This is a genomic window from Streptomyces sp. NPDC059373, from assembly GCF_042751495.1.
Classification (GTDB): Bacteria; Actinomycetota; Actinomycetes; order Streptomycetales; family Streptomycetaceae; genus Actinacidiphila.
In genome coordinates this window covers 1-55,591 of the sequence record NZ_JBHYXC010000038.1, presented here as the reverse complement: position 1 = coordinate 55,591, position 55,591 = coordinate 1, and the positions used below count along the sequence as shown (strand labels likewise).

Sequence of the window (55,591 nt, the reverse complement as noted above, 5' to 3'; positions counted from 1 at the left end):
TCCTCGGTAGCTACAGCTACGACCCGGCCGACTACTCCACGCTGACCAACGTCGTGTCCACCGACAAAGGCACCCTCTACCCCGAGCAGGGCACCGTCCAATTCACCAGCAAGGGCAAGGGAATAATCAACGCCCACACCCCCAACGGCTGCGACTGGACACTCGCAGTGCACGGCGACACAGCCGAACTCGATCCAGCAACACAGACTTGCCATACCCCGAGCGGTGACAGTTCCCTGCGCTACTGGGCATTGGTCACCGACGACGGCAAGCATCTGAACGGGTTCCTGGCCGGTTCCACGACCACCCATGGTCAAACACCTACGAACACCTACCTGTTCATCGGCGCCCTGACCCGGTCCGCAACCTGACCCATCGACGTAGGGTGGTTCACCGTGCGACACGGCGGTGAACCACCCCATGCCCCGCCCTCACCGACCACGCCTGGATCGGACCCGTCCAGGTCACGGGCGCCACCGCCCCGGCCTATGGCTGCGGGCCGTGCGTGCGAGTCCTGACCAGTCTCGTGTGGGACTCCCTGAAGGGCCGAGGACCGGCCTACACCGGCACCGGCCCCGTGAACCCCGTCCGTCGCCCGGAGCCCCGAGCCCGGCGGCGGACGGTCACCAGTTGGGCAGCCACCGATCCGCAGGGAGCACGAGAGTCGGGTCATAGGCACACGCAGGAGCCCCCCCGGCCGTAGTTGGCGTATGTCGGTGCTCTGGTGCGCCCCGACACCTTCTTCCCGCCGTCATAACCCGACGTCGACCTGGGGACGCTCGCCGCGGCCCGCACCGACTGCGCGTCGATGATCCCGGCGGTCGGCTCCGGATCCCGGCCGGCCGCCTCGCGCACTTTCCCGCGCAGCCGCCGAGCGCAGCGAAGGCCGTGCCCGTGGCGCTGACGAGGACGACGTTGGGTCGTGCAGCTCTTTGACCAGGCCCCGGTCGCGCCAGCGCCGGTAGAAGGCATACACGCGGTCCCAGACGGGAAAGTCGGCGGGCATCGCCCGCCACTTGATCCCGTTGTCGACCAGATAGCGCACCGCGTCCACCATCTGCCGATGGCAGTAGCCCTCAGGCTGTCCGCCCCGCCCCTCCATCCAGGAAGGCGCCGGCAGCAAGTCCCGGACCACGGCCCACTCCGCGTCCGTCATCTCCGAGGGGTACCGGCGCTCACGGTCCGGACGGTCAGCCGCGTTCCGGTACACGTGGACGAGGCAATCACACGATCGGGCAGTCGAGTTGGACTCAATGGGCTCGCGCACGCAAGACTGCAACACCAGGGCCTCCTGGTTTCTCGATCTGGCTTCAACACCCACCGAGCTACCAAGAGGCCCTGCCTCTATGCCTCGACCGCCTCGCGATCACCCGATCAGGACTTCCGTTCGATCGACATGCCTCGTGATCGGTACGACAACGGCTTCTGATGTCCAAACCGGCGCAGCGTTCGTGCAGCACGTCCATGGCCTTGCTCCCTCCCTCGCCGGACGGCCGGTCACGCCGTTCCGGGAGGGCCAGGGTGAATCAGGAATTCTGACGCACGTGCTTCGCAGCAACACTCCACGGTTCCCGTGGACGGCCCTCGGCACCACGCTGACCTGCGAGCTCACCGGCATCACAGAGGCATCGGTTTCGGCCGGGACGCACCCCACCCCAATCCCGGACCCGAATCAGCCCACGTCAGGGCAGACAGAAGCACCTCCGGCGCGCACCACGGGATTTACCACGCCCCCCGGCGCGCACCGAAGGTGCGCTGGATCGCTGACCAGGTCAAGTCCACCACTTTTGTTAGGAGTCCTAAGGGCTGACCACCCGGGCCAGCGCCTCCGCCTCCGGCCGCTTGGCCTCAACCGCGACCAGCGAACCGTCGGCGAAGGTCAGGTCCACGCGGTCGGAGAACGTCCAGTGCCGGTTGCGCGCCCCGCGCAGCTCGCCGCGCGGGAACTCGCCGAGGTACCGCGTCTCGCTCACGCCGGGATGGGCGATGAGCACCCGGTGGGTCGTGAACGCGAGCAGCGCGTGGTCGTTGTCGTACGAGAAGGTGCGGCCGTCACGCGACGGCAGGGTCCGTACGGCGATGACGAACCGGCCCGCCTGACTGCCCCAGGCGCCCCGGAGGGGCCGCCCGCGCAGCGGCGCGACAAGGCCGCGCCGCAGCGCCGTCCAGGCGGCGCTCACCAGCTCGAACGGAAGCAGCAGGACGTCCAACCCACCGCCGGACTGCGGCCGGTGCCGACGCGGCACCGTGTCCCGGATGAGCCCGCACAGGCTGACCTCGGTCACCGCGAGCAGCTGCTCGCCCTGGCCGAGCCAGGGAGCGACAGCCGTCGCGTACGACCCGCCTCCGTAGCGCTGCGACGCGTACACGCCCGTCATCCGAAAGCCTCCTCAACGCTCGACTTCGGAACGTGGTACGGCTCTTCGGCCGAGTCGGCCGTGGCGCCGTCGATCTGCCCGGCGACGGCCTTGAGGTTCGTACCGTCGCCCAGGCCGTCCGTGACGGCGCCGACGGGATCGCCGTCGCCGGTGACGACGGCAACGCCGCCCTTGAAGATCTCGTCGTAGTGTTTGACGGCCTGGGTGGCCGCGAAGTCTCCCAGACGTTCCATGGAAGGCGACGTGATCAGCTCGCTCAGGGCCTTGCCCCGGCCCATCATGCCGCCGAGCTTGCGCAGGTTGTTGGCGGCCTTGAGACCGTCCTTGATGGTCTTGAAGGACTTGCCGGCCGTACGCATCTCCTTGACGGCCTCCATCAGCTTTTCGAGGTTGGCTGCCAGTTGCTCCGACACCCGTGCCACCCGCGCGATGAAGACCTCGATCTCGGCGTCCGCCACGAGTGCGTCGGCGACGGTCGCGAGGCCCAGCGTGATGATGTCGATCGCCACCATCGCGGCGAGCGAGATGATGAGCGCCTCGATCGCCTCGCGGATGATCTCGATGATCATCTGCTCCGCGAGACCGCACTCGGCCGCGGCCTGGCTGATGATCTGCGCCGTCTGCTCCATGTCGGCGGCGGTGCTGTCGATCGCCGCCACGACCTTGCCCATGTGGGTGCCGAAGGAGTCGGAGGCCTCGCCCTGCCACTCGTCCGAGAGGCCGCTCGCGCCCCTGCGCAGTTCGCTCGCCACGTTCCGCATGGCCTTCGCCTGGGCCTGCCACTCCTGGGCTGCCGCACTGAGCTGGTCGAGCCGCCCGGTGACCTTCTCCAGCTCGCCCATCAGGCCGGTGGAGTCCAGGACGTCTTTGATGACGCTGTCCAGGCCGGAGTCGAGTCCGTCCGAGACCGGGTTGCTGATCGAGGGCAGGGGGATCAGCGGCTGGTCGATGATGTCGCGTGCCCACAGATAGGCGTCGGTGAGCTGCTGCGCCTGTCCCACTACCGACCGCCCCCGAAGCCGGTGGCTATCTCGTCGTCCTGGTCCTGGTAGTTCTGCGCGGTGACGTCCAGGCCGTGCGCCGCGTGGGCCAGGACCTCGCGCAGGTCGGCGAGGTTCTCCTTCTCGGCGTCGGCGTGCTCCTGGTAGGCCGCGTAGAGGTTCTGCGCGTCCGGCAGGTGCCCGAAGGCGTCGGAGGTCAGCTGGACCGAGGCGAGCGCCGACTGGATCTTGGCGATCTCGGCTCGCTGGTCGCTGATGACTCTCCGGTACGCCTCAAGGGCCTCCGGGTGCATACGGAATCCGCTGTCGCTACCACCCATGAGCCCCACTGTGTCAGCGGCCCGGGGGCCCGCCCGCCCCTCGGGCGGCACCCTGGGAAGGCTTGAGAGTTTGTTTGCCATGCCATGACCAAGTCAAGGTCGCGGGGCGACGTGGCCCGGAGTGTCAGTACGGCCCAATATCGTCTCAAGTACGTCTCTTTGGGTGGGTTCTTGTCCGTCGAGCCACCGGGCAGGTGAGGGGGTATCGAGGGGGATGTCGGCCGGCGTGGAACCGCCGCCGCCTGCTGTGAGGGCTGGGTTCTGGGCCTGACCGGTTGCGCGCTGGTACCGTCCCTTATATGGAGCAGAACGGTGCTGAGGTGCCTGCGGGGTTTGCCCCGGAGGAGTACGAGCGGGTCACGCGGGCTGCGCGTCTGATCGGCAAGGACCCACAGGCGTTTGTGCGGGACGCTGCTCTCGCAGCAACCGAGGACCCGTCTCTCAAGGCGCTCCAGCACACTGGCGAAGCCGTCACGCGTCTCGCCCCGGTCTTCGCGGCCGAGGAAGCCGGGACTGCAGGGCCTGTGGCCTCCGATGCTCCGTGGCCGGACCCGGCACCGATCAGCAGCCACGACCTGCAGGCGGCGCAGCACGGCCACGCCGCGTGACGCGGTTCCTCACCCCGCAGTAGCTTCTGCAGGTCGCCCAGACTCTCCCCGGCGACCCGGCATGCCACGATCTCGGTGTCCTGGACGGTATCTGTGCTCGGGCCCAGGCCCGGTACATGGGGCGTGACGTCTACGGCTCCGACTGGCTCAAGGCCGCAGCCATGCTGGAATCGACCGCGCTGCACGAGCCGCTCGAGGACAAGAACCTGTTCTTCGCCTGGCTGGTGGCCGAGGTGTTCCTCAACTCCAACGGCATCTACATGCAGTACGAGCCCGAGGACGCCCTCGCCCTGGTGCTGCGGACGAAGCACAAGAACGCAGGCGTCCAGGAGACTGCTGCCCAACTCCGGGCCTGGGCGACCTGCTCGGCTCGGCTACCTCAGTCCCATCGAGTTCGAGGAGAAGCACTACACCTGAACCCCCGTCACCCCGCCCTGACCAGCTGATCAGCACCTACCGCACACCGGGGGAACCTCAACCCAGGCAGCCGCATACCCGGCCCGCGCACTTTCGAGGGAGAAATGGTCCCGGCCTCCGCGTGACCGGGCGGGCGTACGGCGGAGGCATGGCCGGGCGGGTGCGCTGCTGCGCGTACATCCTCTGCTCCCAGCCGTTGTCGGCGGCCTCTCGCAGGACAAGCAGTTCTGCTGCCAATGGCCCTGCGGTGCTTGCCCCTTGAGACGTTGCCCTGCAGCCTTCGCGTGCGCGGCGCGGGTCAGCTTGTGGAAGCGGGACCTGGTGGCAGGTGGACGGTCATGATCAGGTGGCAGGTTTCGTTGCCGGCGCCGCGGTAGGTGTGGGGGGCGTCGCCGTCGAACGTGGCGGTCTGTCCCGCTTCGAGGGTGTGTTCGGTGCCGTCGACGACCAGGGTCATACGACCGGAGGTGACGCTGACGGTTTCCACGACTCCGGCCTGGTGGGGGTGGCTGGGGTATTCCTCGCCCGGTTCCAGTTTCCAGCGCCACACCTCGACCGGGGCCGGCCCTGAGGTCGTCAGCATGAGCCGGGCCTCGCTGCCCTGCGCTCCGGCCCACAGCGGCGCAACGGCGTCGGCGGTCACGACGCGGACGCGGCCTTCGGGCGATCCCTCCATCAGGGCGGACACCGAGACGCCGAGGGTGTCGGCCAGCCGGACCAGGGTGGCGAAGTTGGGGTTGCCCTGGGCTTTCTCCAGACCTACCAGAGCTCCCTTGCTGACCTGAGCGCGCCGACTGAGTTCATCGAGGGACAGGCCCGCGCGGTTGCGAGCCGTCCTGACGTTGTGCGCGAGCGTCCGCAGGGCTGTGGCCGTCTCGGCCATCCGATCACCATCCTCGCGAGTGGACCACTGGAATGCACCGTGCGGTCGTTTGGTTGACCCCTACGGTCGATCCGTTGTACGATTTGGTCGTTCCATTGAATAGTAAGGGACGTACCGTGATCGCTCTGCTGCTGGCCCTGGGCAGCTCACTCGCCTACGGGTGCGCCGACTTCCTCGGAGGTCTCGGCGCCCGTAAGGCTCATGTGCTGCGTACCGTGATGATCGCGGCCCCGGCCTCACTCGCGGTCGAGCTGCTGCTGTGGCCGGTGCTCGGCGCCTCGTTCAGCGCCGACGCTCTCGGCTGGGGTGCCGCATCCGGGGTCGCCTCGGCCGCCGCGTTCGCGCTGCTCTACCACACGCTGGCGATCGGCCCGATGAACGTGCTCTCGCCCATAACCGCGCTGGTCTCCGCCATGCTGCCGGTCGGTGTGGGCCTTCTGCAGGGCGAGCATCTGGCCGCCGCCGGACTGGTGGGGCTGCCGCTCGCGCTGGTGGCGGTAGTGCTGGTCAGCGCCGGACACGGCGGCGGGTCGGCGCGCCCCTCACGGGTGGTGCTGCTGCTGGCCTTCGGTGCGGGCGCCGCCATCGCCCTTCAGCTGATCTTTCTGCACCAGGCGCCGTCCGACAGCGGGGTGGCGCCGCTGATCGTGGGACGGGCGGTTTCCTCGGCCGTCACCCTGGCCGCGGCGGGGGTGACGTACCGGAGGCTGGGTTCGGAGCGGCCCTCGTACGCGATGTCGGCAGCCGCGGGTGTGCTGGACTCGGTGGCGAACCTGCTGTTCCTGTTCGCCGCTCGCAGCGGGGACCTCGCCGTCGTCGCCGTGATCGTCGCCCTCTACCCGGCCGGCACGGTCCTGCTCGCCCGCACCGTGCTCGCCGAACGCATCCACCGCGGCCAGCTCGTCGGCCTGGGCACCGCCGCCGTCGCCGTCAGCCTCCTCGCCCTGACCTGAGCAGCCCCGTAGCCCACCCCACAGCCGACGATGCAAGGAGATCAGCATGTTCATCCAGCCCTGGGACGCCAGCCTCGACGAAGCCGAATGGCAGACCTGGATCGCCGAAGGCCACGACTTCGGACAGCTCAGCGTCAACGGCCTGCCTGGCCACCCGCCCGTCGCCGTGCCCACCCACTTCACCAGCGACGGAAACCATCTCCTGATCCACCTCGCCCGGCCCAACCCGGTCTGGAAGGCGATCGAGAACGACCCGAACGTCCTCTTCACCGTCTTGGGTGACTACGCCTTCATCCCCGGCCCCTGGCGTGCCAAGGCCGACACTCCGCCCACCGACGGCGTCCCCACCAGCTACTACACAGCCGTCCAGTTCACCTGCCGCGCCCATGTCGTCGACGACCCCGAGGCCAAGGTCGAGCTGCTGCGCCGCCAGCTCGCCCACTTCCAGCCCGAAGGCGACCACGCCCCCGTCGTAGTCGACCAGCCGCCCTACGGCCGGATGCTGCCCGGCATCCGCGGTCTGCGCCTGGAGGTCACCGACGTCCTGGCCAAGTTCAAGTACGACGACCACAAGTCCGTCGAGTACCGCACCGCCGTCGCCGATCGCCTCACGGCACGCGGCCAGGGCCTCGACATGTCCAGCGCACGCCAGCAGCGCCGCCGGCTGGACCGCATCGGCCCTTGGAAGCCCTGACCCCTGCCCCACCTCCCCCTCCCGCACGCAGGAAACGGAACCCTCGCCCATGCCCGCCCTCCGCCTCACCGCCGCCGTCACGGACGCCTTCCCCGACACCCTCATCGCCCTGGTCACCGCCGCCGGCGTGCGCGGCCGTGAACCCTGGCCCCACACCACCGCAGCCCTGGAGGACCTGGAGCAACAGCTCGCCGACGGCACCTGGCACCCCGCCGACGAGACCGACCCCCGCATCGAGGCCTGGCACACCGCCTATCGCTCCTTCGGCACCAACCCCCGCCGCATCCGCCCCAGCGTCGACGCGCTCGGCCGCCGCCTCGCCAAGAAGGGGACCATGCCGCGCATCAACCCGGCCGTCGACTCCTACAACGCCGTCTCCGTCCGACACGGCCTGCCCGCTGGTGCCTTCGACCTGGACCACGTCACCGGCGACGTCGACATCCGCCACGCGGACGGCACCGAGTCCTTCACCCCGCTCGGCGAACCCGACACCACCGAGAACCCCAAGCCCGGCGAAATCATCTACGCGGACACCACCGGCGTCCTGACCCGCCACTGGAACCACCGCGACGCCCACCGCACCCGCGTCACCGAGGACTCCGCCCACGTCGCCTTCGTCCTCGAAACCCTCCACGCCACCCGCGACGGCGACCTCCTCAAGGTCGCAGCGGACGAACTGCAGGGCCTGCTCGCCCCGCACACCGCACAGACCGCCGTGCACTACCTCAGCCCGGCACAACCCCAGGCCACTGCCTGAGCTTGTTCTTTATCTACCAGGATCTGCCAGGTCTACCGAGGGCCTTGAGGGTCTCGGAGCGTTTGACGGTCTTGCCGACGTCGTAGCGGGGTGCCCGGTGTTTGTTCTTGGCGCCGGGCGGCCGTCCGGCGCCGGCGCGGGCAGGCGAGCGCGGATGTTCCTGAACCCCCGGCGGACCCAGGCCGGGGTGAGCCGGTCGTGGGTGGCGGGTCTCTCCCCGGGCCGGCGGAGGTCTTCGGCGAGCGGACGGGCGAGCCGGAGCTGGGTGTGGGCGACGATCAGGATCCAGGTCCAGCAGTCCGCCGCGTCGGTGATCGCGGGCTCGGGCCAGGTCTCCGGCTTGGTGAAGCGGAATTCCGGGCCGTGTTTGGGCGGTCGGCCGTTGACGCCGTGCATCCTCGGTGGTTTCGGCAGACGCAATACGCGGTTGGAGCGGACCCGGCCGGCCAGCTCGACCGGCAGGTCTCGCAGGACCCAGGCCAGGCGGGTGACGTCGTAACCGGCATCGCTGACGATCACGATATGCGGGTCCCCGTCCTGCCACTGGCCCGCGGCGATGAGCCGCTCGACGACACCCCGCAGGTGATCGGCGGTGATCGCGGTCGCGTCGTCCACCGGTCCCAGCCGCACCGCGTCCAGGATTGCGGTCTAGGACGTGGCGCCCGGCTCAAGCACGGCGACGAAGGAGCAGGGCCGGCCCGGAATGAACTGCGACGCCGTCTTCGCCCGGCCAAAGAAGTGGCAGAACAGCCGCTCAGCCGAGCACGGCGCGTCCGAGTGAAGCCACGGTGACACATCGACCGCCAGCACCAGGCGCCCACCGTCGAAAATCGGCAGCGACATCCCGGCCAGCACGGTCCGCAGCCGATCGCCGTCGATCCGGCCGTGGTTCAGGCCGCCGTACATCGCTCCGTGCCCACGACGATGCTCGGGCAGCAGCGTCGGATCGACCACGGACTTCACGGCACCGTCCGCACACAGCACCGCGTCCACCAGCTCGAACAACTCGTCGCACCGAGCGGTCAGACACTCCTAGAACTCGCCTTCCCCGGAAGCGTGATGCTTCCGCGAACGCTTCCCTGCGGACAGCATCAGGCAGCGGACTCACCCTCGCGGCCCTCGTCGTGGTCACGTGCACCTTGGCCGGAGCGCATGATCAGACGAAGGCCGCCCCCACGTCCGGCGAACCCCAGGTGAGTTACCCAGTTCGAGACGTCGTTCGAGGCCGGAAGACAGAGAACAAGTCAGCGCGCCAGCACCCTCATCAGGTGGCCCAGCGTCCTCGCCATCACCGGGATCAGGGCGGTGCTGTCCACGACCGGGGGGAAACTAGGCTTTCCGTCGGCGTCCTTGGGTATCTCGCCCAGGCCGCCCCAGACGTTGACGGCGTAGAGGGACAGGGACAGCGTGGCCCCGCCGTACAGGACGCTGAGGGTCTGGTGGTTGACGCCGCCGGTGAGGAACGCCAGGTCGCCCAGGCCCGGGTAGGGCCGGGTCCGCACCTCGGGCACGGGGTAGAACTGCGTGTCGGAGACGTAGACGTCGTGCGGGCTCTGCGACAGCGTCCTCGGGTGGTACGTGTCGACGAACTCGCCCCGTGGATCGGCTTTCTTGTGCAGGTCGACGGTGACCACGACGCCGTACGTGACTGCCCAGCCGTTGTCGCCCGGTATCGAGGAGATGGTGGAGCAGGAGGCGTGGTCCAGCGCCGGGCCCGTGCGGACTTCGGGGTCGAGGGATTCTATGCGCCCAGTCGACACGCTGTCGGTGAGGGGTTCGAGGTTCAGGGCGGTGCACGGCGACGGGCCCAGGTGCATCCCGTGCAGGTCGGGAGCCGGGGCGCGGCCGTCATCAGTGCCTCGCAGGACCGCCGCCCACAGCGCAGAGGCCGCCACCACGCCGCCGAGCGCCCACAGCCACGGCCTGCGCCGCGGGGGCCGCGGCGCGTGGTCGTCGTCGCTCAACACGTCCGCGGGCCGCCCCGGTCGGGGCTCCTCCCACATCTCCGGCTCGGTGATCACACGCGCCCCCTCCGGCAGGTGTCCTCGGTCCGCCGGGGGACGGCGGTGCTTCGACGGGACCCGCCTGCCCGCGCCGCTCCCGTGCGCCGGCCCGGAGCCCCCACCCCCGACCACACCTTACGGCCCCGCACTGCCAAGGAGGTTGGACTGCGGGCGCTGACCGTCCCGCGCGGGACGCTTCTCGGCCACCGGCCGCGCAGGGGTCGGCCCCGGCCGGTCAGCCGCTGGACTGACGACGGCGTGGGTGCCGGCGGTACGCCAGGGGGCGCCGGTGCCACGTTTTTGGCCGGGCGAAGACGGCGCAGTTCATTCCGGGCCGGCCCTACGCCTTCGTCGCCGTGCTTGAGCCAGGCGGGCCTGGGCGCGTCGTGGTGCGCGGATCCACGGTGAAGGCCACCGGGGCCGGAGGCGTCTCGAGCGCGGACCAGGTGGCCCAGGTCCGGGACGCCACCGGCGGCCGGGGGCGGACTTGGTCCTTGACGCCGTTGTCGGCAAGCTGGGGCAGCAGGCCCTTTCGGCGACGGCGGACGGGTCGGGCCGCTTCGGTGGCTACGGGTTCGGTTCCGGAACGTGGACCGATGCCGAGCCCGGCCGACAGGCCCATCGTGGAGTCACCGTCAGCCGGCCGTTGACCACGGTCTTCGCCCAACCGGCGGCACAGCAGCGAGCCACGCGAACGCGACCCCACTTGGTGATCTTCGGTCTCATCAACCTTGGTCACCAGGAGTCGCGTTCGCCGAGCTGGTGGTCCGACGGAGTCAGGGCATCGTCGTGTCAGCCGCCGCAGGTGTCGCCGGGGTCGGTCGTGCAGGTGTCGAAGCCGGGGCCGCCGAAGGCCGCGTCGTTGCCCCAGACGTTGTCGACGGTGTTGAGCCTGTCGTCGCCATAGTTGCCCATCAGCATGTCGTTGCCGGGCCCGCCGTAGAGGGTGTCGTTGCCGTAGCCGCCGTCGGCCCGGTCGTTTCCGGAATCGCTGAAGACGATGTCATTGCCGCCGCCCGCGTTGATGAAGTCGTTGCCGGCGAGGGCGCAGATCACGTCGTTGCCGCTCGTGCCGACCAGGTAGTCGTCGCCGTTGGTGCCGACGATCGTGCAGCCGCGGGTGTTGTTCGCGGTGGCGGTGTTGTTGGCCGGCGTGGGGTCGGTTTCCGCCGCGGTGACGGTGGCCTTGTCGGAGATGGTGCCGGTGGTCCTGGATTCGGCCACGACGGTTACGGTGGCGCGGGCGCCGTGCGCGAGAGTGCCCAGGACACAGGTGGCACTGGTCGAGGTCCTGGTGCAGGTGCCCTGGCTGGGTGTGGCGGATACCAGGGTGCCGGGGCCGGTGAGGGTGTCGCCGAGCGTGACGTTGGTGGCCGACGACGTGGTGCTGTTGTTGGTCACTGTCACGGTGTAGGTGGCTTGGTCGCCCAGGCTGACCGTGGCCGGCCCGGTCTTGGTGACGGACACGTCCACTCCGGTGGGGGGAGGAGGTGTGCCGGCGCCGCCCTGGTAGCGGGCCAGTGCGAAATCGCCGCCGTCCCCGTTGGCGCCGGCAGCGACGATCTTGCCGTCGGACTGCAGGGCGATCGCGAAGGCTTGGTCGAAGCCGCCGAAGTCGGTGGTGGTCTTGCCTGCGGTGCCGAAGCCGGTGTCGAGGGTGCCGTTGGTGTTGTAGCGGGCCAGCGCGAAATTGCTGGTGCCGCCCGCACTGCGGCCGGCGGCGACGATTCTCGCGTCGGATTGCAACGCCACGCTGTACGCGATGTCGGCAGCGCCGAAGTCGGTGGTGGTCTTGCCTGCGGTGCCGAAGCCGGTGTCGAGGGTGCCATTGGCGTTGTAGCGGGCCAGCGCGAAGTCGTCGCTGCCGCCGGCGCTCGTGCCGGTGTGGCCGGCGGCGACGATCCTGCCGTCGGACTGCACCGCCACTCCGTTGGCTGTTTCGAAGCCGTTGAAGGCGGTGGTTGTCTTGCCTGCGGTGCCGAAGGTGGTGTCGGGGGTGCCGTTGGGGTTGTAGCGGGCCAGCGCGAAGTCGTAGTTGCCCACACTGTTCCCGGTGTAGCCGGCGGCGACGATCTTGCCATCACTTTGCACCGCCACCCCGTTGGCCGCGTCGGCGCCGTTGTCGAAGTCGGTGGTGACCTTGCCGCCGGTGCCGAAGCCGGTGTCGAGGCTGCCGTTGGTGTTGTAGCGGGCCACCGCGAAGTCGCCGCCTGTCAGGCCGGCGGCGACGATCTTGCCATCGCCCTGCACCGCCACGCTGTTACCGTCTGCGGCGCCGTCCTGGCCGAAGTCGGTGGTGACCTTGCCGCCGGTCCCGAAGCCGGTGTCCAGGGTGCCGTTGGTGTTGTAGCGGGCCAGCGTGAACCAGCAGCAGCCACCTTCGACCACGTCCTCACTACGGCCGACCACGACGATCTTGCCGTCGCCCTGCAGCGCTACCCCATGAGCCTCGTCGGCGCCGCCCCCGCCCCCGATGTCGGTGATGGCCTTGCCGCCGATGCCGAAGCCGGTGTCGAGGCTGCCGTTGGTGTTGTAACGGGTCAGCGCGAAGTCGTCGGAGCCGCTCGAGCCGCTGCCACGACCGACGGCGACGATCTTGCTGTCGGACTGCACCACTACGCCGTGAGCCTCGTCCGCGCCGCTGCCGACATCGGTGAGCACCTTGCCGGCGGCGCCGAAGCCGGTATCCAGATCGCCCGGGGCCGCCAGCGCGACTCCGGGCAGGGCCAGTACGAGCGCCATGGCCGCAGAAGCAGCCATCAGCCCAGCGAGGCCGACGCGCGACCGGCGTCGTCGTTCAGCAGCTAATGCCAGACGGCGGACGAGAGCTGCGCCGGCACAGAGGCTGCTCAGCTTCGGCGTGGGTTTCATGGGATGACTCCTTAGGACAGCGTGAAGGGGCTGGTGCGGCAGCCAGAAACTGCGGCCCCCATCAGGTGAATCCAGAGTCAAGACGCCACGCCACGCGAGTGAGCCGATCGGGCGTCATCTGCACTCGTACGTCGTAACGCGAGCGCGGTTCCTTGTCACAACGGAACGTCTTCCACGGCCGCCTCAAGGTGCCTCGGCTGGGTAATAGCCGACCCGTTGACCGATGCGGACGTAGAGCAGGCAAGAGCCGGTTTCCGGAGCAGGAGCAGCGCCGCGTCGTCGTGGAGCCCGACCGCCGACGTGCGTCAGCAGTTCGTCGTGGAGCGCGGCGAGGGTACGGGACGGCTCGTCCGACATATGCTGCGCCACCCGCTCGACGAGCGGGTAGAACTCACGACCGCGGTTGCGGGCCTCGGTGACGCCATCGGTGGAGAGGAGCAGCTGGTCACCGTCGGCGAAGAGCAGCGCCTGGAAACTCGGGGTCTCGCCGGTGAGGGCACGCAGCCCGAGCGACGGAGCCGGATGGGTCGGTTCGCCGGCCAGGACGTCGGAATCGCGAACCAGCAGCGGCAAGGCGTGTCCGCAGTTGACCAGTTCCAGGCGCCCGGATCCGGGGTATCCGGCGACGATGGCGGTGACGAAGTCGTCGTAGCCCAGGTTGCGTGCCAGGCTCCGCTCGATCCTGCTGACGACAGGAAGCCCCACGGCAAGCCTCCAGGCAGGCTCACGGAGTCACGCCGCGGGCGCCCGAGGGGCCGGTCCCTCCCGCTGACGTGACCGCACCGTCCCCTCATCCAGACAGATGCCGGTACTGCCTGGCCTGGGGCCGACGACCGCTCGGCGGCCTTGTAGATCCGTTGTGCTGCCGGGCACGAGCTCAAGCGGGCGGCGTGACCGAAGACCACACGCCAAACCACTGCTCGGCACCGTACGCCTCGAACCGCTCCAGCCCGGTGAACCCCAGCTTCGCCGCGAGGCGCATCGAGCGGGCGTTGGCGGTCTGGGTGTAGAGCACCACCGGCTCACCGGGCAGCGCGCCGGCAAACCAGTCGAGCGCCGCTGTGCACGCCTCGGTGGCGTACCCGCGTCCCCACGCCTCCGGCAGGAACAAGTATCCGAGCTCGGTCTCCCCGGCCTCCAGACGGCGGTTGCCCGGACGCTCGGGGGCGTGCGGGTCGAGCTGGATCGTGCCGATCATCGCTCCGTCGAGCTCGACCACGAAGAAGCCAGGGCGCCGCCCGGGTACCTCGGGCACCGTACGTTCGAGCTCAGCACGCGGTCGAGGGCCACCGAGGTAGGTGCCCACCTCTGGCGAGGCGTTCAGCTCGATGACCGCCGCACGGTCCCGGGCCTCGGACTCGCGGAGTACGAGCCGCTCGGTCTTGATCGGGGCAGGTGGCCAGGCGAGGGGTCTGGGGTCAGTCATGCCGACCAACCTAGCCAGCAGGCTCGACAGCGATCAAGACGCGGCAGCCGATCACCACACCGGCCCACGGCCTCACCCTCACCAACGGGGCCGGGCCCGACAAGCCAAACATCCCGCCTCACTGATTGGTGTCCACTCCTTGCCCCACCCTGCGCTCATACGCTCGAACCCACGTCCCCGGCCCCCGATATCCCCACCGCACACCCGCAAGTTCACCGCGCAGCGGGTCTATCACCGCACCGTGCACTCGGAGACCGGGCAGCCTCCGATCGAGCGTTGGCTGGGTTCGATTCCCAAGCCGCTGCCGCTGCCCAGCCCCGCTGATCTTCGGGAGGCGTTTCTGTGGTCGGAGTTGGTCTTCATCGTGATGCCCGCGCTGACCAAGCGGTTCCGCCGTTGGGTCACCCGATGAGCGCGCCCTGTTCGGCCGCGACTCCACCGCTCTCGAAGTGATCGCGGCCACGACCTGACCGGCAAGGAGGCAATCCCTCGCGCACAGCCACCACGGCCTTCGTGGGGCACCGGCGGTGCCGGACGGCGCTCGATCCCGATCGTGGGGTCGGACCGCGTTGGGCTGTTTGGACTCCTTGTCACAGCGAAACGTCGGACCGCAGTTGGCAGGCTCAGCGAGGGGGCTTCTCGCTACTCGCCTCCGGGGTGGGGGATGGTGATGACCGGGCACTGTGCGTGGTGGAGTACGCCCTGGCTGACCGAGCCGAGCAGGATGCCGGTGAAGCCGCCGAGCCCACGGGTTCCCACGATGAGGCCCAGCGCGTGTTCGGCCGCCTCGGTGAGGACCTGCACGGGGTGGCCGCGGACCACCTCGTGGTGCAGTTCCACGTCCGGGTGGGCAGCGTTGCGCCCGGCGACGGTCTCCGACAGCAGCCGTTGGCATTCCTGCTGCGCGGCTTGCTCGTCCGTGAGCCCGAGGAGATGCGGGTGCCAGACGTACAGCGCCCGCAGCGCGGCCCCGCGCAGGGTCGCTTCCTCGAAGGCGTAGTCGACGGCGGCTGCCGAGTGTCGGCTGCCGTCCACGCCGACCACGAAGAACGGGGGGTGCTGGGTGGCGTCTTCGGGGCCGCGTACGACCACCACCGGGCAGGTTGCGTGCGCGATGACCGGCAGTGCGATGGAGGTGGAGGTGTACAGCTCCTCCATCGCGGACAGCAGGCGTGAGCCGAGCACGACCGCTGCGGCTCCCTGCGCCTGCTCGCGCAGGACCCACGCCGGGTCGCCCTCGGCCAGTAGGCCCGACACCTCCACGTCCGGGTGGCGGTCCTCGACGAACGCGACCGCGTCACTGAGCGTGCGTTCTCCGCTCGTGTGCAGCGCGCGGTTCCACTCCTCCCAGGAGGGCCGCACCTCCGTCGACCGGTAGCCGCCGGTCGGCCGTCCCTGGGCGTGTACCAGGTGCAGCGGCAGGTGGCGCCGGTCTGCCTCGTCGGCGGCCCAGGTGAGCGCCATCCTCTTGGACGGGTCGGGATCGATGCCGACTACGATCCGTGGACGTCCTGATTCCGTCATCGTCTCCTCCGCGGTCGTCTCGGCCCGGGTCTGCCGTCCTTCACCACCACCGGGATCTTCGGGAGGAAACCGAGGCCTGCCACGCGCCGCGTCGTCCCGACTCCCGCACTTCTGCCTGCTTCCCAGACTGGCCCCGTCCGCAGACGGGTGCCACTCGCCGCTGCGGCGGTAGCGGTCAGCCGGCGTCAGAGAATGCAGAGTCCGATCGCCGAAAACGATCACTATCGAGGTGAGTCGGTGGATTCGGGTTCGGTGACGCCTACGCCCTGGCAGCGAGCGGCCTCCTTTGTGACTCAATTTCTGACCGCGGCGGGGGACTGCTGTTCTCCTCCTACCCTTAGCGAGGCGATGAAGGACAGGCCGTTACGGCAATAGGGGCGGCGGGCATCTGTGCGAGGTCTGCGGCGCGCCCAGCACGTCCGGTCGGGCCGACTCCCGCACCTGCTCGCCTGAATGCCGGCAGAAGAGGCCTACCGGCAGGGGAAGGTTCATGCGGATCCGTAACGCGTTCGAGCCCGGCACGCGCCACGGTGCCGGGCTCCTGCGCGCTGGGGTCACAGCGGGCGGATGTTCTCCACCTGCGGGCTTCTGGCCCTGCGTGATATCGAACTCGACCTTCTGCCCTTCCTGCAGCTCACGGAAGCCGGAGGCGGCGATGTTCGAGTAATGGGCGAAAACGTCGGGTCCGCCGCCCTCATGCTCGATGAAGCCGAAGCCCTTCTCGCTGTTGAACCACTTCACAGTGCCCTCAAGCCATGCCCGTCTCTTTCGAGGGGTCCGGACCCGCACCGTGCGTGTCAGGAGTCAATCGCCCTGGTCCGGAGAGGCTGGACAGCAAAACGCCCGCGGCAAGGTGACCGCGGGCGAACAACTTCGGAACCACGATTAGGGTCCACCGGCCGACCGCGCACCTCAGGATCCGTGAGCGGCCGGTGAACCGCTCGCTCACGAACGGCAGAGGTTGACGTGCCGGACGGCCAGTACGGCGGCTGCCGCGTTGAGGAGGCGGCTGCGTGGGAGATGGCCGTTCGCCACCGCGGAGGTGATCGCTGAGGCGATCGCGGTTGTCTCGGCGCTGACGTTGCGTACCAGGTCGAACATGACCATGTCGGCCCCGGCCCGCAAGGCTTGGACCGCGGCCTGCGGGACGGTGAAGCCGGCGGCGGAGATCGCCTTGGCGGTAAGCGAGTCGGTGAGCACCAGCCCATGGAAGTGCAGTTTGCCGCGGAGCTCGTACGTGATGGTGGAGGGCGAGAGGCTGCCGGAGTTGGTGGCCAGGCCCGGGACGGTGTCGTTGGAGACCATGATGGCCGGGGCTCCGGCCTGGATGGCCGCGGTGAACGGCGGGATGCCGACTGTGACCAGGGTGGACCAGGGCAGGGTGTGCGCGGGTCCGTAGTCGGAGTTGTAGCTGGAGCCGCCGAGCCCGGGGAAGTGTTTCAGGACCGGGATCACGTGGGCGGAGCGCAGGCCGTTCATGTAGGCGATGCCGTCCCGCGTCACGACCGCGGTGCTGCCGCTGAAGGACCGCCACCCGTCGGGGTCGGTCCGGCTCGGCGCGACGTTCTTGCCGTCGACGTCGACCACGGGCGCCAGGTCCATGTTGACCTGCGCCGCGGCCATCTTGGAGCCCATCCGGGCGACCGCCTGCTGGATCTGGGTGGGAGTCCAGTGCCGGCCCATCCAGGCCGGCCAGGGCAGCGACCCGACGAGGTTGGCCATGCGTTGGATGCCGCCGCCCTCCTCGTCGGTCATTACCAGCAGTCCCAGACGGCCCGGCACGTGAGACTTGAGTGCGGTGAGCTGGGACCCCAGGTTGGACGGCGCGGCGCTGCCGAAGAGCAGCACGCCGCCGGCACCCGCGCTGACCTCGGCGGTGGCGTTCCCGGGTGCGGTTTCGGCCACCGGGACGGCGATGGTCAGCATGGCCAGCCGCCGGTTGGACCAGGCAGCGAGCTTTGTCAGGTTGGTGCAGGCCGGAGTGGCGAGGGTGGAATCCGGCGCCCGTGCTGCCCTCGTGGTCGGTGTTGTCGTTGTGGCCGGAGCTGTCGTGGTTCGGCTCACCGAAGAGGACGCAGCCGGAGTTGAGGAGGATCTGGGAGTGCCGCCCCGCAGAGTGGCCTTGGGGGCAGCAGAGCCACAGGCTGCCAGCAGCACGGCCGCGGAAGCGGCGGCGCCCACTCGCAGTCCGGCCCGGCGGGTGCGCAGGTCGCCGGTCGTCACGCGACGTCGCCTCGCCTCGCCGGGTGCGCGGACCGACCGCGTCGTGGCCGGCAGAAGCTGAGTGATCACACCGAGGCCGACAAGGATCGATCGGAACTTCGTCACCTGCGGGCCTCCTTCCGTCTTCCGTGGGTCGATGGAAAGGGCGCGAGCGCCTGGGCAGCCCTGCACGGGCGTGCTCGTGGCTGTCTCGGAATCGGGCACGTGCGTCCTCCAGCGGGCTGTGGGGCCCACAAGCATTGTCCGCCTCGGGCCCTCACTGCGGCCCACGGCGGATGCCGAGACAACCACCCACGTTCGACGCTCCAGCCGGGCAGCACGGTCAGTGACGGCACCACCACCAACGCTCTCTCCCCCGTCACGGTCCGAACCGGCTTGCAGGCGATCACGATCCTTGCCGCCTGCGGAGGCCGCAGCCTCGCGGCCTGAGCACCTCGCTTCTCCGTCGCCCTCGGAGCCGGCAGCATGCTCGGCGGGGAGGGCGACGCCATCGCGGTCCGGCCGTGGCCGCCGTGGTGGCGGGCTGGCTCGACACAGTGGCCGCCATCGGCCACAGCCAGCAGGAGCAGTAACGCTGCCCACCTCAGCCACGGTCCGGGTTGCACGGCTACCCCGCCCGGAGACCGGTGTGCTGGGGGAGACCGCCCGGGACACGCCCCTCGCCAGCCTCGTGGACGAACAACCCGACGGTGGTCCCGGCCGGGCACCCCGCCGGCTGACCCCCGGGGTGCCCGGCCGGGAACGCCTCCGGCCGGGCACTGCCGTGTCCGGGGACATCCGTAGCCCGCGAGCGAGCGTGATAAAACCGCCGAAAGACAGGGTGTAGCGTCTCGTATAGGCCGCTACAGTGGTGGGCATGAAGCAGATCAATGTCCGGGTGGACGAAGAGGCCTATGCCGGGATCGAGGCACGGGCCGAGGCCGCCGGCATGACGGTGGCTGATTACGCGAAGCAGGTCCTCGCCGACGAGGGCAACGACCTGCGCCACCGCTTCCTGTCCGCCGGCGCGCACTTCGCCGACGCCTGGAGCGACGCCTTCGCTGACGAGTTCGGCCATCCCCGCGGCGCCCGTGAAAACGGCCCCCGTGGGGCAGCCGCGTGATCGTCCACATCGACCGCGCCTGGCTCCTCGACCTCGCCCACCAGCACATCCCAGGGGATCCCGACATCACCGACTTCGGCACGCTCGCGGCCGCCGTCGCCCGGCACGCAGACAAGGTGATGGACACCCCCGTCTACACCGAGCCGCACCACCGGGCCGCGGCCCTCATGCACCAGCTCATCCGCGTCCCGGCGCTGGAGTACGCGAACGGGCTGTTCGGCGCCGTCGTCGCAGCCTCGTACCTGACGGTCAGCGGCGCCATCGTGGTCGTAGCGCCGAAGCAGGCCGCAAACCTTGCGGCTCGGATCGACCGCGAGGCGCTGGGTGTCCGCCAGGTGGCTGAGGAGATCAGGGAGTGGATCGCCGGCTGATGCTCGGCGTAGGTGCTGCCGATCTCCGCTTCGATGTCCATGCGGTGCCCCACCTGTTGAGTCGAGAATTCCCGCGTGCCTCCTGAACACTGCCCGGCGCCGACCGTCGGCTGCCGCACAGCCTTTCGCAGGCACGGATCACACGATGCCATCCGGACCTGCATGTACGGATGTGCGGGTGGTGAGCACCGTCAGAACGTGGCTTGCAGGTTGTACGGGCGTCGGCCGCGGTCCTGCCCGGGCCGGGCTGCATGGACGAACGGGAGGTGGATCCGTGCTCCGCTGTGAAGCTCGATGCCCACGCCGGGGTTCGTCGCGGGGGAGGGGCGGTCCGAGTATTCGTAGACGCGGGCGATCTCCGCATGGTGGAGCTGGGTGAGAACGGAGGCCAGCTACCTCTCGGCCCGGTCCGCGGTGACCTTCCCGTCCTGGTAGAGCTCGGGCAGTGGCAGCTCGATCGCGGGCGTCCCGACGGGGACCGCGGTATCGGTCTTCCGGAGGTGGCTCCCGGTGCGGAGACGCTGGTGATGCCGACCCACAGGCGTCTCCCGCTGCTGAAGCCGATGACGAGACCGAACGGGCGCGTTCCCGGCTCCTGCCACGGCTCGATGCTGGTGATGTCGGGCGCCGTGCCAAGAGGTGTCGACGCAGAGCTGCTGGAAGCGTTCTGGATGCACCGTGTGGGGTTCTGCTCTGTGCCTAGGTGGCGTACAGGCACGTCGTAGACCGCCACCGGGTCGTTCCGTACATCGATGGTGCAGATCAGACCGCCGTACAGATGCCGGTAAAGCGCAGCTCCCGGAGCAGAAGACCATCCGGTTCTACGAGCAGGCCGGACTGCTGCCCGAGCCACCCCGCACGCCCTCCGGCTACCGCGACTACCCCGCCCAGGCCGCCGAGCGGGTGGCCTTCACCCGCAACGCCCAGGCCGCCGGCCTCACCCTCGCCGAGATCCGTGGCGTCCTCGCCATCAGGGACGACGGTCAACCGCCCTGCGAGCACGTCAGCACACTGATCACCGACCATCTGCGCCAAGTGGAGGAGCGCATCGACGAACTCACCCGCGCCAGGACCGCACTGCTCGACCTCAAGGCGACGGCTGACGCAACCGACCCCAGCACCTGCCCCGACGGACCCATCTGCCGCATCCTCAACGGAAGTTGACATGTCGGCCCTGGCCCACGCTCTCAGGCCCAGGCGATCGCATCGCTGGGAGCATCATCGGGCGTCGGCAAGGCGATGGCGTCAGCGGGCCGACGCGGCTTTGGCCGGCGCGGTTCGCGCACACCGGCGCCGCCGGGCGGATAGCCACTCGGTCCGGAGGGCTCCAGGCGCAGGAAGCGCACCGCCGTGACCAGCCACACGAGCGTAACGAACACGGCGACAACCCGGCGCTCACCCGGCACGACAGCCGGGCGCTCGGCTTGCCCACCACCCACACGAAATACCGAAACGGCCGGCCGGGCGAACCAACGGACCGTCACGAATCATCGAGGTTAGTGCCAGTGCCAATGCCAATGCCAGTGACTTAAGCTGTTTTCCCAGCTCAGCCAGGTGGGGCCACGACTGAGCGACACCTACTGAGGTTGTGATCGCGGCACTCCAGCATCTGTCATCGCCAGCCCCCTTGAGACGCTGACGAACCGTAGGGCGTGAGAGGCGTCAACCACCACTTTCGTGACGCCTCCAAACGGTTCCTGACCTGCAGATACAGGTGCTAAGATCGACCGGCAATAGGCGCCCGGGAGGCGACGGGGGCGGCAGAACGGCCACGGGTCCACGGACCTGCCATTTCGCCTGCTTGAACCCTCCAAGATGGCGGTGCAGGGTGGATCCATGACATGGACAGCACCACCGGTCGAGCGCACCAAGCAGCTAGGCGGCCTGGGTACCGTAACTGAGCGCCAGATGTTGGAGGGTTGGCTGAGCTGGCACCGGGAAACGTTGCTGGCCAAGTGCACGGGGCTTGAGCCGGCCCAATTGTCGCGGGCGACCGTAGAGCCGTCGAACCTCACCCTCCTTGGCTTGGTTCGCCACATGGCGGAGGTAGAGCGATGGTGGTTCCGGCGAAGCTTCGCAGGCGAGGCTATCGGCGATGTCTTCACCGGCCCGTCAGACGGCAATGAGGGACTCGACGGAGTTCACGCAGCCGATGCGGAGAGAGACTTCGGATTGTTCCTGACCGAGGTCAAAGCGTGCGACGCGGCAGCGGCCGGGTACGACCTCGACGAGACCTTCGTGTCCTCTCGCGGAGTTTCCCTCAGCCTGCGCTGGGTCTACGTGTTGATGATCCAGGAGTACGCCCGCCACAACGGTCACGCCGACTTTCTGCGGGAGCGGACCGACGGGGCAACAGGTGACTGAGCTTCTTTCCCAGACCGATCCGGCGGCAGGTGCCCGGGAGATGGGATGAGCATCAGAACGGGCGCGGGTCCCCGTGATCATGGAGTTCTCTACGCTCATTGATCACAAAGGACAGCCGTGCCTGCTCGAACCCCTCTGGAACCATTTCGTGGCGCTCCTGCCCGCTCGGGAGGAGTTCGCTGCGGGCCACCCGCTTGGCTGCCACCGCCGCCGTGTCCCTGACCGGAGTGTGTTCGAGCACGTGGTGCTCGCTTTGGTCCACGGCTCGGGCTACGAACGGGTCCCTAGCCCCGGATGCTCTGACCGGACCATCCGTCGATGTGTCAAAGAGTGGGCTGAGCAGGGGATATCCAAAGCAGTGCACGTTCTTGCTCTGGAAGCGTACGACCGGATGATCGGCCTGGAACTGACCGAGATATCCGTGGATGGTTGCATCACCAAGGCCCCGTGCGGCGGCCAGAGTGCGGGCCGGTCCCCGGTGGACCGCGGGAAGCAGGGCCTGAAACGCTCGGTCGCCACTGATGCCCGCGGCGTCCTGCTCGGCCTGGTCGCGGCGGGAGCCAACCGCTTGGAAGAGCATGTCATCCGCCTGCGGCGTCCTCGGCCTCCCAGCGCAGTAGGTCGCCCGGCTGGCACTTGAGCACCTCGCAGAGCGCGGCGAGGGTCGCGAAGCGCACCGCCTTGGCGCGGCCGTTCTTGAGTACCGCCAGGTTGGCGGGCGTGATCCCTACGCGGTCCGCGAGCTCGCCCACGGACATCTTCCGCCTGGCCAGCATCACGTCGATGTCGACGGCGATCGGCATCAGATCACCTCGTCCAACTCGGCCTGCATCTGCGCCGCTTCGACGTCGCGCGCGACCGCCTGGGCGAGCAGCATCCGCAGCACGAGCACGATGAGCGCGACCCCCAGGATGGCCAAGCCAACCCCGCCCATGATGACGGTGACGCCCGGGTCGTCCCGCTGGCCCGGCGCATTGAGGACCGTGACCGCGAACCACACGAGGGCAGCCGCCACGATCGCGCCGATCACGCCGTCCACGTACCGGAAGGCCCCATGGGAGAACACGGTTCCGCGACGCACCATCGTCACCAGCCGCCATACGCAGACCAGGGCGGCCTGGACCGACACCATGCCCAGGATCGTGATCACGCGCAGCGGGGTCAGCGGGAGCGACCCGTCCTCCGGGTCGCTCCCGCTGACCAACACCCACACCATCGATGCCTGTACGAACACGGTGCCGGCGAGCACCACCGCGAGCACGGCGCGCAGCGCAAGCACTGTCAGCTTTCCCACAGCCCATCCTTCCATCGAGTCGCGATGAGAATCTATCGAAATTCGATAGGTGAGACAAGGGCGGGGACGGAGGGTGGGCGGCAGTCTCGCACCATGACGGGACGCCGCCGCATCCCATGGCATGGCGGTTGCCCGAACCGTCTTGATCTTGTCGAAGTCGGCCTCACTTGAACACAAATCGGACGCCACCCGACTACGCCGAAGCCCCGGGGGGCTGGCGACGACAGATGCCGGAGTGCCGCGACCACAACCTCAGTAGGTGTTGCTCAGTCGTGGCCGCACCTGGATGAGCTGGGAAAACAGCTTAAGCAGGGCGCGTGCGTTCTCACGCCGCGAGATGAGCAACTCGCACGCGGACGTGCTCTGATGGCCTGCTTGTCCGTGCTTGTTGCGACGAACGCGACCGTTGATGATCAAGGTTCTCGAAGCCGTTGATCACGAACCAGGGGGGTCGCGCTCGCGTGCCATCTTCCCTGATCGACGTTCTCCAGCGCCGCCGTGAGGACGTCGACCTGCTGCACCTGTCTGCGGGGCTGTCCGAACTTGCCGCGCTGTGCGAGGTGTTGGACCGGCTTCCCGATCCACGACGGGTGCGAGGCCGCCACTACCGGCTGGGGTCACTGCTCGCCCTGTGCCTGCTCGCAGTGCTCGGCGGCGCCACCACGCTGGCCGGCATCGCCCGCTATGCCATTGATGCCTCTCCCGAGGTGCGGGCAAGGATCGGGCTGCGCCGTCCACCGCGCGCGACCACCCTGGGCCGCCTGCTGTCACGTTTGGACGGTGACACCCTCGACGACGCCGTGGGCGCCTGGCTGGCCCGGCACGCGAGTGACCCGGCCGACGAAGGCGCCTCGGAGCTGGTGGGTGTGGCCGTCGACGGCAAGGCCGTACGTGGCAGCCGCACCGGCGAGAAGGCGGCCATCCACCTCCTTGCCGCCGTCCTGCACGAGGGCCAGGCCGTGGTCTCCCAGCGGCATATCGCCGCGAAGAGCAATGAAATCCCTGCCTTCGCACCGCTGTTGGAACGGCTCGATCTCCGTGGATGTGTCATCACCGCCGACGCGATGCACACCCAGACCGGACATGCCCAGCACGTCATCGCCCGGGGCGGGCACTACATCCTGGTCGTCAAGGGCAACCAGAAGCTACTCCGCCGGCAGCTACGGCATCTGCCCTGGCGCGAGGTCCCACTGCAGCACCGCATCCGCGAACAGGGCCATGGCCGACGCGAGATCCGCCGGCTCAAGGTCTGCACCGTCCAGCCCGGACTCCTCTTCCCGTACGCAGTGCAGGCCATCGAGGTCAAGCGCCGCCGCACCAGCCGCACGACGAACAAGACCACCATCAAGACGATTTACGCGGTCACCAGCCTCGCTCCCGAGAAGGCCACCCCGCAACGGATCGCCGGACTGATCTGTGGACACTGGCAGGTCGAGGCCCTGCACCACGTGAGAGACGTGACCTTCGCCGAGGACGCTTCCCGCGTCCGCACCGGCACCGCACCCCGCGCGATGGCAACCCTCCGCAACCTCGCCATCGGCCTCATCCGCCAGGCCGGCTGGACGAACATCGCCGCCGCGACCGACCACTACCGGTCACGAACCGACCACGCACTCCAACTACTCGTTCCTGAAGCCTGAGAACACATCAACCCTGCTGGTGCGACCTCTGCCGTCCACCTACCGGTTGCAGTGGGCGTGGATGCGGAACGGCCGTTCGCACAGTGGCTACTGCTGCTCCCACTGTTCCTTGGTGATCTCGTACCGCACGCCCCCGTGCTCGGAGCCCTCGATCATCTCCATGTCGGGGGGAGTGGGGATGGTGTCCGCGAGGGTCATTTCGAGCTTCTCCATGATGTTGCGCGAACCGTGGTTCACGGCCATCGTCTCAGCCCAGACCATGCGCACACCGAGCCCTGTGAACGCCTTGCCAAGCAAAGCCCGCGAGCCTTCGGTGGCATAACCCTTACCCCAAGCCGCCTGCCGCAGCCGGTAGCCAAGTTCGACCTCGTCCAGCGGGCCCTGCGGCTCGGGACGCAGGCAGAACCAGCCGATGAACGCGCCGCTGTCCTTCTCGTGCGCGGCGAACAGTCCAAGATCGCCGCGCCACCTCTCGTAGCCGGCGATGATGTTTGGCAGGTGGCGCTCGCGGACAATCTCCGGGGCGGTCGGATTGCCCCCGGTCAGATAGCGCATCACCGCGGCGTCGCTGTCCAACTCGATCAGCAAGTCCGCGTCGTCGGTAGTGAAGCGGCGCAGGGTCGGGCGCTCGGTCTCCAGGTAGGTGTCCACAGAGTTGATCATGCCTAAAGCAGGGCGGGCAGTTCAACGGCTCGCTGCCCACGGCGGCCAGGAACTCGGCGCCCAGCAGGGCTCCGATCCCCGGCATGCTGGTGATCACGTCGGCGAGTTCGTGGCCGCGAAACCGTCCCTCGATGAGCTTGTCGACTTCCGTGATCTTCTCGTTGAGGGTGATCACCTCCTCGACCAGTGCGCGCACCATCGCCGCGATGGCGGTTTCGCCGGGGACGGCGGTGTGCTGCCGCTCGGCGGCCTCGACTGCCGCGGTCGCGAGGGCATGGGCGTTGCGGACTTTGAGGGCGGACAGCCACTTGGCCAGGCGGTTCACGCCCGCGCGGCGGATGGCCGTTCATGCCGTGCTTCTTGTGTTTCCCCGAGTAGTAGGGGCGGTCTGCGGCGATGCGGTCGATCGGCAGGAGCGTGCCGTCCAGGATCACGAACGCCTTGCTTTCCGCAGCGGCTATCGCTTGCTGCAGAGTGGGGGCGAGGGCGGCCAGGACCTCGACCGCCTCGCGGATGTAGCGGTGGACGGTGGCGATGCCCACCCTGAATGCTGCGGCCAGTTGGCTGTAGGTGTCGCCCCGACGCAGGTGGGCCAGGGTGAGCAGGGCCTGACGTCCCGTCGACAGCCGTCGCCAGCGTGTCCGCAGCTGCTTTCGCCGCTCACTCAGACGCCGGGACAGGAACCGAAGGATCGAACTGGACAGGTCATTCGCGGACGGGTGGCCCAGCACGATGAAGCTCCTGGCAGGGCGCGGGTGATCTTGGGTCTTGAACCCGTTTACCAGGAGTTGCGCCGCTTACAGTCCGGCGGCCCCAACCTTCTTGACAGGGAGGTTGGGTTGGCTGGGTGACAGAACGACGATGGTCTTGGTGCAGGGGCAGCCGCACAAGGTCAGCCTGTTCCCGCAGGAGCTACAACGTCTTTGTCCGCCCGTTCGGCCCGGGTCTGTCCACTTCCGCGCTGCGGCTGGGCATGATCTGGCTTCACCGGCCCTGGCGCTGGCGTCAATCGGGGTGGCGGAGACGGTGGCCTGCCGCCATGGGGCGGACGGGAAGCCTGTTTCGGGTGGCTCGTGGGCGTGGCGGGTCATCATCGGGCTGCGTCGATGAGGGCGATCGAGACGTCCCACAGGCGCCTGGCGGCGTCTTTGTCGAGAGCCCATGGGCGTACCCCGTGCTGGCCGTCGATGATTTCTTCGACGGGTTCGGCCTCGTTGCAGTCGTCGAAGTAGCGGCCACTGACGCCTTGGAGCAGGGGGGAGGCGGCCAGAAGCACGCTGGTGGCAGCTCCCTGCAGGGGCGTCTTGCCGGGGATGGCGGCCTTGAGTCGCGCGCGCCGGTCAGGGTCCCAATGCCGTTGCAGGTTCGTCCAGATGCCGCCGGGCATCAGCGCGTTGATGGTGATGCCGTGATGGGCCCAGCGGCGGGTGGCTTCTACAGCGAAGAGGATCTGGGCGGTCTTGGACTGTCCGTAGGCGTACCCGGGGTCATAGGGGCGACGGCGGAAGAACAGGTCGTCGAAGCGGACGGGTGAGCTGCCGTGGCCGCTGGAGCTGACGGCGACGATGCGTGCCTCGCCGGTGGTCGTCGCCGCTTCGGCGAGGGCGTCATGAAGGGCCAGGGTCAGCGCGAAGTGCCCCAGGTGGTTGGTGGCGAACTGGAGTTCCCAGCCGTAGCGGGTGTACCTCTGCGGTGTCTCCATGACGCCGGCGTTGTGGATCAGGGCGTGCAGCGGGCCGTTCCATCCGGCAACGAATGCGTCGATGGAGTCCAGGTCGGTGAGGTCGAGTCGGCGTACGCTGACGCGGTCATTGCCGGTCGTGGCTGCGATGACGTCGGCGGTGCGCTGTCCGGCGTCCAGGTCACGGACGGCGAGAGTGAGGTGGGCTCCGCCGGCCGCGAGGGCACGAGCGGTTTCGACGCCGATGCCCGAGGAGGCGCCGGTGACGATCATCGCCCGGCCGGTGAGGTCGACGCCGGCGATGACGTCCATGGCGGTGCTTGAGGCCGTGAACGGAGTGGTGATTCGCATGGCTGTTGTCCAAGTGTGGTGACGTCTGTGCGGTGGGAGGGGAACGGTCCGGTCCGCCAGGGCGGACCGGACCGAGTCGTGCTGCTGTCAGCCGCTGATCACGCGCAGGGGTTCTCCGTTGAGGAAGATGACGTGCGTGTTGAAGAAGGCGTCCAGGCCTTCGGGGCCGAGTTCGCGGCCGTAGCCGGACTGCTTGACGCCGCCGAACGGCACGCCGATGTCGACGGTGATGCCGTTGTTCAGGTTCACGGTGCCGGCGTGGATCTGCTGGGCCACGCGCAGGGCGCGCTCGGTGTCGGTGCTGTAGACGGCGCCGGACAGGCCGAACTCGGTGTGGTTGGCGATGCGGATGGCCTCGTCCTCGTCCCGGTAGGTCAGGACGGTCAGGACGGGTCCGAAGATCTCCTCCTGTGCGACCTTGGCGTCCGGTGACACGCCGGTGACGATCGTGGGGGCGACGTAGTAGCCGACGTCATGGCCGGGAGCCCGGCCGCCGCCGACGGCGAAGGTGCCGCCTTCCTTCTCCGCGGAGGCGAGGTAGTCCAGGACCCGCTCGTAGTGCTTACGGGTGACCATCGCGCCCACGTCGGTGGACGGGTCGCGGGGATCGCCGACGGTCAGCTCGGCGAACGCCTCGGCCAGAGCACCGACGATCTCGTCATGCCGGTGCTCGGGCACGATGAGCCTGCTGGGATTGGTGCAGCTCTCCCCGTTGTTCCCGGTGACCCCCGGCACCAGGGTCTCCACGATGCGCTCCAGATCGGCGTCGTCCAGCACGAGTGCCGGCGACTTCCCCCCGAGTTCAAGCGTCAGCTGCTTGAGGGTGTCGGCGGCAGCGGCGGCGATGCGCCGCCCGACCACGGTGCTGCCGGTGAAGGTGATCTTGTCGACGCCCGGGTGGCGCACCAGGTAGTCGCCGCCCGCGGGCAGGGCGTTGACGATGTTCAGCACACCGGCGGGCAGCCCCGCCCGCAGCGCGGCGTCGGCGAAGTAGCCCGCACTCAGGGGAGTGTCCTCCGACGGCTTCATGATGACGGTGCAGCCGGCCAGCAGGGCCTGCGGCAGCTTGAACGCGGCGAGCGCGAGCGGGGCGTTCCACGGGACGATGGCCGCCACGACGCCCACCGGCCGCTTCTCGATGCGGGCACCGACCCCCGACACACCAGTGCGCAGTTCGGTCAGCTCCGTTGTGTCCGCCAGGGAGGCGTAGTAGCGCAGCAGGCCGGGCATGGTCAGGGCCCCACCGCGGCTCTGCCCGACCGTCAGGCCGGTCTCGGCGACCAGCACCTCGGTGACCGGATCCGCGTCCTTCTCCAGCTCTACGGCGAACCTCGTCAGGATCTCGGCCCGCTCCCGCAGGGTCAGTCGCGGCCACGGACCGGAGTCGAACGCGGTACGGGCCGCGGCGACGGCCGCGTCGATGTCCTCGAAGGCGGCCGCGGCAGCGGACCCGATCTCCTTCTCGGTCGCAGGGTCGACGACCGTGATGCGCTCGCCGGAGGAGCCGGGACGCCAGGTGTTGTTGATGAAGAGGTCCCGCTCGAACACGGGCGAGGAGGGCGAGGAAGAGGAAGCACTCATGACATACCTTCCGTAACGGCCAGTAATGAAAATAACTGGATAGTTACTATCTAGGCACGGGGTCCAAGGTTTGTCAATAACTGGTTGGTTACCTTAGGCTGGGCTCATGGCCTACGACTCCGCAGCAACCCGCGCAAAGATCCTCAGGGCGGCGATCGAGGAGTTCAGCGCCTCCGGCTTCGCCGGTGCTCGCATCGACCGCATCGCCGAGGTCTCGGGCGCCAACAAGCGGTCCATCTACGTGTACTACACCAACAAAGAGCTCTTGTTCGCCGCCGCCCTGCACAAGGTCATCAGCGAACTGAACGACGCGGTGCCGCTCACCGAGGACGACCTGCCCGGATACGCGGGCCGCATGTTCGACTACCTGACCCACCACCCCGCCGCGCTGCGCATGCATCTGTGGCGCCAGCTGGAACGGCCCGAGCTGGGCCCCGACGCGGCGGACGTGTACAGCGAGAAGGTGGCCCGGATGACCGCGGATTCAGCCGCCGGGCAACTGCCGTCGACAGACCTGCTAGTCCTCATCACCGGGCTCACCCAGAGCTGGGTTCTCGCGCCGCGAGATCTCCTCACGGCTGCCGACGGCACCGACCCCTACCGGCCGGAACGGCTGGCCGAACACCGGGCCGTCATCGTCGAAGCCGCCCGCCGCCTATGTGTACCCGTCCCAAAAGACGCAGTCGGCTCGGCGTAGAGACGCGGCTGCCTCAGCAGCTGGCCTGAGAGGTTCCCTGCCGTGCCGTGTTCGGCTCCGTCGCCGGGCGCGCGGTCCGCGCCATCGGGGCCGCCGTAGTTTTCAGCGCCGGTATTTGCCCAGCGCAATCAGAGCCGCATTGAAAGCGACCACCCGGTGATCGCCCCGCGCCGCCTCGCCCGCCTACGTAGGCGTGATGCGTGCTCATCCGGTGAGACCGAGTTCGCGTAGGGCCTCGGCGGGATGGTTGCGGTAGTGGTCGTGGGCGGCGGCGTTGTTCCTCCACCCGGCGAGGTGGGCGAGGCTGATCGCCAGGCTGCGGAAGGTTGCGAGGGCCCGGGGCAGGCTGCCGGTGCGGGCGCGGCAGGCGTCCTCGCCGAAGGTCACGTCGCGGACGAAGTGCTGTGCCTCGATGGCCCACTGGCCGCGGACGCAGCGGGCGAGGACGGCGGTGTCGGCAACGTCGAGTGGGGCAGTGGTGATGCCGAGTTCGGCATCCGCGCGGATCTTTCCGTCGCCGCGTCCGGTGGTGTACCGCTCGACGAGCAAGGCCCGCGTGGCGTGCGGGAAGTTCACCTGCCCCGGTGTGAGGGGCTGCACTCGCACGATGCGGATCTCGTGGCGGCCTGAGTTGGTCTCCTGTGTGCGGTGCACGGTGATGTGCGAGTTGGTGGTCTCGTCCCAGTCGAGGGCGTCCAACTGAGCGAACAGGGTGGGGCGGTTCTCCTTGACGGGGAAGAGGCCGAAGGCGCCGCGGCGGTGAAGGTAGTGGGCGTGGCTGGCGACGGTGTGCAGGGCATCGGCGGTGACGATCGCGCCGGTGATGTCGGCGATCAGGTCGAGAGCGGCGGTGAAGTGCACCGTCTCGTGCGGTTTGTGGCGCATCTCCCGCTGAGCGAGCATCACACCCGGGTCGACCTGGTAGACGCCGAGCAGGTGCAGCTGCAGGCCCTCGCTGTCGCGGGCGCCGCGCACGGTCTTGCCGTCCGCTGCCAGCTGCAGCACGGGGGGATCTCCGGCGATGCCGCCAGCGGGTCGGCGGTGTGGGCCTGCACGAACGCACCGACGGCGGCGTCCAGCGCGTCGGCGTCCACCCGGGCCAGCGCGCGGGTGAGGGTGGTGGCCACCGGCAGTCTGTCCAGGCCGCCGTCGGGGACTTCGAGGGCAGCGAGGGTGCCCGCGCCCTGGCCGCTCGCCCAGCGGACCACACCGCGGACCGAGCGCCCCCCGCACAGCAGGGCGCAGGCGACCAGGCCGAGCAGCATCGGCCAGGGGTGGGCGACCAGGTGCGCCGCGCGCGGATCGGGGACGGTACGGACCGCGTCCGGCAGCGAGGGAAGCGTCTCGGGCGTGCACAACTCCTCAGCAGCGAGGCCGTGTTGCTCGGCGAGTTGGCGGGACGTGGGCGGGGTCGGGCAGGAGGGCATGCGGGCGCGGCCTTCACGATCATGCTGAGTGGAATCAACGTGATCATGGACGATAGCGCCCTTCGACGTTCACCCGGCTCCCTGTCCAAGATCCGACACCTGAGTGACGACCTCGGCGCCTATCGTGTTGAGGGTGAGCGACGCCAGCGGAATCGAGATAGCCACCGATGTGCCACGAAAGGTTCCGCTCCGGCGCAACACGGGCTTCCGGATGCTGTGGATCGGCCAACTGCTGTCCGATACCGGCACGCAGATCAGCGGGATCGCCTACCCGCTGCTCATCCTTGCCCTGACCCACTCGGTGGTGCTCGCCGGGGTGGTAGGTACGGTGCGGGCCATTACCCTGCTATGCCTGCAGCTGCCCGCCGGGGCGCTGTCGGACCGGTTCGACCGGCGGCTGACGATGATCATCTGTGACGTCGTGCGCGCCGTCCTGCTGGCTCTGCTCGGCATCCTGATCGTGCTGGATCTCGCGTCCTGGCCGGTGGTCCTGGCCGTGAGCCTGATCGAGGGGGCTGCCGGCGCCATCTTCGACCCGTCCGCCGCCGCCGCGCTGCCGGGAATCGTGCCGGACGTCCAGCTCGAGCAGGCGTGGGCGGCCACCGAAGCGCGGACGTACGGTGCCAGCCTGGCCGGCCCGGCGCTCGGCGGGGTGCTGTTCGGGGTGGGCCGGGCCGTTCCGTTCTTGGCCGACGCCGTCTCCTTCGTGGTCTCGTTCGGCACGGTGAGCCGGATCCGCGGGCGGTTCCGCCCTAAGAACGCGGCCGGGCGCAAGGCCTTGTGGCGCGAGGTGGCCGATGGCCTGCAGGTCGTCTGGCAGGTGCCCATTCTGCGCGCGGCGGTGATCCAGACGCCCCTGCTGAACTTCGCCTTCAGCGGCGTGATCTTCAGCATCACCCTCGCGATGCGACAGGGCGGTACCTCCACCGCGGTGATCGGCCTGGTGCAAGCAGCCATCGCGGCCGGCGGGCTTCTCGGCGCCGTAGTCGCACCCCGGCTGCAAGGTCGCATGCGCCTGGCAACCCTGGCCACCACGATCACCATGGCCGCGGCCCTGCTGTTCGGCGCTGCGGCCTTGCTCATCCCGTCACCGCTGTTGGCGGCGCCGGTCGCCCTGGCGCTGCTGCTTGCTCCGGCCGCGAACGCCGCTCTGGTGGCCGTGGTGCTGCGCAGCGCGCCGGAGGGAATGCGTGGCCGAGTCATCAGCACCGTGATGACGGCGGCCACCGCGCTGGCAACGCTAGCGCCACTGATCGCCGGCCTGCTGATCCAGCACGCGTCCGGCGCCTGGGCGGTAGGCTTCTTCGCCGCCACGACTGCCGTCGCGGCCGTGCTGTGCCTGACCCTGCCAGGTTTTCGGCAGGCGGAGTCCCCGGCGGCCGCACCGGGCTGAGTGGCTAAACGAACAGGCCGCCTGGAGCGGTGCCCAGCTTTCGGGCAAGGGCTGAACCCGCGTCCTCGCATTCGCGCCGAGCACGCATCACACCTGGGTGCCGGTGAGGGCACGCAGCCCATACCTGGCCAAGAATCTGTCGATCCCCGCGCATCTCCACGGACGATCTCTTTTGCGACCGGTGCGCCTGTACGCCGCGACCGAGGATCCGCAGCCGCGGATGCACCATGTCCACTCCGCCGATGGCTCCAGAATTCGCCACCAGAGAGTTTGCGAGGCCGAAGCCCGCGAGGGTGTGTTGACCGAACTAGTTTGATTGTTCGTGCAGTTCAGAGGGTTCTGCCGCTAGGAGCGTGGGTCAGTAATGAGTAGGCGGCCAGCTCTCTGATCGATGGGGATCGATCCCGGTCGCGCTGCTGGCACCTGTGGGGCGGTGGTTGGGGTCCTGTCCGTCTGGTGTGCGGCCTACTTTGGGCCTGTGACGGGGCCGGGGGGTGCCTCTATGTGGTTCGTCAAGGAACCGGGCTGCGCTTGATGGGCTTGGCGGGCAGCATGGTGTGATGCCCGATCCGCTGTGGGACGACGTCAGGACTTAAGCAGGGCGCGTGCGTTCTCACGCCGCGAGATGAGCAACTCGCACGCGGACGTGTTCTGATGGCCTGCTTGTCCGTGCTTGTTGCGACGAACGCGACCGTTGATGATCAAGGTTCTCGAAGCCGTTGATCACGAACCAGGGGGTCGCGCTCGCGTGCCATCTTCCCTGATCGACGTTCTCCAGCGGGCACCAGGGTGCCGTCCACGATGACCACAGTGTCCTTGCGGAATCGCTTGCGGGGCTGGAGTGCGAGCAGCGGACCGAGGTGGTCGACAATTCGGTCCGCGGCGGACTTTGAGATGCCGAACAACGGGGCGAGCTGGCGCAGTGTCAAGTTCGGACGCCAGTAGGCCGTGACCAGCAGGATGCGGCTCTGCGTCTCCGCTCACGACCCGCGCCACGCCAACGTCCAGGACATCGGTGACTTCCCCGAGTTCGACCGGATGGAGATCACCCATTTCTTCGAGGTCTACAAGGATCTGGAGCCCGGCAAGTCCGTCGAGGGCGCGTACTGGGAGGGTCGGGACGCCGCGTACGCCGAGATCGACGTGCAGATCTCCGCTGTCACCCAGAGCACGCCACTCGACGCCCCCCGCCTCGACCGCTGCGGCGGAGTGACAGTGACGTACCTGACGCGCCGCCGCGTTTGACGGGATGTGACGTCAGGACTTCGGAGACGTCAGGTAGGTCAGATACACCGCGTCGGGACACCCGGGCACCGCACGCAGCGTCCAGCGCCCTGCGACGGTCGCGGAGGAGAAGTTCGACTCGGCGTCGTACGTCTCCACCTCGCCCTCCGCGGGCGTGTACCCGGCCTTGGGCAGCCGCTGCTGCATGAAGGACAAGGTGGCCCGGAAACCGCCGTGCACCACCGTGTTGACGACCAGGCGATTGCCCGAGCGGTGCTCCGCGGAGGTGACGGTGGCGCGTTCGGGAACCGGCAGAGTCGCCGGGAACTCCTTGGGCAGTGGCAGCGACGTACTGGTGGGGCAGCCGCCTGGCGCCGTTTCCGCCGCGTTCGCCACCTGCGACGGCACGGCAGAGGGTTTGCCGGCCGGGGTGCCGTGGGCGCAACCGGTAACGAACATGCCGGTGAGCACGGCACCGGTGAGCATCACGGCTGGGGCGAGGGGCTTCACCTACTGGCCTCCCTTGGGCTTGGGCTTCGCGTGCTTGCCGCTGACCAGGGCGTCGTACGCGCCGTACAGCGTATTGCCGGTGGCCTGGCGGCTGATGGTGGCCAGGGCGTCGAAGTTCTGCGGACCTCCCGTGGCACAGGCGCCGGTGCAGCCGTCGGCGTAGGCCACGACCGTCCTGCCCTGGGCGTCGGTGGTGATGTCGTTGAAGTCCAGCAGATTGCGGTCCTGGCCGCAGGTGGTGCCGCCGGTGCAGATCGAGCCCTTCTGCACCGGGTCGTTCGGGGTCGCGTCAGCGGTGACCCAGGACTGGCCGCCGTCGTAGGTCGTGGCCACGTACAGATGCCAGACGCCCGTGAAGGACGGGTCCTGGTAGTTGCCGCCGGTGGCGGTGCCGAGGAAGGCGAAGGAGGCGCGGTTGTCGTCTCCGGCGGTCACCACGGGGAAGACGACGTTCTTGATGCCCAGAGACCGGCCGACGTTCTGGTCGTACAGCCAGGTGGCGCCCTTGTCGTGGCTGACGGCGATGTGCGCGGTGCCGTCGCCGTTCTGGTACCCCATGTAGGCGGTGCCGGCCGCGCCGATCCCCACGCTGGGGTCGCTGTCGCCGGCCGTGCTGTCCAGGTTCTTTCGGACGGTCCAGGTCAGACCGTTGTCCTGGGACACCGCCACGGCCTGGTTGCCGCCGCAGCCCTTGTTGGGGACGTACACCGTGCCGTCGGGGGCGACCTTGACGTGGCCGTGCAGGCCGCCGCAGTCCAGCAGGGAGTACATCGGGACGGCAGGCCCGTAGGTCAGGCCCCCGTCGTGACTGGACGCGCACGAGGCGTCGGCGATGTCCTGCGAGCAGTAGTACACCGCGTCCGGGTAGGACGTCAGCGGGCCGGCGAGGCCCGGGGCGAACGGGCCGCCGCCGATGGTCTGGTGGTCGACCCCCGAGTTGATGCCGGAACCGGACGTCGGCGTCCACGTCTCGCCGTCGTCGTCGGTGTAGCACGTCAGCGCGGTTTTGCCGGCGAGCTGCGACTCGAAGGTGCGGTTGGTCTTCGGGTCGGTGAACAGGATGGGGTCGAGGCTGGTGACGCTGCCCTGCGGGCAGCCGTTGGCGGCCTGGGCGCTCTTATCCGTCCAGGTGGCGGTGCCGTCGCTGTCGTACGCGATCTTCAGCGTGGAGGTGTACGCCTGGAACATCGCAGCGCCGGTCGCGCGGTCCACGCCGATGGAGGGCTCGCCGGCGTTGTGAGCGTCCTTGATGCTGTCGGGCGCGGAAGAAGCGCTGTACGTCGGTGGCGTGCCCGTGCCGGGCGGCGGTCCGACCGGATTGCCGACCAGGCTCGCGGTGCCGGTGAAACTGTCGCCGAGCGGCGCGTACGGCACCACGCGCACGGTGTACGACGCCGTCACCGCAGGGAGCACCACGGTCTCAGGGTCGTTGGACGACGCGGAGGCGGCGATCTCCTGGCCGTTAGCGCCGAGGACGTAGAGGTCGAAGTCGGCGGCGGCGTCAGGCCATTTCACAGTGATGCGCACGCTGTGCCCGGCGTCGTAGCCCGACGGTACGGTCACTCGCAGGGCGTAGTCGTCGCAGAACTGGGAGCCGGTGCAACTCGGTGTGCCGGCGGTGCCGGTTACGTTGGGCACTGCGAACGGGCCGGCGCTCCAGGTCGCGGTGGGTGACGTGTCGCTGACCGAGCCGGAAGCGGGAGTGGCGGCCCCGGCGATGCTGCCCGGCAGAGTGGACGCGCTGCCGGCGGTCAGTGCTATGAGGCCGATGAGGACGCGCCACCATGACCGCGGATGGGAGAGAAAGCGGGAGGAGACGGACAGAGCCACGGATACCTCGTGGGTTCGTGAGTCGGATCAGGGCGATGGGGCGAGGTGCTACGGCGTGCGGAAACCCTTGGACGGACAGCTCGTTCACCTGCTCTACGGGGACGGCCGGTGTGTCCGTCGCGCTGGAGACAAATATTTTTGACTCGGAGGCAGTCCGGTCGGGGTCGGCGGCGGCGCAGCGGTGCTGGATGCGGCAGCGCCTGTCCGCAGCCGGTGCACAGGCCGAAGGCATCGCGGTAGGGGCGCACCGCTCGGCCTCGATGGCGGCGATAACGGGCGGGAGTACGGGGTCCGGGTAGCGGCGGCCGCTGCCGGGGATGGGGCATCTGGTGGGCGAAATCCCAGCTCAGAAGGCCTGCGCCCCGGTCGCCGCAGATAGATCCCGGAAGGCCTCATGTTCCTGGACCCGGCGGCTGGCGGAAACCGCCCCCTCCCCGTCAGCCTTACTGGGGAGTAATGTCGGCGCCGCTCGGTGTGAAAGCGCGAGGGGTGCTGATGACGACGGAAACCTATCGCGGCTCGGACGAGCGGTGGCAGCGCATGTGGAGCCACCGTGAACAGCTGCTGAGAGTTGCGCGACGCCGGTCCATGAGCCGGGAGGACGCGGAGGACGCCGTCCATGAGGCGATGCTGCGCGCCGTGGAGAACCCGCACGTCGACGACGAGCGGCTGGGTGCCTGGCTGACGACCGTGACCATACGGCTGTGCGCGGACCGGTACCGGCAGGTCAACCGCGAGACGGAGGTGGGCAGTCTCGCGACCCACGCGATGCCGGCGCCAGCGACTCTGGAGGAGTCGGTGTGTGATCGCGCGGAGGCGATTTGGCTGGCCGGGCAGAGCGGGGAACTGCCCGCCCGGCAGGCGGAGGCGCTTCGGCTGAAGTCGCAGGACCTCGACGTCGAGCAGGTGGCGTCCCACATGGGGCTCAGCTACCGGGCTGTCGAGTCGTTGCTGGCCAGGGCCCGGAGGGCGCTGCGGCAGTCGCTCGCCGCGACATTCGGCATCGCACTGTGGGTGTGCGGGCGCGTGGCGCGGCCGCGGCCCGCAGGCGGCGGCGGTGGCTTGCAGGCGGCGGCAGCGCTGTCCACGGCGGCGACGCTCACGGTGCTGGGACTGGCGGTTCCGTATGCGGGTGACGCGGCGGGGCCGCCACGTGCGCAGCGGACGGTGCCGATGGTGCCGATGGTGAAGGACAGCCCGCGGCCGCCCGGCTCCGGCGGTCAGCCGCACCGGCCCGGGCGGGCGGACCGGCCGGGCCGGAGCGGCGGTGCGGTGCCGGCGACCCCGTCCGCCGGGACTTCGCCAGCGCCGCGCCTCGGCGTTCCGGTGCGCGTGCCGGTGCCGGATGTCTCCACGCCGCAGGTGTCCCAACTGCCCCGGACGCCTGCCGTGCCGGCGGTGCCGGCGGTGCCCGACGTGACGGCGGTCCCTCCGATTCCGTCGGTCTCTGAGGTGCCCCCGGTTCGCGCGGTGGGCGGCGTCCCGGTGACGGTCACGCCGCCCGCGCGGCCGGACGTTCCGGGCGGTCCCGTGCGGCCCTGACCGGGCTGCCGCCGGCACCCGGTGTTCGTCGGTTTCCCGGGGGTGCGCCCGGTGGGCGCGGGTGGGCGCGGCCCTCCCCGTGCCCATGGTTCGCGCGGTGGGCGGCGTCCCGGTGGCGGTCACGCCCGCCCGCGCCGGCGGACGTTCCCGGTGGCTCCGTGTGGCCTGACGGGTATGCGGCGGCCGCCGGTCGACGCCGTTGCCGGGTGCGCGCCGGTGGGGCGACCCCCGCCGAAAAAAAATGCCTATCGCCGCGACGGACGCGGCGCTCCCCGCCGTAGAGCAGAGGACAGGCCGGGAGCGCGGGTCTCCCTGCTTCCCGTCCGTGCCCCGGTCTGTCAACGACAGCGTGGTCGTTGTTGAAGGGATTCCGGATGGGTGTGGAGATCCGTGTCGAAGGGCTGACGAAGTCCTTCGGCCACCAGGTCATCTGGCAGGACGTCTCGCTGACGCTTCCTGCCGGAGAGATCTCGGTGATGCTCGGCCCCTCGGGTACCGGTAAGTCGGTCTTCCTGAAGACGCTGGTCGGCCTGCTCAAACCGGACCGGGGATCGATCCAGGTCGCGGACCGGGACATCACCCGGCTGCGCGAGCACGATCTCTACGAGGTGCGGAAGCTGTTCGGCGTGCTGTTCCAGGACGGCGCTCTTTTCGGCTCCATGAACTTGTACGACAACATCGCCTTCCCCCTGCGCGAGCACACCCGCAAACGCGAGAGCGAGATCCGGCGCATCGTGCTGGAGAAAATGGACATGGTCGGCCTGATCGGCGCGGAGGAGAAGCTGCCCGGGGAGATATCGGGCGGTATGCGCAAGCGGGCGGGGCTCGCGCGGGCGCTCGTCCTGGACCCGGAGATCATCCTTTTCGATGAGCCCGACTCCGGGCTCGACCCGGTCCGCGTGGCGTATCTCAACCAGCTGATCGTGGATCTGAACGCGCAGATCAACGCGACCTTCCTGATCGTCACGCACGACATCGCTTCCGCCCGCCAGGTGCCGGACAACATCGGGCTGTTGTTCCGCCGCGAGCTGGTGATGTTCGGGCCGCGCGAGGACCTGCTGGCCAGTGACGAGCCGGTCGTACGGCAGTTCCTCAACGGGCGGATGGAGGGCCCGATCGGGATGGCGGAGGAGAAGGACGCCTCCCAGGTCGAGCAGGAGCTGGCGGGGCTCGACGACACGGCCGGTGTCGTCGTGACCCCGCGGCTGCTGCCCAGCGCCGCCATCGCTCGCCCGCCCCGCTGGGAGGCCATCGCCGCGCGGGAGGAGGGGGTACGCGCATGACCCTCTCTCCGACCGCGGGCCTGCGGCACACCGGCAGCCTCTTCGCCCTGGCGCTGGACGTGCTGCGGACGCTGCCGCGAAGGCCGTTCCAGGTGAGGGAGTTCATCCAGCAGGCCTGGTTCGTCGCCAGTGTGACGATCCTGCCGACCGCGCTGGTGTCCATCCCCTTCGGCGCGGTGATCGCGCTGCAGATCGGCAGCCTCACCCGCCAGCTGGGCGCGCAGTCCTTCTCCGGCGCCGCCTCTGTCCTGGCGGTGCTGCGCGAGGCCTCGCCGATCGTGACCGCGCTGCTGATCGCGGGCGCGGGCGGTTCGGCGATCTGCGCTGACCTGGGGGCGCGCAAGATCCGCGAGGAGATCGACGCGATGGAGGTGCTGGGCATCGACCCCATCCACCGCCTGGTCGTCCCCCGGGTCCTGGCCTCCATGGTGGTGGCGGTGCTGCTCAACGGCCTGGTATCGGTGGTCGGCGTGGCCGGCGGCTACTTCTTCAACGTCGTCCTGCAGAACGGCACTCCGGGCGCCTATCTGGCCTCCTTCACCACCCTCGCCCAGCTGCCCGACCTGTACGCGGGCGAACTGAAGGCCGTGGTCTTCGGAGCGATCGCCGCGATCGTCGCCGCGTACAAGGGCCTGACCGCCAAGGGCGGGCCGAAGGGCGTCGGTGACGCCGTCAACCAGTCTGTGGTGATCACTTTCATGCTGCTGTTCGTCACCAACTTCGTGATGACCGCCGTCTACTTCCAAATCGTTCCGCAGAAGGGCTGAGGCGGATGGCGCTGACCAATGTCATGCAACGACTGGAGGAGCTGGGCGGCCAGCTGACCTTCTACGGGCGCTCGCTCGCCTGGACCGGCCGTACGCTGCGCCGTTACAAGAAGGAAGTCCTGCGGCTGCTCGCCGAGGTGAGCTTCGGTCGCGGCGCGCTGGCCGTGGTCGGCGGCACCGTCGGTGTCATCGCCTTCCTGTCCTTCTTCACCGGCACCGAGGTCGGGCTGCAGGGATACGCGGCCCTCAACCAGCTCGGCACCTCGAACTTCGTGGCCTTCCTGTCCGCGTACTTCAACACCCGCGAGATCGCGCCCCTGGTCGCCGGGCTCGCCCTGTCCGCGACCGTCGGGGCCGGATTCACCGCGCAACTGGGGGCGATGCGGATCAGCGAGGAGGTCGACGCGCTGGAGGTGATGGCCGTCCCCTCGCTGCCGTTCCTCGTCACGACCCGCATGATCGCCGGTTTCATGGCCGTCGTCCCGCTGTACGTGATCGGGCTGCTCTCCTCATATCTGGCCGCCCGCACCATCACCACCGGCTTTCACGGGCAGTCAGCGGGCACCTACGACCACTACTTCCACCAGTACCTGCCGCCCGTGGACGTGCTGTGGTCCTTCGGCAAGGTGATCGCCTTCGCCGTCCTGATCATCCTCGTGCACTGCTACTACGGCTACCACGCCAAGGGAGGCCCCGCGGGCGTCGGCGTCGCGGTCGGCAGGGCGGTACGCACCTCCATCGTCGCCATCAACGTCCTCGACTTCTTTCTCAGCCTGGCGATCTGGGGAGCCAACACGACCGTACGGATCGCGGGATAACCCATGTTCATGAAACAGGCGAAACCAATGAAGGCGGGGACATCACCCGTCAAGCTGAGGCTGTACGGTCTGGTGTTCCTCGCCGTACTGGCCCTGCTGCTGTCGCTCGCCGTGGCCGCCTACCGCCAGGCCTTCACACCCGTGGTACGCATCACCCTCCAGGCCGACACCATCGGCAACCAACTGGAGCCCGTCGCCGACGTCAAGCTGCGCGGCCTGATCGTCGGCCAGGTCCGAGATGTGCGCGCCGACGGGACGAAGGCGAGCCTCGGCATCGCGCTGAACCCCGAGCATGTCGACGACATCCCCGCGAATGTCGAGGCGCGGCTGCTGCCCAAGACCCTCTTCGGTGAGAAGTACGTCGACCTGGTCGTGCCCCGCAAGCCCGCAACGCGCCACATCCGGGCGGGAGACGTGATCACCCAGGACCGCACCAGGGCCGGCATCGAGGTGCAGCAGCTGATGAACGACCTGCTGCCGCTGCTGCGTACCGTCCAGCCCGCCGAGCTCAATGCCACGCTGTCCGCCTTCGCCGACGCCCTGGAGGGGCGCGGCGACCGGATCGGCGGCAACCTCGCCCGCGTACAGCGCTATCTGCACACACTCAACCCGCACATGCCGCAGATCAAGGAGGACATCACCCGCTTCGCCGACGTGACCGCGGTGTACGCGGACGCGGCACCGGACCTGCTGAAGGTGCTCCGCAACACCATCACCACCAGCCACACCCTGGTCGAGAAGCGGGACACCTTCGCGGCGCTGCTGACCGGGACCACCGCCTTCGCGAAGACCGGGCAGGGCGTGCTGAGCGACAACGCCGACCGGATCATCACCCTGAACCGGATCTCCCGACCCACGCTGGCGCTGCTGGCCCGTTACTCACCCGAATTCCCCTGCCTGCTGGGTGGACTGGCGAAGCAGGAGCCGATGAGCGAGAAGGTCTTCGCCGGCGGCGAGATGCACATCACCCTGGAGATCGTCCAGTCGCGCCCGGCGTACCACCCCGGCGAGGAGCCGCGCTACGCCGACCGGTCCGGCCCCGACTGCCGTGGTCTGCCCAGTCCGCAGGTGCCGGCGCCCGACCTCCATCTCAACGACGGAACGAGGGCGTCGAGCGCGTCGGCATCCGAGCAGGACGTCATCGGCGCGCTGGTCGCACCGGTCATGGGGGTGCCCGCGGACCAGGTGCCGCCGGTCGCGACCCTGCTCTTCGGCCCCCTGGCCCGCGGGACGGCGGTGAGCGTCGGATGAAGGCGATGGAGACCACCGCACCGCTGATCAAGTTCAGCATCTTCGCCATGGTGACGATCCTGGCAACCGCGCTGCTCGCGGCCACCATCGTCAATGTCCGCTTCACCTCCACCGATTCGTACAGCGCGGTCTTCAGCGATGTCACCAGCCTGGAGGTCGGCGACGACATCCGCGTGGCCGGGGTGCGGGTCGGCGAGGTCAAGGACATCCGCACGACGACGGCGGGGGACCGTACGGTCGCCGAGGTCAGTTTCACCGTCGACCGCGCCCGGCCGCTGCTCACCGGCACGGGCGCCGTCATCCGCTACCGGACCCTGGTCGGCCAGCGGTACATCGCGCTCACCGAGGGCCCCGGGGACGGGACCCGGCTCAGGCCCGGCGGGCGCATCCCGCTGTCCCGGACCCGGCCCGCGCTGGACCTGACCGCGCTGCTCAACGGCTTCAAGCCGCTGTTCGCCGCGCTGAGCCCAAGGGACGTCAACCAGCTCGCGTACGAGATCATCCGCACCCTGCAGGGCGAGGGCGGCACGGTCAACAGCCTGCTGGCCCACACGGCGTCGCTGACCTCGACACTCGCCGACCGCGACCAGCTGATCGGCTCCGTCGTCGACAACCTCAACGAGGTCCTGGGCACCCTCGACCAGCGCAGCGCCCGCTTCTCGGAGCTGCTCACCCAGCTGCGGCGGGTGGTCTCGGGGCTCTCCGCCGACCGCACCGCCATCGGCGACTCGCTGGTGCGCATCAGCGATCTGTCCGGTGCCACCTCGGGCCTGCTGGAGCAGGGCCGCCCGGCACTGCGCTCCGACATCTCGCAGCTGTCCGACCTCTCCAAGACGCTGAACGACAACCAGAAGACCGTGGAGGGCGTCCTGAAGCGACTGCCGAACAAGCTCGACAAGCTCACCGCGACGGCGTCCTACGGATCCTGGTTCAACTTCTACCTCTGCGACTTCGACGGACGGGTCGTCCTGCCGAAGACCGCCAGGACGCTCACCCCGGAACTCCACGTCCAGCAGGCGAGGTGCGCGGGATGAGGCGCCTACGGATTCCCAGGATGACGCGCCAACGCATCCCCAGGATGAAGCCGTTCCGCGACCGCAATCCCGTCGTCATCGGCGCCGTCGGACTCAGCGTGATCGCCCTGCTGGTCGTCGCCGCCTTCAACGTCCAGGACCTGCCGCTGATCGGCAGCGGTGAGCGCTACAGCGCGGCCTTCTCCGAGGCGGGCGGGCTGAAGCCCGGTGACGAGGTACGCATCGCCGGCGTCAAGGCCGGCAAGGTCGACGCCGTCGAACTCGACGGGGACCACGTGAAGGTGACCTTCCGGGTCAAGGGGGAACAGCACCTGGGCACCACGACCGGAGCCTCGATCCGGATCAAGACGATCCTTGGCGCCAAGTACCTGGCACTGGAGCCGAAGGGTCCCGGGCAGCTGGCGCCGGGCAGCGAGATACCGCGGTCGCGCACGGTCTCCGCGTACGACGTCGTGGCGGCCTTCAGCGACCTCACCACCACCAGTGAGAAAATCGACACCGATCAACTGGCCACCGCGCTGGACACCATCTCGGGCACCTTCAAGGACTCCCCGGCCGAGGTGAAGGCGTCCATCACCGGACTGTCCCGGCTCTCCCGGACCGTCGCCTCCCGGGACCAGGCGCTGCGCCAACTCCTCGACCACGCCAACGGCGTCACCGGTGTCCTCGCCGACCGCTCCGGACAACTGGTCACCCTCATCAAGGACGGCGACAAGCTGCTCCAGGAACTCAACCGGCGGCGCACGGCCATCCACGATCTGCTCGTCAGCGCCACCACGCTCGGCACCCAGCTGTCCGGCCTCGTCGACGACAACCGCAAGGAGATCGGGCCCGCGCTGAGCCGCCTCGACACGGTGATACGGATGCTCCAGCGCAACCAGACCAGCCTGGACCGCAGCATCAAGCTGCTCGCGCCCTACGCGCGGGTTTTCACCAACACCCTCGGCAACGGGCGCTGGTTCGACACCTACGTCCAGAACGTCGTCGCCGCGCCCGTCACTCCCCGGACCGGAGGGTCGCGATGAGCCGCCTCGAAAAGCTCCGTACGCGCCGCCTGTTGCGCGGTCTGGCGCTGGTCACCGCGCTGGCGGTGGTCGCGTGTCTCGCCGTCGTCCTGTGGCCGCGGAGCCCGGCCGTCACCGTCACCGCGTACTTCTCGCGCACCGTCGGCATCTACCCCGGTTCTGACGTCCGGGTGCTCGGCGTCCGGATCGGCGAGGTCAAGAGGATCACGCCCGAGGGGGGCCGGGTCCGGGTCGAGCTGAGCTACGACGCGGCGCGGAAGGTCCCCGCCGACGCCCAGGCCGCGATCATCAACTCCTCGGTCGTCAGCGACCGTTACGTCCAGCTCCTGCCGGTCTACCGGTCCGGCCCGGTGATGCGCGGCGGCGCCGTCATTCCCGAAGGCCGCACCGCAGTCCCCGTCGAGCTGGACCGCGTCTTCGACAGCCTGCACACCACGGCGGAGGCCCTGGGCCCGCGCGGCGCCAACAAGGACGGGTCCCTGTCCCGGCTGCTCGGCGTCAGCGCCGACAATCTCGACGGTCAGGGCGAGCGGCTGAACCAGACGGTCAAGGACCTCTCGCTGGCCGTCACCACCCTCTCCGACGGGCGGACCGATCTCTTCGGGACCGTACGGAATCTGCAGCTGTTCACCGCCGCGCTGGCCGCTGACGACCAGAGCGTCCGGTCCTTCAACGACAGCCTGGCCCAGGTCGCCGGGCAGCTGTCGGGGGAGCGGGACGACCTGTCCGCGGCGCTCAAGCAGTTGTCGACCGCGCTCGGCGACGTGGCGGTCTTCGTACGCGACAACAAGAAGCGGCTCACCACCGATGTGAAGGGGCTCAGCGAGGTCACCCGCGTGCTGGTGAAACAACGGGCCGCGCTGGAGGAGTTCATGGATGTGGTGCCCGCCGGGCTGTCCAATCTGCAGAACGCCTACAACCCGTCTTCCGGCACTCTGGACACCCGCAACAACGCCGAGCAGGCCCAAGACCCGGCGTCCTTGGTGTGCTCGCTGCTGCGGACGGCCGGCGAGAAGGCGGACTGCGCGAGCCTGAAGAAGCTGTTCGACGCCCTGCCGTCGGTGAAGGGCGCGACGGCGGCGACAGGCACCGGCACGGTCGACAAGACGCTGGGCGGGATCCTGGGGGTGCCCGCGTGAGGAGCGTCAAGACGGTGCTGTGGGCCGCCGCCGGTGCGATGCTGCTGACGGCCTGCCAGTTCAACGGGCTGTACGACGTGCCGCTGCCGGGCGGCGCCGCCGCGGACGGGCACGCGTACCACGTCACGGTGGAGTTCCGGGATGTGCTCGATCTGGTGCCGCAGTCCGCGGTGAAGGTCAACAACGTGACGGTGGGCGCCGTCGAGAAGGTCGAGCTGGACGGCTGGCACGCCCGCGTGCGCCTAAGGGTCGCCGACTCGGTGAAGCTACCCGGCAACGCGGTCGCCGACCTGCGGCAGACCAGCATGCTCGGCGAGAAGTACGTCGCTCTGGAGGCCCCGACCGGGGTCACGCCGTCCGGGCGGCTCGGCGACGGGGATGTGATCCCGCTGTCCCGCAGCGGCCGCAACCCCGAGATCGAGGAGGTGCTGTCCGCGCTGTCGGCACTGCTCAACGGTGGTGGCGTGGCGCAACTTCACACCATCGACCATGAGTTGAACAAAGCCCTGACCGGGCGCGAGGACCGGATCAAGAGCCTGCTCAAGGAGCTGGACACCTTCGTCGGCGGTCTCGACGACCAGAAGTCGGAGATCGTCCGTGCGCTCAAGGGCGTCGACAAGCTCTCCCGGACCCTCAAGGAGCAGCAGACAACCATCGGCAAGGCGCTCGACTCCATCCCGCCGGCCCTGAAGATCCTCGCCGACCAGCGTCGCGACCTGACCAGGATGCTGACCTCGCTGTCCGACCTCGGCAAGGTCGGCACCAGGGTCATCAACGCCTCCGGTGACGACGTCATCGCCAACCTGCGCAACCTGCGGCCGATCCTCACCCGGCTCAACCAGGCGGGCTCCGACCTCCCCAACGCCCTGGAACTGATGACCACCTACCCCTTCCCGCGCAACGTGACCGACGCCATCAAGGGCGACTACGTCAACCTCAAGATCACCGCCGATCTGGATCTGAAGAGCCTCTACGGCAACCTGAGCAAGGGCTCGGGCGGCTCGTCCCGGGGCCCCGGGGCCGGTTCCGGCTCGGGGACCCTGCCGGGCCTGCCCGCCCTCCCCACGCCCCTGCCGACTCTGCCCGGCGTACCGACTCTGCCCGGCGTACCGGCACCGCCGGGCGTGCCGCCTGCACCGGTGCCGACCCCCGGCCCCACGAAGACCTCCGGCGGCCCGCTCTGCCCGCCCTTGTGCACCGGCAGCCAGGCCTCCTACGACGGCGGCACGCGGTCCGCCGACGGCGTCGACTGGAAACTCGCCGACCTCATGACAAGGGGGCTGGGCGCGTGATCAGCCGTACCGTCAAGCTCCAGCTGGCCGCCTTCGCCGCCGTCACCGCCCTCGGGGTGTCCTATGTGGGCGCCGAGTACGCCGGTCTCGGCGAGCGCATCATGGACCGGGGTTACACCGTGCACGTCGACTTCGCCGACTCCGGCGGTGTCTTCTCGGGGGCCGAGGTGACCTACCGGGGCGTGCCGGTGGGCCGCGTGGGAGGGCTGAGGCTGAGCGGCGCCGACGGTGTGGCCGTGGACCTGCGCATCACCGGCGGATCCCGCATCCCCGCCGACACCCTCGCCGTTGTCGCCAACCGCTCCGCCGTCGGGGAGCAGTACGTCGACCTGCAGCCGCGCGCCGCCACGGGCCCGTATCTGCACGACGGCAGCACGATCGCCCGCCGGGACACCCGCACCCCGCTGCCCACCACCGAGCTGATCCTCAGCCTCGACCGCCTCGTCAACTCCGTCGGCAAGAAGGATCTGAAGGTCACCGTCGACGAGCTCGGCTCCGCCTTCGCCGGTACCGGCCCCGATCTGACGCGCCTGGTCGACTCCGGCAACAGCCTCGTCGACGCCGCCGAACGCAACCTTCCGCAGACCATCGGCCTGATCGAGAACTCCCGTACGGTGCTGAAGACCCAGGCGGACAAGGGCTCGGCGATCCGGTCCTTCTCCCATGACCTGGCCGACCTCAGCGCCACCCTCAAGGACCGCGACGCGGACATCCGGCGCCTCATGGACAACGGCGTCAGCGCCTCGCACGAGCTGGACGCCCTGCTCAAGGACAACAGCTCCGCGCTGCCGGTGCTGCTCGGCAACCTCATCAGCGGCGGCCAGGTCGTCGTGGCCCGGCTCCCCGGAGTCGAGCAGGCCCTGGTCACCTTCCCCGCCGTCGTCGCCGGCAGCTTCACCGTCCTCCCGGGCGACAACACCGCCCACTTCGGGCTCGTCGTCAACGCCGACGACCCCCCGCCCTGCCGTCAGGGCTACGGCTCCACACAGCGCCGCGACCCCGCCGAGACCGCGGACCGCCCCGCCAACACCCAGGCCCGCTGCACCGCCCCCCGCGGCTCCAAGACCTCCGTGCGCGGGGCTCAGAACGCGCCCAAGGGCAGCGTCTCCATCGGCTCGACCGGCGGACAACAGGCCGTCTTCGGAAAGGATTCATGGCAATGGCTGCTCGTTGGCCCCATGGTGTGACCGACCGCCGCATCCTCGCCGCGCTCGGCGTCGTTGCCGTACTGCTCGCCGGCTTCTCCGGCTGGTACGGCCTGCGGCTCCAACAGCGGTACGCGGACGACCGCCGCGACCAGGACATCGTCGCCGCGGCCCGGCAGTCGGCTCTCAACTTCACCTCGCTGGACTACCGGCACTACGCCCAGGACAGCAAGAACGTCCTCAGCGGCGCCACAGGCGACTTCAAGAAGCAGTTCACCCAGCAGACCGCCCAGCTCACCCAACTGGTCGCCGCCAACAAGTCCGTCTCCGAGGGCCAGATCCTCGATGCGGGCATCGTCCGCGCCGACGACACCTCCGCCCGCGTCCTTGTCGTCGCCGACAGCAAGGTCACCAACACCGCCACCCCGAACGGCGAGGCCCGTACCTACCGGCTCCAGCTCGACCTCCGCTCCGTGGACGGGCGCTGGCTGACATCCGACGTCGAGTTCGTCGGCTGAGAGGAGACAGACCATGGTGACCAACATGGCCGCCGCTGCCCGCGCGGCGGCGAAGCGCGTCGAACGCGCGGAGCTCGTCGAGCCGGTGAAGCCGGCTGGGCCCGCGGGGCGTGTCGTGCACGTCTACCCCGTACAGGCCGAGGCCAGTGCGCCCGCGCGCCCTCGCCTCGGCCTTCGCTCTCGCCCCCGTATTCCCGTTCGGATCCGAGCCGGGGCCCTGGTCCTGCTCCTCGTCGGCGGCCTGGTGGCCGCCACGTTTCTCGGACTCGCATACCGCGACGCCGAACGCACCGGCCAGGCCCGCACGCAGGCCGTGGCAGCCGCCCGCAACGCGGCGCCGGTGATCCTCTCCTACGACTACCGCCACCTCGGCCGGGACTTCACCGCCGCCCGCACGCACCTGACCGGCACGTTCCGCGACACCTACGCCAGGACCACCCGTACCGTCGTCACCCCCACCGCCACGAAGTACCAGGGCGTCGTCACAGCCACCGTCGCCGCCGGCCCCGCGGTCGTCTCCGCGACGCCCGACAAGGTTGTGGTGCTGCTCTTCGTCAACCAGGTCACCGACAGCACCCGACTCTCCGCACCACGGCTCGACCTGAACCGCGTCCGAATGACGCTGACCCGCACCGCCGGCGGATGGAAGGTGAGCGCCGTCGACGCGCTGTGATCGCGGGGGAGCACGGGCCGGCAACGGCCAACCGGCCGCGTAATCCCCGTCTGGTACGGCGATCCCGCGTGATACTCCTCCATGCCGTGGATGATCTCCTGACAGCGCGCCTGCTGCTGCATCCGATGAGCGGCACCGAAGCGGAGCGGGTGGTTGCCGGCGAGCCGGACGACGGCGGACATAGCCGATGCGGATGTCCGCGCTCGGCAGACTGAGGTCGATGGCCGCGGGCACCGACCTGCCGGGCCGCCAAGGCTGCCCCGGCCCTCGGTTGGCCGGGGTCGGCACCCGCTGCTCTTCTTGAGGGGCCGTCATGGACTCGAATTTTCGCATAACGCAAGTCGCAGAACCCTACCCCTGTCACTTTTGAGCGCGAACGGGTTCTGAGAGCAGATCTGCTTCTCAGTGATCTTCATCCCACTCTATTTGATCTTGCTCGGGCAAAGGGTCGTCTATGAGAGTGGCTGACCTTTTCAGCGTAAGGTCGGTGCCGTACGTGGGATTGCCGAAGCCCTGGTTCGGGCATCGAGGGGCCGTTGATGCTGGACCAGGATTTGCTGCGCGCCGCTCGCCTGGCTGGTTACGGGACCGTGAGCACTCAGCTCTCCTTGCTGAGTGACCACCGGCTCGGGGAGATCGTGGCAGCCGCTACCCCGCTCGGGTCGGGCATCGGCGGCAGGTCGGCAGAGCTGGACATCAACGGAACGCGCGTCTTCGTCAAGCGGATCCCTTTGACGGACACCGAATTGCACCCGGAGAACGTGCGGTCGACGGCGAACGTCTTCGAACTGCCGATGTTCTACCAGTACGGGGTGGGCTCGGCCGGGTTCGGTGCCTGGCGGGAGCTTGCCGTGCACACCATGACCACGAACTGGGTTCTCGGCGGCGAGTATGCGGGATTCCCCCTGATGTACCACTGGCGGGTTCTGCCTGACTCCCCTCCCGAAGGATTCACCGACGTGTTCGGGGGCCTGGAGGGGGCCGTCGCGCACTGGGAGGGATCACCCGCCGTTCGTGACCGGCTGGAGGCCATCGGCCAGTCCTCGTGCAGCCTGGTGGTCTTCCTGGAGCACGTGCCGCACACACTCGCCGGATGGCTGGCCGACCACCGCAAAACCGCCGTGCCGGAAGGCGGAGACGGCTCGCCCTTCCGCTGGGTGGAGGAAGCTCTGATGAGCGGATCTGCCTTCATGAGTTCTCGCGGACTTGTCCACTTCGATGCTCACTTCGACAACATCCTGACCGATGGCCAGCAGCTCTACTTCGCTGACTTCGGACTTGCCCTGAGCGCCCGCTTCGACCTTTCGGCGGACGAGTCCAACTTCCTCTCGGACCACCTCGCGTACGACCGCTGCTACACCGCGAGCCACCTGCTCCAGTACCACTTGCTCGACGGCGTGCGCGGTGACACGGAACGCGAAGTCTTCCTGCACGACTGGATCGCGGGCCGGCGACCTGGCGACATCCCGCCCGAGATCACGGCCATCATCGACCGGCACGCACGCTCTACCGTCGTCGTGGACTCCTTCTTCCGCCGCCTGTTCACCGAGAGCAAGCAGACGCCGTTCCCGGCCGCGGAGATCGAGCGGCAGTTGGGCGCTGGCGCCACAACCCCGAGCTGATCCACGCCCTCGCCTCGGCTGTCCGGCATCGGCGGCCACGGTCGCTGCCTACCGACGGGCCTCTCGGTGCACCTTCCCGGGCTCTACGACCATCCGGCAGTAGCTCGGGTCACCTTGTAGCTGAGGCCTCGCTCTGCGGACTACGTGGGCCAGGCACTGTCACCGCAGCCGCAGCCGCAGCCGCAGCCGCAGCCGCAGCCGCAAGCTCCAGGTCCAGGCGGCTGTTCATGTCCAGCTCGAACCGGCCGTACGGATTCACATGGGTCCAGAACAGCGGCGACAGCGCCCGGCGGTCCGCGTCGGTGAGCTTGTCGGCCCACTTCGGATCGGCCAGGACCTCCTGCATCAGCAGCGGACCCCAGGCCCACCGCACCGAGGCCCAGCCCCGCTGCCGGTGGCGGCAGGGCAGCCGCCTCTCAGGGTATGTCCTGCCTGACCTCGGCATCTTCAGGTGAAGGAATGTCAGGCCACCGTGGTGGGAGTGTCCCGCAGGGTGACGTTGGCGTGGCTCTCCTGGAAGCTCTGGTCCGAGACCAGGGTGAGTCGGGCGGTGGACTGGAATTCCGGCAGCGTGGCGGAGCCGCAGGAGACCATGGTGGTCTTGAGCTTGGCGATGGTCACAGCGAGGCCCTCGTTAAGGTCACCGGCGTAGGGGACGCAGCCGTCGACGCCCTCCTCGAAGATCAGCCCCTGCCCGCCCTGCCCGTAACGCTGCCAGTTGCGGGCCCGGTTCGAGCCCTCGCCCCAGTACTCCTTCACGAAGCCGTCGCGGGTAGGGAGCTTCGCGCCGGCAGCCTGGTCGAAGCGGGCGAAGTAGCGCCCCATCATGACGAAGTCGGCTCCCATCGCCAGCGCCAGGGCCACGTGGTAGTCGTGCACCAGGCCGCCGTCGGAGCAGATCGGCACGTAGGCGCCGGTGCGCTCCGCGAAGGCGTCGCGGGCCGCGGCCACATCCAGCACAGCGCTGGCCTGTCCGCGTCCGATGCCCTTCTGGTCGCGGGTGATGCAGATCGAGCCACCGCCCACGCCGACCTTGACGAAGTCGGCACCGGCCTCGGCGAGGAAGGTGAACGCCTCACCATCGACCACGTTGCCGCCGCCGATCGGGACCTCCGGGTAGTGCTTCTTCACCCATGTCAGGGCCTGTGCCTGCCAGTCGCTGTAGCCGTCGGAGGAGTCGAAGCACAGGACGTCAGCACCCGCCTCCAGCAGCGCGGGAACGCGCTCGCGATAGTCATGGGTGTTGACGCCGGCACCCACGCGCAGTCGCTTGGCGGCGTCCACGACCTGGTTCGGGAACCGCTTGTTGTCCGCGTAGTCGGACCGGAACACCAGATGCTGCAGAGAGCCCTCGGCGTCGAGAATGGGCAGGCAGTCCAGCCGCTGGTCCCACAACAGCGCGTTGGCCTCGGAGAGCGTGGTATCAGCCTCGGCATGGGGCAGATCAGCGATGGGTGTCATCCGACCGCTAGCCGGCCCGTCCAAGTCGTGACGCTGGGGATGGAAGTCACGCGAGGTGACCAGACCCAACAGATGACCGGTGCCGGTCCCGTCATGGGTGACGGCCGCGGTACTGTGACCGGTGTGGCGCATGACATCGACCAGCTCGCTCAGACTGTCGTCCGGGCGAACGTTGGTGTCGCTGGTGACGAACCCGGCCTTGAAGTTCTTCACCTCGCGCACCGCCGCAGCCTGGTCGCGGATCGACCGGTTGTGGTGCAGGAAACTCAGGCCGCCGTTGCGTGCCAAAGCAATCGCGAGCTCCGGTGTGCTGACGGCCTGCATGATCGCGGATGTGAACGGGGAGTGCAGCTCGATCGCCGACGTCTCACCCACAAGGTGCCGAACCAGGGGCGTGCGCAGGTCAACCGTGGCGGGCGAGCAGTCGGTTCGGGTCCGGTTCGGCAGAAGCAGGAACTCGTTGAACGTCCGCGAGACCTCGGCCATGATCTGTGCCACTGTTCCTCCTGACCCGTCGGCCAGAGCCCGACTGCCCGGCCGTGAAGATCGCTCCCCATGTCTGAAGGTCCGAGCAGGCAGGAGCCGACATGGCAGTCGTGGAAGTGCCACGCGCTGCAGCAGGGCCCTGACAAGCACGTCCATCCGGCAGGGTGCGGTCGTGACCTGGCACCCTACCGATTGCCCCGCCAGCGCACGAATCCTGACCAGTTATTGGCGACAGGCAACCTCGCTTGTCATTCCGCGACACCCTCCGGAACGGCCGCGGCGGTCGGAATCGCCGAAGCTGCCTCCGCTGCGCCCATGACGGGTGGATGCCTGCGGGCGGGCCAGGCGCTGGCACCCTTCGGCACCGGGTATCGCCGAGGTAAGCCCAAAAGGGCCCTTTATTCGACTTGGTCGGGAAACGCCTGCCTGAGCATGTGCCGCGCGCTGCCCGTGCTCGTCGTCCCGTCCTGGTCCTGGCGCTGCTCAGCCGCGCCGGACGGAGAACAGGCGCGCCACCACAGCCAGCACCAGCCCGGCCGCGATGAGGTACAGGCCAAGACGTTCTTCGGGCACTGCCGGTGACCACACCCGCCAGGCCGGCGGGGTGTAGCCGTCGGCAGCCAGGAAGGCCCCGTAGACCGGAGGCATCCCTAGACCTGCTCCGCTCGGTGGCAGAGGAATACGACAATGAGCGCTAGCCACATCCAGAAGGCATCCGTCCTCACCACGTGGCGCAAGCCCACCCATAGCGGAGGGGACAACGGCGACTGAGTCGAGGTCGCGGACGCGCTCCCCGGCATCGTCCCCGTCCGGGACAGCAAGGACCCGCACGGCCCTGCGCTGGTCTTCCCTGCCGCTTCCTGGGCCGCCTTCATAGCCGACGTGAAGGCGGGACCGCTGGCCTGACCCCGACGACACCACGTCCCCTGAACTCGCCGCGTGATAGCGCCCGAGCACAGCCAGGTGGGCAGAGTCGAATGCCGCAGGTCGTAGAGGCGCGCCACCAGTGGGGTGACCAGTTGGGTTGCGGTTGTACTGAGGAGCGTGCGCAGGCTGCTCGTGGGGCTGTGGGCGTTGGGGCCTGTCCGGCGGTTCGGATCCGGACAGGCCCCAACGGCTGCTGTCAGGGGCTGTCCTCGCCGCCGCCTTCTGCCAGCCACTGCGCGTAGTTGATCGCGGCCAGGTAGGCCGAGAAGGCGTTCTGCCGCGCGGTTGCGGTCGTGACGGCCGCGGTGCCGGCCGCTACGGCGAGTCCCGATGCGGGTGTGTACATGGCCTCGTTGAAGACCGATCCGCTGGGGGCGGACGCCACGGCGAAGACCGGGTGGGCGGTTCCGCCGGAGAAGGAGGTCGAGATGTAGTCGCCGACCATGGTCCCCTGCGTGGTGCCGGCCAGCCAGGAGTGGGACATCGGCCCTGCCAGCTGGGTCGGTGCCGTCCAGGTGGTGCCGCCGTCGGTGGAGGAGAGGTATCCGACGTCCAGCTGGCAGGTGGAGGCGGTGCAGTTGGCGACCGGGTGGTAGTAGTACGCCAGGGCCAGGTGTGCGGTGCTGCCCGAGGTGGCCGGGTCGACCGCGAGGCCGGGGATGAAGTGGTCGACGGTGCTGGTCGTGGCGTCGATCGGGATGCGGGCCACCGAGGTCCAGGTGGTTCCGTTGGTGGTCGTGGACATCACGATGTCATTGGAGGTGCAGGAGCCTCCGCTGGCCCGGAAGCGGCAGTCCTGCCAGACCACGTAGACCTTGCCCGCCGCGTCGATCTCGGCCGAGGGCAGCGGGCCGCTGCGCAGGGAGCCGTGCACGGTGTACGAGCTGACAGTGGCGACGGTCGTGGTCGAGGTCCAGGAACTGCCGCCGTTGGTGGAACGGAAGGCGAGGATCGACGTCTCCGAGGCGTTGGACGCGGGCACGACCACGGTGCCGTTGGGCTGTACGACGGGCTGGCCGCCGAGGCCGGTGGCGTTGTTGCCGGTGTTCTTCGACGTGCCCCAGGTGGCTCCGCCGTCGCTGGAGGTGGTCATCTTGAGGCGGTCGCCGTCGCCGTTGTTGTCGTACTCGGTGTAGCAGTTGCCGTAGTACGCGCTGGTCGAGGTGTTGTCGCAGGCGATCCAGTTCTTGTCGAGGCTGGAGCCGGTCGCGGTGGTCACGGGGTTGCTCCAGGTGAGGCCGCCGTCGGTGGAACGGCTGGTGAAGACGGCGGGCACTCCGATGGCCGAGGTGATCGGGATGGTGGAGATCAGCCAGATGTTGTGCTTGGCGTCGTAGGTCACCGACGGGTCGCTGACGCGGGCGTAGGTACCGCCCGCGTAGGTGGTGATCCCTGGCAGGAATCCCTTGGTCCAGGTGGCTCCGCCGTCGGTGGACGTGGTGAAGCCGATGTTGGAGGAGCCGCCGTCGGTGAACCGGCCGACCTGGAAGGCGGAGACGATGGTGGAGCCGTAGGAGAAGGTGTCGGGCTCGACCTCGGTGGCATGCTGGCTGCTGGAGTTGGTGTAGGGATCGGCGCTGATCTGGGTGAGTGCGGGTGCGGCGGTGGCGGTGCCGGCCGATACGACCAGCGCGGTGGCCGCCAGGGCCGCAGTCACCAGGCCGGGTCTGGCCAGGCGCAGGAATATGGATGCCAGGGACATGATCCGTTCCCTTTCCGAGACGGGACACGTCCGGCATCGGTGTGCTGCGCGGTGGCGGCCGAGCAAGCCCCATACACGTCCGCGGGGTTGGGGCGGGGAGGACCGGCCGAACCGAACATCGAGCAGGACGTGCGTGAGGACGACCGCCACTATCCCGAGTAGGACATGACCATGTCAATCATGAATTGGTGTTTTTCTGGCGATCTCGGCTTCACACCCCTACCTCGCTGTTGCGGTTGCCGAGTGCGGTGCATCCGGCCTGTACGAGGACTCGAGTAGGCTTTTCTTGGCACTCGTGTCCGCGCATATGCATGCCCGGTGCTTGCAGCTCCTCGCCAGCCGTCCAGCTCACCACCCACTGTGTTGGCTCCGCGGCGGATGCGCAGACCGGTCTGCTCCCCCATGCCGACGACTGCGACGTCGAACCCCGCCCCCATAAGCGTCTGGCACACACCATCGAACAGCGTCTTCAGGGCGGCGTCCGCAGTCCTGATGGAAGCCTGGCCACCGACATCAAGTACCAGTCCTCGTCCTTGATGTCGCGGCCCCCGTCCCCCCCGTTCAGGCCGACGCCACGACCACCGGTCTCGGCGTCGGCCTGCCACCGTCGGCGACGCGCCGCACACGCTCGGCGTTATGTGACTGACCAGCCCGTATCGGTCGCCCACCGTTCGGCCGCGGCCATCAGGACCTCGGTGGCAGGGGCCTTGATCTGCCCGT

At 69.0% G+C, this 55,591-nt stretch carries 51 protein-coding genes and 9 pseudogenes (1 of these 60 cut by a window edge); 30 read left to right on the top strand and 30 right to left on the bottom strand.

Translation table 11 applies throughout. The features are described 5' to 3' along the window. Positions 1-371: the 3' portion of a hypothetical protein gene (locus ACFXJ5_RS33390; protein WP_384639580.1), read on the top strand. Its footprint begins 589 nt before the window's first position; the window shows 371 of its 960 coding nt (coding positions 590-960); its start codon lies off the left edge, out of view; the stop codon is at positions 369-371. Between the two features lie 380 nt (positions 372-751). Here the strand turns inward: ACFXJ5_RS33390 and ACFXJ5_RS33385 are convergent, their stop codons facing one another. The 4 genes from ACFXJ5_RS33385 to ACFXJ5_RS33370 form a co-directional block, all read right to left on the bottom strand. Next, entirely contained in the window at positions 752-1,156 is a 405-nt protein-coding gene (locus ACFXJ5_RS33385; RefSeq protein WP_384639578.1) for a transposase, read from the bottom strand. 643 nt (positions 1,157-1,799) lie between these two features. Then, the gene (locus ACFXJ5_RS33380) at positions 1,800-2,378 is read right to left on the bottom strand and encodes a hypothetical protein (RefSeq protein WP_384639576.1); all 579 of its coding nucleotides are present in this window, start codon (positions 2,376-2,378) and stop codon (positions 1,800-1,802) included. After that, positions 2,375-3,379 (bottom strand): WXG100 family type VII secretion target, encoded by a 1,005-nt coding sequence (locus ACFXJ5_RS33375; protein ID WP_384639573.1) that lies wholly within the window; start codon positions 3,377-3,379, stop codon positions 2,375-2,377. Before ACFXJ5_RS33375 ends, ACFXJ5_RS33380 begins: the two co-directional genes overlap by 4 nt. Further along, entirely contained in the window at positions 3,379-3,699 is a 321-nt protein-coding gene (locus tag ACFXJ5_RS33370) for a hypothetical protein (RefSeq protein WP_384639570.1), read from the bottom strand. Before ACFXJ5_RS33370 ends, ACFXJ5_RS33375 begins: the two co-directional genes overlap by 1 nt. Before the next feature lie 299 nt (positions 3,700-3,998). Between ACFXJ5_RS33370 and ACFXJ5_RS33365 the strand changes: the two genes are divergently transcribed. Further along, a complete protein-coding gene (locus tag ACFXJ5_RS33365) occupies positions 3,999-4,307 on the top strand; it encodes a hypothetical protein (protein WP_384639567.1) in 309 nt (102 codons plus the stop codon). A 116-nt stretch (positions 4,308-4,423) separates the two neighbouring features. Beyond that, positions 4,424-4,753, top strand: a complete 330-nt coding sequence (locus ACFXJ5_RS33360; protein ID WP_384639564.1) for a hypothetical protein — start codon at positions 4,424-4,426, stop codon at positions 4,751-4,753. A gap of 269 nt (positions 4,754-5,022) precedes the next feature. Here the strand turns inward: ACFXJ5_RS33360 and ACFXJ5_RS33355 are convergent, their stop codons facing one another. Then, positions 5,023-5,607: a helix-turn-helix domain-containing protein gene (locus ACFXJ5_RS33355; RefSeq protein WP_384639561.1), complete on the bottom strand. Its 585-nt coding sequence runs from the start codon at positions 5,605-5,607 to the stop codon at positions 5,023-5,025. 116 nt (positions 5,608-5,723) lie between these two features. Here ACFXJ5_RS33355 and ACFXJ5_RS33350 point away from each other — a divergent pair, with 116 nt between their 5' ends. Genes ACFXJ5_RS33350 through ACFXJ5_RS33340 form a run of 3 tightly spaced genes read left to right on the top strand, consistent with a single transcriptional unit; the run spans position 5,724 to position 8,011 of the window. Beyond that, a complete protein-coding gene (locus tag ACFXJ5_RS33350) occupies positions 5,724-6,560 on the top strand; it encodes an EamA family transporter (RefSeq protein ID WP_384639558.1) in 837 nt (278 codons plus the stop codon). 46 nt (positions 6,561-6,606) lie between these two features. Then, positions 6,607-7,254 (top strand): FMN-binding negative transcriptional regulator, encoded by a 648-nt coding sequence (locus ACFXJ5_RS33345; protein WP_384639555.1) that lies wholly within the window; start codon positions 6,607-6,609, stop codon positions 7,252-7,254. Between the two features lie 49 nt (positions 7,255-7,303). Continuing rightward, positions 7,304-8,011: a B3/4 domain-containing protein gene (locus ACFXJ5_RS33340; protein ID WP_384639552.1), complete on the top strand. Its 708-nt coding sequence runs from the start codon at positions 7,304-7,306 to the stop codon at positions 8,009-8,011. A 13-nt stretch (positions 8,012-8,024) separates the two neighbouring features. On the opposite strand, the pseudogene ACFXJ5_RS33335 reads toward ACFXJ5_RS33340, so the two are convergent. The 5 genes and pseudogenes from ACFXJ5_RS33335 to ACFXJ5_RS33315 form a co-directional block, all read right to left on the bottom strand. Continuing rightward, positions 8,025-9,143, bottom strand: a pseudogene (locus ACFXJ5_RS33335) (transposase). Positions 9,144-9,255: 112 nt separating this feature from the next. After that, complete coding sequence (locus tag ACFXJ5_RS33330) at positions 9,256-10,032, bottom strand: hypothetical protein (protein ID WP_384639549.1); 777 nt, start codon at positions 10,030-10,032, stop codon at positions 9,256-9,258. 774 nt (positions 10,033-10,806) lie between these two features. Continuing rightward, on the bottom strand, positions 10,807-12,774 hold the full coding sequence (locus tag ACFXJ5_RS33325) for a calcium-binding protein (RefSeq protein WP_384639546.1): 1,968 nt from the start codon (positions 12,772-12,774) through the stop codon (positions 10,807-10,809). Between the two features lie 266 nt (positions 12,775-13,040). After that, positions 13,041-13,584, bottom strand: a pseudogene (locus tag ACFXJ5_RS33320) (PP2C family protein-serine/threonine phosphatase); the annotation flags it as partial. Between the two features lie 178 nt (positions 13,585-13,762). Beyond that, on the bottom strand, positions 13,763-14,311 hold the full coding sequence (locus ACFXJ5_RS33315; RefSeq protein WP_384639543.1) for a GNAT family N-acetyltransferase: 549 nt from the start codon (positions 14,309-14,311) through the stop codon (positions 13,763-13,765). Between the two features lie 241 nt (positions 14,312-14,552). Here ACFXJ5_RS33315 and ACFXJ5_RS33310 point away from each other — a divergent pair, with 241 nt between their 5' ends. Continuing rightward, positions 14,553-14,723, top strand: a complete 171-nt coding sequence (locus tag ACFXJ5_RS33310; RefSeq protein WP_384639541.1) for a hypothetical protein — start codon at positions 14,553-14,555, stop codon at positions 14,721-14,723. A gap of 230 nt (positions 14,724-14,953) precedes the next feature. On the opposite strand, the gene ACFXJ5_RS33305 is transcribed toward ACFXJ5_RS33310, so the two are convergent. The 3 genes and pseudogenes from ACFXJ5_RS33305 to ACFXJ5_RS33295 form a co-directional block, all read right to left on the bottom strand. Next, positions 14,954-15,835: a universal stress protein gene (locus tag ACFXJ5_RS33305; RefSeq protein ID WP_384639538.1), complete on the bottom strand. Its 882-nt coding sequence runs from the start codon at positions 15,833-15,835 to the stop codon at positions 14,954-14,956. A gap of 554 nt (positions 15,836-16,389) precedes the next feature. Further along, positions 16,390-16,624 (bottom strand): annotated as a pseudogene (locus ACFXJ5_RS33300) (cold-shock protein). Positions 16,625-16,780: 156 nt separating this feature from the next. Next, positions 16,781-18,163, bottom strand: coding sequence for a glycoside hydrolase family 3 N-terminal domain-containing protein (locus ACFXJ5_RS33295; protein WP_384639535.1), 1,383 nt, complete (start codon positions 18,161-18,163; stop codon positions 16,781-16,783). Positions 18,164-18,914: 751 nt separating this feature from the next. Between ACFXJ5_RS33295 and ACFXJ5_RS33290 the strand changes: the two genes are divergently transcribed. The 3 genes from ACFXJ5_RS33290 to ACFXJ5_RS33280 all read left to right on the top strand — a co-directional run bounded on the left by ACFXJ5_RS33290 (position 18,915) and on the right by ACFXJ5_RS33280 (position 20,695). Then, positions 18,915-19,160, top strand: coding sequence for a plasmid mobilization protein (locus tag ACFXJ5_RS33290; RefSeq protein ID WP_384639532.1), 246 nt, complete (start codon positions 18,915-18,917; stop codon positions 19,158-19,160). Next, the gene (locus tag ACFXJ5_RS33285; protein ID WP_384639529.1) at positions 19,157-19,531 is read left to right on the top strand and encodes a fic family toxin-antitoxin system, toxin component; all 375 of its coding nucleotides are present in this window, start codon (positions 19,157-19,159) and stop codon (positions 19,529-19,531) included. The genes ACFXJ5_RS33290 and ACFXJ5_RS33285 overlap by 4 nt, the downstream gene beginning before the upstream one ends. Positions 19,532-20,170: 639 nt before the next feature. Beyond that, entirely contained in the window at positions 20,171-20,695 is a 525-nt protein-coding gene (locus ACFXJ5_RS33280) for a heavy metal-responsive transcriptional regulator (RefSeq protein ID WP_384639526.1), read from the top strand. Positions 20,696-20,718: 23 nt separating this feature from the next. Here ACFXJ5_RS33280 and ACFXJ5_RS33275 read toward each other — a convergent pair whose 3' ends face one another. After that, positions 20,719-21,015 carry a hypothetical protein gene (locus tag ACFXJ5_RS33275; protein ID WP_384639524.1) on the bottom strand — a complete coding sequence of 99 codons (297 nt, stop codon included), beginning with the start codon at positions 21,013-21,015 and terminating at the stop codon, positions 20,719-20,721. 352 nt (positions 21,016-21,367) lie between these two features. Here ACFXJ5_RS33275 and ACFXJ5_RS33270 point away from each other — a divergent pair, with 352 nt between their 5' ends. Beyond that, complete coding sequence (locus tag ACFXJ5_RS33270) at positions 21,368-21,895, top strand: DinB family protein (protein WP_384639521.1); 528 nt, start codon at positions 21,368-21,370, stop codon at positions 21,893-21,895. 79 nt (positions 21,896-21,974) lie between these two features. Further along, positions 21,975-22,463: pseudogene (locus ACFXJ5_RS33265) on the top strand (transposase); the annotation flags it as partial. 13 nt (positions 22,464-22,476) lie between these two features. On the opposite strand, the gene ACFXJ5_RS33260 reads toward ACFXJ5_RS33265, so the two are convergent. Both ACFXJ5_RS33260 and ACFXJ5_RS33255 read right to left on the bottom strand, forming a co-directional pair. Next, positions 22,477-22,698, bottom strand: coding sequence for a helix-turn-helix domain-containing protein (locus tag ACFXJ5_RS33260; protein WP_010981499.1), 222 nt, complete (start codon positions 22,696-22,698; stop codon positions 22,477-22,479). Beyond that, on the bottom strand, positions 22,698-23,189 hold the full coding sequence (locus ACFXJ5_RS33255) for a DUF2975 domain-containing protein (protein ID WP_384639518.1): 492 nt from the start codon (positions 23,187-23,189) through the stop codon (positions 22,698-22,700). The genes ACFXJ5_RS33260 and ACFXJ5_RS33255 overlap by 1 nt, the downstream gene beginning before the upstream one ends. Before the next feature lie 461 nt (positions 23,190-23,650). On the opposite strand from ACFXJ5_RS33255, the gene ACFXJ5_RS33250 reads away from it, so the two are divergent. Beyond that, complete coding sequence (locus ACFXJ5_RS33250; RefSeq protein ID WP_384639515.1) at positions 23,651-24,829, top strand: ISAs1 family transposase; 1,179 nt, start codon at positions 23,651-23,653, stop codon at positions 24,827-24,829. Positions 24,830-24,916: 87 nt separating this feature from the next. Here ACFXJ5_RS33250 and ACFXJ5_RS33245 read toward each other — a convergent pair whose 3' ends face one another. The 5 genes and pseudogenes from ACFXJ5_RS33245 to ACFXJ5_RS33230 all read right to left on the bottom strand — a co-directional run bounded on the left by ACFXJ5_RS33245 (position 24,917) and on the right by ACFXJ5_RS33230 (position 29,105). Further along, the gene (locus ACFXJ5_RS33245; protein WP_384639512.1) at positions 24,917-25,480 is read right to left on the bottom strand and encodes a GNAT family N-acetyltransferase; all 564 of its coding nucleotides are present in this window, start codon (positions 25,478-25,480) and stop codon (positions 24,917-24,919) included. Between the two features lie 46 nt (positions 25,481-25,526). Beyond that, positions 25,527-25,835: pseudogene (locus ACFXJ5_RS41270) on the bottom strand (IS110 family transposase); the annotation flags it as partial. Position 25,836: 1 nt separating this feature from the next. Next, positions 25,837-26,223: pseudogene (locus ACFXJ5_RS33240) on the bottom strand (transposase family protein); the annotation flags it as partial. Between the two features lie 359 nt (positions 26,224-26,582). Next, on the bottom strand, positions 26,583-27,524 hold the full coding sequence (locus tag ACFXJ5_RS33235) for an SDR family NAD(P)-dependent oxidoreductase (protein WP_384639510.1): 942 nt from the start codon (positions 27,522-27,524) through the stop codon (positions 26,583-26,585). Between the two features lie 87 nt (positions 27,525-27,611). Next, positions 27,612-29,105, bottom strand: coding sequence for an aldehyde dehydrogenase (locus tag ACFXJ5_RS33230; protein ID WP_384639507.1), 1,494 nt, complete (start codon positions 29,103-29,105; stop codon positions 27,612-27,614). A gap of 106 nt (positions 29,106-29,211) precedes the next feature. Here ACFXJ5_RS33230 and ACFXJ5_RS33225 point away from each other — a divergent pair, with 106 nt between their 5' ends. Continuing rightward, positions 29,212-29,802, top strand: a complete 591-nt coding sequence (locus ACFXJ5_RS33225) for a TetR family transcriptional regulator (protein ID WP_384639505.1) — start codon at positions 29,212-29,214, stop codon at positions 29,800-29,802. A 204-nt stretch (positions 29,803-30,006) separates the two neighbouring features. On the opposite strand, the gene ACFXJ5_RS33220 is transcribed toward ACFXJ5_RS33225, so the two are convergent. Both ACFXJ5_RS33220 and ACFXJ5_RS33215 read right to left on the bottom strand, forming a co-directional pair. Continuing rightward, on the bottom strand, positions 30,007-30,807 hold the full coding sequence (locus tag ACFXJ5_RS33220; RefSeq protein WP_384639503.1) for an ISAs1 family transposase: 801 nt from the start codon (positions 30,805-30,807) through the stop codon (positions 30,007-30,009). After that, entirely contained in the window at positions 30,705-31,229 is a 525-nt protein-coding gene (locus ACFXJ5_RS33215) for a transposase family protein (RefSeq protein WP_384639500.1), read from the bottom strand. The genes ACFXJ5_RS33220 and ACFXJ5_RS33215 overlap by 103 nt, the downstream gene beginning before the upstream one ends. Positions 31,230-31,362: 133 nt before the next feature. Here ACFXJ5_RS33215 and ACFXJ5_RS33210 point away from each other — a divergent pair, with 133 nt between their 5' ends. Next, positions 31,363-32,622 (top strand): MFS transporter, encoded by a 1,260-nt coding sequence (locus tag ACFXJ5_RS33210; protein WP_384639497.1) that lies wholly within the window; start codon positions 31,363-31,365, stop codon positions 32,620-32,622. A gap of 779 nt (positions 32,623-33,401) precedes the next feature. On the opposite strand, the pseudogene ACFXJ5_RS33205 reads toward ACFXJ5_RS33210, so the two are convergent. Beyond that, positions 33,402-33,593, bottom strand: a pseudogene (locus ACFXJ5_RS33205) (helix-turn-helix domain-containing protein); the annotation flags it as partial. Here ACFXJ5_RS33205 and ACFXJ5_RS33200 point away from each other — a divergent pair. Continuing rightward, positions 33,589-33,867 (top strand): annotated as a pseudogene (locus tag ACFXJ5_RS33200) (inorganic diphosphatase); the annotation flags it as partial. The pseudogenes ACFXJ5_RS33205 and ACFXJ5_RS33200 sit on opposite strands and share 5 nt — an antisense overlap. A gap of 12 nt (positions 33,868-33,879) precedes the next feature. Here ACFXJ5_RS33200 and ACFXJ5_RS33195 read toward each other — a convergent pair. Next, on the bottom strand, positions 33,880-34,356 hold the full coding sequence (locus ACFXJ5_RS33195) for a hypothetical protein (protein ID WP_384639495.1): 477 nt from the start codon (positions 34,354-34,356) through the stop codon (positions 33,880-33,882). Further along, positions 34,357-36,186, bottom strand: a complete 1,830-nt coding sequence (locus ACFXJ5_RS33190; RefSeq protein ID WP_384639492.1) for a sialidase family protein — start codon at positions 36,184-36,186, stop codon at positions 34,357-34,359. It lies immediately after the preceding gene. A gap of 495 nt (positions 36,187-36,681) precedes the next feature. Here ACFXJ5_RS33190 and ACFXJ5_RS33185 point away from each other — a divergent pair, with 495 nt between their 5' ends. From ACFXJ5_RS33185 to ACFXJ5_RS33125, 13 genes are all read left to right on the top strand, one after another. Next, positions 36,682-37,728: a sigma-70 family RNA polymerase sigma factor gene (locus ACFXJ5_RS33185; RefSeq protein ID WP_384639490.1), complete on the top strand. Its 1,047-nt coding sequence runs from the start codon at positions 36,682-36,684 to the stop codon at positions 37,726-37,728. Between the two features lie 374 nt (positions 37,729-38,102). Beyond that, positions 38,103-39,011, top strand: a complete 909-nt coding sequence (locus ACFXJ5_RS33180; protein WP_384639487.1) for an ABC transporter ATP-binding protein — start codon at positions 38,103-38,105, stop codon at positions 39,009-39,011. Continuing rightward, positions 39,008-39,778: an MlaE family ABC transporter permease gene (locus ACFXJ5_RS33175; protein ID WP_384639484.1), complete on the top strand. Its 771-nt coding sequence runs from the start codon at positions 39,008-39,010 to the stop codon at positions 39,776-39,778. The genes ACFXJ5_RS33180 and ACFXJ5_RS33175 overlap by 4 nt, the downstream gene beginning before the upstream one ends. 5 nt (positions 39,779-39,783) lie before the next feature. Further along, positions 39,784-40,596, top strand: coding sequence for an MlaE family ABC transporter permease (locus ACFXJ5_RS33170; RefSeq protein ID WP_384639482.1), 813 nt, complete (start codon positions 39,784-39,786; stop codon positions 40,594-40,596). Between the two features lie 27 nt (positions 40,597-40,623). After that, on the top strand, positions 40,624-41,847 hold the full coding sequence (locus ACFXJ5_RS33165) for an MCE family protein (protein WP_384639479.1): 1,224 nt from the start codon (positions 40,624-40,626) through the stop codon (positions 41,845-41,847). After that, positions 41,844-42,881, top strand: coding sequence for an MCE family protein (locus ACFXJ5_RS33160; RefSeq protein ID WP_384639476.1), 1,038 nt, complete (start codon positions 41,844-41,846; stop codon positions 42,879-42,881). The genes ACFXJ5_RS33165 and ACFXJ5_RS33160 overlap by 4 nt, the downstream gene beginning before the upstream one ends. Before the next feature lie 44 nt (positions 42,882-42,925). Continuing rightward, complete coding sequence (locus ACFXJ5_RS33155) at positions 42,926-43,906, top strand: MCE family protein (RefSeq protein ID WP_384639627.1); 981 nt, start codon at positions 42,926-42,928, stop codon at positions 43,904-43,906. Beyond that, positions 43,903-45,045 carry an MCE family protein gene (locus ACFXJ5_RS33150; protein WP_384639473.1) on the top strand — a complete coding sequence of 381 codons (1,143 nt, stop codon included), beginning with the start codon at positions 43,903-43,905 and terminating at the stop codon, positions 45,043-45,045. The genes ACFXJ5_RS33155 and ACFXJ5_RS33150 overlap by 4 nt, the downstream gene beginning before the upstream one ends. Positions 45,046-45,083: 38 nt before the next feature. Further along, positions 45,084-46,337: an MCE family protein gene (locus ACFXJ5_RS33145; RefSeq protein ID WP_384639624.1), complete on the top strand. Its 1,254-nt coding sequence runs from the start codon at positions 45,084-45,086 to the stop codon at positions 46,335-46,337. After that, a complete protein-coding gene (locus ACFXJ5_RS33140) occupies positions 46,334-47,524 on the top strand; it encodes an MCE family protein (protein ID WP_384639470.1) in 1,191 nt (396 codons plus the stop codon). The genes ACFXJ5_RS33145 and ACFXJ5_RS33140 overlap by 4 nt, the downstream gene beginning before the upstream one ends. Next, positions 47,497-48,000: a hypothetical protein gene (locus ACFXJ5_RS33135; RefSeq protein ID WP_384639467.1), complete on the top strand. Its 504-nt coding sequence runs from the start codon at positions 47,497-47,499 to the stop codon at positions 47,998-48,000. Before ACFXJ5_RS33140 ends, ACFXJ5_RS33135 begins: the two co-directional genes overlap by 28 nt. Positions 48,001-48,013: 13 nt before the next feature. Next, on the top strand, positions 48,014-48,673 hold the full coding sequence (locus ACFXJ5_RS33130) for a hypothetical protein (protein WP_384639464.1): 660 nt from the start codon (positions 48,014-48,016) through the stop codon (positions 48,671-48,673). A 539-nt stretch (positions 48,674-49,212) separates the two neighbouring features. Further along, positions 49,213-50,295 (top strand): protein kinase family protein, encoded by a 1,083-nt coding sequence (locus ACFXJ5_RS33125; RefSeq protein WP_384639461.1) that lies wholly within the window; start codon positions 49,213-49,215, stop codon positions 50,293-50,295. Positions 50,296-50,404: 109 nt separating this feature from the next. Here the strand turns inward: ACFXJ5_RS33125 and ACFXJ5_RS33120 are convergent, their stop codons facing one another. From ACFXJ5_RS33120 to ACFXJ5_RS33110, 3 genes are all read right to left on the bottom strand, one after another. Next, positions 50,405-50,740 carry a Tn3 family transposase gene (locus tag ACFXJ5_RS33120; protein WP_384639458.1) on the bottom strand — a complete coding sequence of 112 codons (336 nt, stop codon included), beginning with the start codon at positions 50,738-50,740 and terminating at the stop codon, positions 50,405-50,407. A gap of 17 nt (positions 50,741-50,757) precedes the next feature. Continuing rightward, positions 50,758-52,254, bottom strand: coding sequence for an IMP dehydrogenase (locus tag ACFXJ5_RS33115; protein ID WP_384639455.1), 1,497 nt, complete (start codon positions 52,252-52,254; stop codon positions 50,758-50,760). 471 nt (positions 52,255-52,725) lie between these two features. Further along, a complete protein-coding gene (locus tag ACFXJ5_RS33110; protein WP_384639452.1) occupies positions 52,726-52,890 on the bottom strand; it encodes a hypothetical protein in 165 nt (54 codons plus the stop codon). Positions 52,891-53,025: 135 nt separating this feature from the next. On the opposite strand from ACFXJ5_RS33110, the pseudogene ACFXJ5_RS33105 reads away from it, so the two are divergent. Further along, positions 53,026-53,148 (top strand): annotated as a pseudogene (locus tag ACFXJ5_RS33105) (DUF397 domain-containing protein); the annotation flags it as partial. Between the two features lie 217 nt (positions 53,149-53,365). On the opposite strand, the gene ACFXJ5_RS33100 reads toward ACFXJ5_RS33105, so the two are convergent. Then, the gene (locus ACFXJ5_RS33100) at positions 53,366-54,871 is read right to left on the bottom strand and encodes a sialidase family protein (protein ID WP_384639449.1); all 1,506 of its coding nucleotides are present in this window, start codon (positions 54,869-54,871) and stop codon (positions 53,366-53,368) included. Between the last annotated feature and the right edge of the window lie 720 nt (positions 54,872-55,591).

Bases quoted from the DNA above. Each gene is read 5' to 3' on its own strand.
- ACFXJ5_RS33385 (WP_384639578.1), bottom strand. From the start codon at position 1,156: ATGACGGACGCGGAGTGGGCCGTGGTCCGGGACTTGCTGCCGGCGCCT.
- ACFXJ5_RS33380 (WP_384639576.1), bottom strand. From the start codon at position 2,378: ATGACGGGCGTGTACGCGTCGCAGCGCTACGGAGGCGGGTCGTACGCG.
- ACFXJ5_RS33370 (WP_384639570.1), bottom strand. From the start codon at position 3,699: ATGGGTGGTAGCGACAGCGGATTCCGTATGCACCCGGAGGCCCTTGAG.
- ACFXJ5_RS33365 (WP_384639567.1), top strand. From the start codon at position 3,999: ATGGAGCAGAACGGTGCTGAGGTGCCTGCGGGGTTTGCCCCGGAGGAG.
- ACFXJ5_RS33360 (WP_384639564.1), top strand. From the start codon at position 4,424: ATGGGGCGTGACGTCTACGGCTCCGACTGGCTCAAGGCCGCAGCCATG.
- ACFXJ5_RS33355 (WP_384639561.1), bottom strand. From the start codon at position 5,607: ATGGCCGAGACGGCCACAGCCCTGCGGACGCTCGCGCACAACGTCAGG.
- ACFXJ5_RS33345 (WP_384639555.1), top strand. From the start codon at position 6,607: ATGTTCATCCAGCCCTGGGACGCCAGCCTCGACGAAGCCGAATGGCAG.
- ACFXJ5_RS33340 (WP_384639552.1), top strand. From the start codon at position 7,304: ATGCCCGCCCTCCGCCTCACCGCCGCCGTCACGGACGCCTTCCCCGAC.
- ACFXJ5_RS33325 (WP_384639546.1), bottom strand. From the start codon at position 12,774: ATGGCTGCTTCTGCGGCCATGGCGCTCGTACTGGCCCTGCCCGGAGTC.
- ACFXJ5_RS33315 (WP_384639543.1), bottom strand. From the start codon at position 14,311: ATGACTGACCCCAGACCCCTCGCCTGGCCACCTGCCCCGATCAAGACC.
- ACFXJ5_RS33305 (WP_384639538.1), bottom strand. From the start codon at position 15,835: ATGACGGAATCAGGACGTCCACGGATCGTAGTCGGCATCGATCCCGAC.
- ACFXJ5_RS33290 (WP_384639532.1), top strand. From the start codon at position 18,915: ATGAAGCAGATCAATGTCCGGGTGGACGAAGAGGCCTATGCCGGGATC.
- ACFXJ5_RS33270 (WP_384639521.1), top strand. From the start codon at position 21,368: ATGACATGGACAGCACCACCGGTCGAGCGCACCAAGCAGCTAGGCGGC.
- ACFXJ5_RS33260 (WP_010981499.1), bottom strand. From the start codon at position 22,698: ATGCCGATCGCCGTCGACATCGACGTGATGCTGGCCAGGCGGAAGATG.
- ACFXJ5_RS33235 (WP_384639510.1), bottom strand. From the start codon at position 27,524: ATGCGAATCACCACTCCGTTCACGGCCTCAAGCACCGCCATGGACGTC.
- ACFXJ5_RS33230 (WP_384639507.1), bottom strand. From the start codon at position 29,105: ATGAGTGCTTCCTCTTCCTCGCCCTCCTCGCCCGTGTTCGAGCGGGAC.
- ACFXJ5_RS33225 (WP_384639505.1), top strand. From the start codon at position 29,212: ATGGCCTACGACTCCGCAGCAACCCGCGCAAAGATCCTCAGGGCGGCG.
- ACFXJ5_RS33215 (WP_384639500.1), bottom strand. From the start codon at position 31,229: ATGCCCTCCTGCCCGACCCCGCCCACGTCCCGCCAACTCGCCGAGCAA.
- ACFXJ5_RS33185 (WP_384639490.1), top strand. From the start codon at position 36,682: ATGACGACGGAAACCTATCGCGGCTCGGACGAGCGGTGGCAGCGCATG.
- ACFXJ5_RS33180 (WP_384639487.1), top strand. From the start codon at position 38,103: ATGGGTGTGGAGATCCGTGTCGAAGGGCTGACGAAGTCCTTCGGCCAC.
- ACFXJ5_RS33175 (WP_384639484.1), top strand. From the start codon at position 39,008: ATGACCCTCTCTCCGACCGCGGGCCTGCGGCACACCGGCAGCCTCTTC.
- ACFXJ5_RS33170 (WP_384639482.1), top strand. From the start codon at position 39,784: ATGGCGCTGACCAATGTCATGCAACGACTGGAGGAGCTGGGCGGCCAG.
- ACFXJ5_RS33165 (WP_384639479.1), top strand. From the start codon at position 40,624: ATGAAGGCGGGGACATCACCCGTCAAGCTGAGGCTGTACGGTCTGGTG.
- ACFXJ5_RS33160 (WP_384639476.1), top strand. From the start codon at position 41,844: ATGAAGGCGATGGAGACCACCGCACCGCTGATCAAGTTCAGCATCTTC.
- ACFXJ5_RS33155 (WP_384639627.1), top strand. From the start codon at position 42,926: ATGAAGCCGTTCCGCGACCGCAATCCCGTCGTCATCGGCGCCGTCGGA.
- ACFXJ5_RS33150 (WP_384639473.1), top strand. From the start codon at position 43,903: ATGAGCCGCCTCGAAAAGCTCCGTACGCGCCGCCTGTTGCGCGGTCTG.
- ACFXJ5_RS33145 (WP_384639624.1), top strand. From the start codon at position 45,084: ATGCTGCTGACGGCCTGCCAGTTCAACGGGCTGTACGACGTGCCGCTG.
- ACFXJ5_RS33135 (WP_384639467.1), top strand. From the start codon at position 47,497: ATGGCTGCTCGTTGGCCCCATGGTGTGACCGACCGCCGCATCCTCGCC.
- ACFXJ5_RS33130 (WP_384639464.1), top strand. From the start codon at position 48,014: ATGGTGACCAACATGGCCGCCGCTGCCCGCGCGGCGGCGAAGCGCGTC.
- ACFXJ5_RS33125 (WP_384639461.1), top strand. From the start codon at position 49,213: ATGCTGGACCAGGATTTGCTGCGCGCCGCTCGCCTGGCTGGTTACGGG.
- ACFXJ5_RS33120 (WP_384639458.1), bottom strand. From the start codon at position 50,740: ATGCCGAGGTCAGGCAGGACATACCCTGAGAGGCGGCTGCCCTGCCGC.
- ACFXJ5_RS33110 (WP_384639452.1), bottom strand. From the start codon at position 52,890: ATGCCTCCGGTCTACGGGGCCTTCCTGGCTGCCGACGGCTACACCCCG.
- ACFXJ5_RS33100 (WP_384639449.1), bottom strand. From the start codon at position 54,871: ATGTCCCTGGCATCCATATTCCTGCGCCTGGCCAGACCCGGCCTGGTG.